Here is a 54,951-nt window from a genome sequence, read left to right on the forward strand (position 1 = left end):
TTCATTTTACTCTACTTTCAACCCCAGCCGTTTCTCAGCAACACGACAAACTGAAGACATCACACGCTTTGCGGGTGCCTCGCTTCCGACCATAATCACACAATCATCTGCGTAGCGCAACAAGCGAAGTACCCACATATCTAATGCATTGTCCAATTCATTAAGCATGATATTGGATAAGAGAGGAGATACATTTCCTCCCTGTGGTGTACCAACTAGCGTTTTATGACGTTGACCGTTAATGATAACACCTGAATGAAGATACTGACGAATCAAGGATTCCCTATCTCCGTCTTCGATTATGTTATGTACTAAGGACATCAATCTATCTTGAGGAACCCTATCGAAAAATTTCTCTAGGTCTATATCCACTATCCACTCATAGCCGTCATTTAAGTACTCTAAGAGCTTGGACAATGGCTTGTTGGATTATCCTATCCATCACTGTCGGAATCCCAAGCTGAAGGACACCTCCATTGGGTTGGGGGATTTCAACTCGCAGGACTGATTGAGGTTTGTATTTCCTCTGTTTTATCAGCTCCTTAGTCAAGCGCCAGTTTTGTCTGAGATAGTCATCCATCTCTTCGATAGTCATTCCATCAATCCCAGCTGAGCCTTTATTGGATTTTCCTTGATTGTAAGCTTCCAGCATATTTTCGCGTGATACTATCTTATCTAGCAATTTTGACATGTGCCTATTCCTTTCTTGTTTTGGTGCCTGAGGGATATCTTATATTGGTGAACCTTCATCTAGTCAATACGTGACAGAGTCCAGTTCTATCAGACCGTTCGTTTTACAGACACAAGTAAAGTAGGATTACTTCGATCTGTCGTTTTCTCTTTCTAGCGACAGACCTCAAACAGTCTCTCCCCAGACTGTTTGAGTATTCACCCCTTCGCTCCACTTCCATTACAGAAGTTTCCTCACTACTATGGGTTCGGCTGACTTCTCATGATTCCTTGTTACTACGCTTTCAGAGCTCATGAGACCTCACGGGATAAGTCCTACATCTTTCCTCGTTTATACAAGATATGAGGACGTTAAAAGGTTAGAGTGAAAATAGGAAATCTGACGCAGAGTCTTTAGACTCTAGAAAGATTTATCTTTTTCACACAAACCTTAGTCCGAATTCAATTACTCTCGTGATTTACGCATATGGGTTACGACTACCTTTTTGGACTTTAGAGTTTCTGGCCCCCTTATCCGCTATATACGCCTTACTATCACCTTCCTGTTCGTAGAGCCACGATTTCGCTATCCCTTCCTCTGACGATTCTTATTTCCAGTGTCAGACTTAAAACGGTCTATCCCCAGACCGTTTTAATCCGCTACCTCACGATAGTCAGGCTTGGGAATCGCTATTGGGTTCACCGGTAGCAGGTGCCCACCGAGGACTTACACCTCAGATGCACGACATGCCCGTCGTACCAGAAAAGAGCAGGAAAAATTTCCTACTCCAATTTTCTACACTCGTTCTCCATCACTGTTTACTCTGTAGCCATCCACCGTCGTATTAACAGCTAGGGCACCTGAAGAGTAAGAATAATACCACTTACCAGAAACTTGATACCAGCCTGTTTTCATTGCCCCTGAACTATCCAGATAATACCACGAGCCATTTTCCTTTAACCATCCTGTCTGCATTTCACCAGATAATTTCAAATAATACCAGCTAGAACCGTCTTTCAGCCAGCCTGTTGATTTAGAACCATTTGATTTGAAATGATACCAACTACCATTTATTTTCTTCCAACCGACAGTTGGACTACTATTGGATATATAGCTAGAGCTATTTCCTGATTGATTCTGATAATTTTGTGAAGAAGTCACTCCCTCTAGCTGTATATAGCGACGACTTCCGTTATAAGCCGTATAACTCAACCACTTGTAGCCATCTTTTTCGAGAATTTGATCATAATGAACCTTCTCCCCAGGATAATAGTAATCAATCACAGTTGCGCTAGCTAGAGGTTGATTTTTGATAGCTGACTTAGTCTTAAAATAATGTGTGCCCCCTGTTGAAGCTAAGGATTGACTAGTCCCAACACTGCCACCAGCCAAATCTTTAAAATGAATAAATCCTGTCATCGTATTTGCTTTTATACTTCGTTTATTATAGGCTTCTGTATAACCATAGTTATATTCCTCGATCTCAATCTGATCTCCCATTACATTTGACACCCAGGCAACATGCCCATAAGTTCCTGCAGTAGACCAAGCAATGGAGCCAATCGTCGGTGTATTATCTACACGATAGCCTTCACGACGAGCACGATGCCCCCATTCATTCGCATTTCCATAAGCCCTTGGAATCTCAAAACCATTGACATTACTCAAACGAAAGGCTGCGAAAGAAGTACACTGACGAGAATACATGCGCCACTGATCAATCTCCTGGCTCCCATTTTTATAATAAGCAGGATAATCATCTCCACGCGCAATCGATCCATTCCCTCCAGAGTAGGCATAGACACTATCACCCGCTGCTAGCATCAATCCTACTACTAAAAAAGAAACAAGCTTTTTAACTGACATCTTCAAGTAATAACTTGTCCCTCTTGCTATAAACGGTAAAATTTTCATTCTTCCTCCTTGAAAAATAATATAAATCGAAGATTGCCTTCACTTAAACTATTCGGAGAAAAAAGAAAAAGTGAGAAAATCTCTCACTTTAGTCCAGATAATGAATCAAATTCTTTTCTGTAAGGATATCTGAGTAGGTAAAGGATTCAACGTAAACATTAGCTTGTTTATCTCCTTCAACGTTCCCAAATTCCACAATAAATAGGGATGGATAAACTTCAATTAACTTACCCAATCTATTTTTTTGGCGCTTGCGCCCATTTTCCAAAGTCATTTCAATTACATGACCCTCATGCGCCTTGATTTCCTCTTTGATTTTTTTCATCTTGGCTACATCTGTAAATGCATCTGACATCTTATGCCTCCCTCTTTGAGATACTTGAAAATTTATTGTATTCTTTTTGGAAAATCAATTCCACAGTTCCACGAGCTCCACTACGGTTTTTCTCGATAATAACTTCCACCTTATTATTTGGTATGCCTTCCTCTTCTTCACCACCACGCTCATAGTAATCGTCGCGATAAAGAAAGGCTACGATATCAGCGTCCTGCTCGATAGACCCAGATTCACGAATATCAGACAAGACTGGTCTTTTATCCTGACGTTGTTCTACACCACGAGACAACTGACTCAGAGCGATTACTGGAACCTTCAGTTCCTTGGCTAGGATTTTCAACTGACGTGAAATTTCTGAAACTTCTTGTTGGCGGTTTTCTCGCCCAGTTCCCGTGATAAGCTGCAAGTAATCTATCAAAATCAAACCTAGATTGCCCGTTTCTTGAGCCAGTTTACGAGAACGAGAACGAATCTCTGTAATTCGAATCCCTGGCGTATCATCGATATAGATACTTGCGTTTGCTAGGTTCCCTTGAGCAATGGTATACTTTTGCCACTCCTCATCAGTCAATTGACCCGTACGGATAGAATGGGATTCCACCAAACCTTCTGCCGCCAACATACGATCCACTAGACTTTCCGCACCCATTTCCAGTGAGAAAATAGCTACCGTCTTGTCCAACTTAGTCCCAATATTCTGAGCGATATTCAAGGCAAAGGCTGTCTTACCAACCGCCGGACGAGCTGCTAAGATAATCAACTCCTCTTCATGCAGACCAGTCGTCATATGATCTAAATCACGATAGCCTGTCGCAATACCTGTAATATCAGTCGTTTGCTGCGAGCGAGCTTCCAGATTTCCAAAGTTAACATTCAACACGTCTCGAATATTCTTAAATCCACTTCGATTAGCATTTTCACTAACATCAATCAGCCCTTTTTCTGCCTGAGCAATGATTTCATCAGCTGGTTGTGAAGCCTCGTAAGCTTGATTGACAGACTCTGTCAACTTGGCGATTAATCGCCGTAACATAGCCTTTTCTGCAACAATTTTAGCATAATACTCCGCATTAGCAGAAGTTGGCACAGAATTGACAATCTCAACCAAGTAAGACAAGCCACCAATATTCTGCAAATCGCCTTGATTATCAAGAATAGTACGAACCGTTGTTGCATCTATAGCATCACCACGATCGGATAAATCGACCATAGCTTGGAAAATCAAACGATGGGCATACTTAAAAAAGTCCCGAGACTCAATATATTCTCGCACAAAAACAAGCTTACTCTCATCAATAAAGATAGCCCCCAAAACGGATTGTTCAGCTAAGATATCTTGAGGTTGTACTCGTAACTCTTCTACTTCTGCCATCAGACTTCCCTTCCTTTTACAATCTTGTCAAGAAGGTGTAAACTTATCCTTCTTTCACACGAAGATTGATTACACTTGTGATATCTTGATAGATTTTCACTGGCACATCAATCAAACCAACCGCTCGAATCGGAGCTTGTACTTGAATATGACGTTTATCAATCTTAATTCCAAATTGCTTTTGCAATTCTTCTGCAATCTTCTTATTGGTAATAGAACCAAAGGTACGACCATCTGGACCAACTTTTTCAACAAATTCTACAACCGTTTCTTCTGCTTCAAGCTGGGCTTTAATTGCTTTTGCTTCTGCAATCATCTCAGCGTGAGCTTTCTCTTCAGATTTTTGTTTACCACGAAGTTCACCTACAGCTTGAGCAGTCGCTTCTTTTGCTAGGTTCTTTTTGATAAGAAAGTTTTGCGCATACCCTGTTGGTACTTCCTTAATTTCGCCTTTTTTACCTTTTCCTTTAACATCTGCTAAAAAGATTACTTTCATTCTTCTTTCTCCTTTTCCTTTATTTCATTTAATACAATTTCTGTCAGTTTTTCACCTGCTTCTGACAAGGTTAAATCTTTAATTTGAGCTGCTGCCAAATTAAAGTGACCTCCACCGCCTAACTCTTCCATAATCCGTTGCACATTCAGTTTACTACGACTCCGAGCTGAGATGGATATAAAGCCTTGTGTATTTTTCGCAAGAACAAAACTCGCTTCAATACCTGACATAGCTAACATGGCATCTGCTGCCTTACTAATAACAACTGTATCATAGCATTTCGTGTCCTTAGCCTCTGCTATTAGTACATCTGAACCTAATTTACGCCCCTGTAAAATCAGTTCATTGACCTCACGATATTCTTCAAAATCTGTCGCAGCGATTTCTTGGATAGCAACACTATCACTTCCGCGCGTTCTGAGATAGCTAGCAACATCAAATGTCCGACTAGTCACTCGTGAGGTGAAATTTTTAGTATCCAACATCATACCAGCCATCAAGACACTTGCTTGCATACGACTCAAACGATTTTTCTTAGAATTTTGGAACTGAATCAACTCCGTTATCAACTCACTGGCACTACTTGCACCACTTTCGATATAAGTGATAACTGCATTATCTGGAAAATCCTGATCCCTTCTGTGGTGGTCAATAACAATAGTTTGGGTAAATAAATCATAAAATTCTTTTGATAATGTTAAGGCTGTCTTTGAATGGTCTACAAGAATCAACAAAGAACGATTGGTCACCATCCCCATTGCATCCTTAACAGACAACAACTTCGTAACTCCTTCTTTTTCTAAGAATGAAACAGCTCGTTCAATATCTGGAGACATTTGTTCTTCGTCATAAAGAGCATAGCTATTTTCAATCACATTGCTGGCGAACAACTGCATACCTACAGCAGAGCCCAAAGCATCCATATCTAAATTTCTATGCCCAACTACAAACACTTGATCCACACTACGAATCTTATCAGATATGGCTGTCATCATTGATCGAGTACGGGTACGAGTGCGCTTGATGGACGCAGCCGACCCACCGCCAAAGTAGACTGGATTTTTCGTTTCATCATTCTCCTTGACAACCACCTGGTCGCCACCACGTACTTCAGCCAAGTTCAAGTTGAGCAAAGCAACTTTCCCTATTTCATCATGATTTCCATCGCCATAAGAAAATCCCATACTTAAGGTCAAGGGCAACTGCCTCTGTTTCGACTCTTCTCTGAAAGCATCAATAACAGAAAATTTATCATTCATCAAGCCCTCAAGCACCGTATAGTCAGTAAATAGATAAAATCGATCCATACTTACCCGACGAGAAAACATCATGTATTTTTCTGAAAACTCTGATATAAAATTAGCTACAAAACTATTGATTTGACTAATATCTGACTCAGAAGTTGCATCCTCCAAATCATCATAATTATCCACAGACACAACTCCAATCACTGGTCGACTCGTTACTAATTCATCTGTTATGGCTTGCTCCCTGGATACATCTACAAAATACAAAACACCGGAAGAAGAATCCATATGAACAGCATAACGCTTCTCACCCAGCTTAGCATAAGTAGACGGATTTCCTACTGAAGCCTTGATAATCGTTTGAACAGCTTCTAAATCAAAATCGCCATCTTCCTTGGTCAAAATCAATTCAGCATAGGGATTAAACCACTCAACCTCTCCAGAAGATAAATTCAATTTCATAACACCTACAGGCATCTGTTCCAATAGAGCTGTCAAACTTTCTTCCGCTTGGTGGTTTACATACTGTATCTGTTCTACATCACTCCTTGTATAATGCACTCTCAGTTTCTTAAATAAAAAAACATAGCCTCCTACAAAAAGAAACAAAATTAAAACCGTCAACAGATTATTATTAACAAAAATAATGAAAGTGGATAAGACTCCAAACGCAATCAATCCTACTAGAATAGGAAAAATTGGACTTACATAAAATTTTTTCATTCAAAACCTCTTGGCACCCATTATACCATAATACCCCTCAAAAAGCGACTTTTTAAAAGTGTAATCAGTAATTCTATCAATTATAAGAAAAAGGTAGTTTACAATTCAGTAAACCTACCTTTACACATATTGAAATTAAGATTCTTTAACCTCTAACAAACCAATTTCGCCATCCTCACGACGATAAATCACATTGGTTGTCTGATCTTCAACATCCACATAGATAAAGAAATCATGCCCCAATAAATCCATTTGTAGAATTGCTTCTTCCAAATCCATTGGTTTTAAATCAATTTGTTTTGAACGAACAACTTTAGACTGGACAACATTTGAATCTTCCACCAAAGCATCTGTAAATAATTGACCAGTTGCTACCTTATTTTTATTTTTACGCTCGATTTTTGTTTTATTTTTACGAATCTGACGTTCAATTTTATCAGTTACAAGGTCAATTGAACCATACATATCTTGAGATACATCTTCTGCACGAAGAGTAATAGAGCCAAGCGGAATCGTTACTTCCACTTTAGCAGTTTTTTCACGATACACCTTCAAGTTAACTCGAGCATCCAACTCTTGTTCAGCTTGAAAATACTTTTCGATCTTTTCGAGTTTAGAAACTACATAATCACGAATTGCTTCTGTTACTTCTAGGTTTTCACCACGTATACTATATTTAATCATATGAGTACCTTCTTTCTAAACATTTTTGTTTTTATGATTTTATTATAACGCTTTCATTCTATTTTTGCAAATTTTTTCCTCATCTTACAAGGGAAAATGTTTTTACATCCTTAGCACCAGCTTCTTCCAACAGTTTCTTGACACGATTTATAGTTGCTCCTGTAGTATAGATATCATCTATAAGTAGGATTTTTTTAGGAATAGTGACTCCACTTTTTATAAAGAAAGGAAGTTCTGTCCCCAAGCGTTCTGAACGATTTTTAGAAGAACTGGCTCTCTCTTCTCTTTTCCCTAGTAAATCCAGATACGAAAAACCTGCTGCCTCTACCAAGCCCTCAACCTGATTAAATCCTCTGTTAACATATCTATCAGGACTTAGGGGAATGACTACAAATTGATACTCTTTGTACTTTTTTAACTCCTCACTTAAAACTGAAGCAAACACTTTTCTTAAAAGGAAGTCTCCATCAAACTTATACCGACTGAAAAAATCCTTCATAGCTTGATTGTAAGTAAAAATCGCTCTATGACTGACTTCAACTCCTTCTTTACACCAAAATTGACAACCTTGACACTTTGTTGACAATCCTATTTTCATACAGTTTGGACAGTGCTCTTCTCCAATCCTCTCAAAAGTAGAATCACAATCTAAACAAAGACAGGAGGCATCATTCTTCAGAAGTAAGAGACTACTAAAAGTTAAAACAGTCTTCATAGTCTGCTCACATAACAAGCACTTCATAGACCAGCCTCCTTATTCATCATCTGAATTTCCTTAATCGCCTTCTTAATTGAAGCATTTAACCCATCATGGAAGAAAAGCAAATCTCCTGTCGGTCTATCCATACTTCGTCCAACTCGTCCACCAATTTGAATCAAACTAGACTTGGTAAACAAACGATGATTAGCCTCTACTACGAAAACATCCACACAAGGGAATGTAACTCCACGCTCCAAGATTGTCGTACTGATAAGTATTGTCAGCTCCCCATCTCGAAAAGCTTGTACTTGCTCTAATCGATCCTCTGTTACAGAAGATACAAAGCCAATTTTCTCATTTGGAAATTGCTCCTGTAAGATTTCTTTTAACTGCTCCCCTTTCTTAATTTCTGAAGCAAAAATAAGTAACGGATAACCTGTCTTTCTCTGCTTATCAATATAGGACTTTAACTTTGGCGACAAACACTTCTTATCTAAGTAGCGATTAAAATCCGATAACCAAATTGGTTTTGGAATAATCAACGGATTTCCATGAAACCGTCTCGGTAAGCTCAATCTTTTTAGTTCTCCTAAACGGACTTTCCTATCTAACTCATCTGTCGAAGTCGCTGTTAAAAAGATTCTCAATCCATTCTCCTTTACACTATTCTTGACAGCATGGTAGAGCGTGGGATTGTCAACATAAGGAAAGGCATCTACTTCATCCACTATCAGCAAATCAAAAGCTTGATAAAACTTCAATAACTGATGGGTCGTCGCAACAACTAGTGGTGTTCGAAAATACGGCTCTGATTCTCCGTGTAGTAAAGATATCTCGCAAGCAAAATCATCTTGCAGGCGCTTATACAGCTCCAAACAAACATCTATGCGAGGACTAGCCAAACACACTGCACCACCTCCATTAATCACTTTAACCACTACTTGATAAATCATTTCTGTCTTTCCAGCTCCTGTTACCGCATGAACTAAGGTTGGCTTTTGCTTGTCTACTGCTTGAAGTAGTCCCTCTGACACCTTCTCTTGAAAAGGAGTTAATTGGCCGCGCCATTTGAGAACATCTTGCTTCGGAAAATCCTCCTGCGGAAAATAGTATAAAGTTTGATCACTTCTGACTCGCTTCATCAGCAAGCACTCTCGACAATAGTAAGCACCGATGGGCAAATACCATTCTTCTAGAACAGTACTATTACAACGTTGACAGAAAAGTTTCCCCTTCTCCTTTCTCATTGCTGGAAGTTTCTCCGCCAACTGACGTTCTTCTTCTGTTAATTCATTCTCAGTAAATAAACGACCGAGATAATTTGGATTTACTTTCATACTTCTTTATTCGTAAAAACTAGCACTTTAGATGATTTTTTAGTACAATTAAATCATGGAATTTAGAACAATTAAAGAGGACGGTCAAGTCCAAGAAGAAATCAAAAAATCTCGCTTTATCTGCCATGCCAAGCGTGTTTATAGCGAAGAAGAGGCTCGTGACTTCATTACTGCCATCAAAAAAGAACACTACAAAGCGACACATAACTGCTCTGCCTTTATTATTGGAGAACGTAGTGAAATTAAACGTACAAGTGATGATGGTGAGCCTAGTGGTACTGCTGGTGTTCCCATGCTTGGGGTACTAGAAAATCACAATCTCACCAATGTCTGTGTGGTTGTGACACGCTACTTTGGTGGTATTAAACTAGGCGCTGGAGGACTAATTCGTGCTTACGCCGGCAGTGTCGCCTTAGCTGTCAAAGAAATTGGCATCATTGAAATAAAGGAACAGGCGGGCATTGCTATTCAAATGTCTTATGCTCAGTACCAAGAGTACAGTAACTTTCTTAAAGAACATAATCTCATGGAGCTGGATACAAACTTTACAGATCAAGTCGATACGATGATTTATGTTGATAAAGAAGAAAAAGAAACTATTAAAGCTGCACTGGTAGAATTTTTTAATGGAAAAGTCACTTTAACTGATCAAGGTTTACGCGAAGTTGAGGTTCCTGTAAACCTAGTGTAAACAATAGATAATACAGTGTTTCACTGATATTTCCACCGCTACTTTAATTAGCAAAATAAAAAGATGCGTACCAAAATATACTAGAAAATGAAGCAATTCAAACGAAACCTGATATCGTTTTCCTTTACACCTATTTACTAGAATTAGCTGAACACAATCGCTTAAAAATTAATGGCTTAGACCTGTGATATAAAAAAATCCTATCACTTCGATAGGATTTCTATATTTTACAAATGGTATAGATAGCGTTATACTAGAAATATCTTATACAAAGAGGTATTCATATGTCTATTTATAACAACATTACTGAACTAGTCGGTCAAACACCGATTGTTAGACTCAACAACATTGTGCCAGAAGGTGCTGCAGATGTCTATGTAAAACTTGAAGCATTTAATCCTGGTTCATCTGTAAAAGACCGTATTGCCCTTAGCATGATTGAAAAAGCTGAACAAGATGGTATTCTGAAACCTGGTTCTACTATTGTTGAAGCAACAAGTGGAAACACTGGTATTGGACTTTCATGGGTAGGGGCTGCTAAAGGGTATAAAGTTGTCATCGTTATGCCTGAAACTATGAGTGTAGAACGCCGTAAGATTATCCAAGCCTATGGTGCTGAACTCGTCCTTACGCCTGGTAGCGAAGGAATGAAGGGTGCTATTGCTAAGGCTCAAGAAATCGCTGCTGAACGTGATGGCTTCCTTCCTCTTCAATTTGACAATCCAGCTAATCCAGAAGTACACGAAAGAACAACAGGAGCTGAAATACTAGCTGCTTTCGGTAAAGATGGACTAGATGCCTTTGTTGCTGGAGTGGGTACCGGTGGAACGATTTCTGGTGTTTCTCATGCACTCAAATCAGCAAATTCAAACATTCAAGTTTATGCAGTGGAAGCTGATGAATCTGCTATTCTATCTGGTGAAAAACCTGGTCCTCACAAAATTCAAGGTATCTCAGCTGGATTTATTCCTGATACACTTGATACTAAAGCCTATGATGGTATCGTTCGTGTAACATCAGATGATGCTCTTGCACTCGGACGTGAAATTGGTGGAAAAGAAGGCTTCCTTGTAGGGATTTCCTCAGCTGCAGCTATCTACGGAGCCATCGAGATTGCCAAAAAATTAGGTACAGGTAAAAAAATCCTTGCTCTAGCACCAGATAACGGTGAACGTTATCTCTCTACAGCACTCTATGAATTTGAAGTTTAGTCTCCTAAATACAATTGGCCCTTATTATAGGGCTTTTTATTTTTACCTTGAAAATAGGAAGCTCTCCCTATAAGGATCGACTGCATAGAAAAAAGGAAGCAAATTTACTTCCTTTCTATAATTAGTTATTCAAGGCTGCTGCCATTGTAGCTGCAACTTCAGCTTCAAAGTCGTTTGCAGCTTTCTCAATACCTTCACCAACTTCAAAGCGAGCGAACTCAACTACTGAAGCGTTAACTGATTCAAGGTATGCTTCAACTGTCTTGCTGTCATCCATGATGTAAACTTGTGCAAGAAGTGTATAAGCTTGGTCAACTTTAGTGTTGTCAAGCATGAAGCGATCCATTTTACCTGGGATAATTTTGTCCCAGATTTTTTCTGGTTTGCCTTCTGCAGCCAACTCAGCTTTGATGTCAGCTTCAGCTTGAGCAATCACTTCATCAGTCAATTGTGCTTTTGATCCATACTTCAAGTGTGGAAGAGCTGGTTTGTTAACCATTGCACGACTTTCGTTATCTTGGTCGATAACGTGGTTCAATTGTGCCAACTCATCTTTAACAAATTGCTCATCCAATTCTTTGTATGAAAGAACTGTTGGTTTCATCGCTGCGATGTGCATTGAAATTTGTTTAGCAAGTGCTTCGTCTCCACCTTCGATTACAGAGATAACACCGATACGTCCACCGTTATGTTGGTAAGCTCCAAAGTGTTGTGCGTCTGTTTTTTCAATCAATGCAAAGCGACGGAATGAGATTTTTTCTCCGATAGTTGCTGTTGCAGATACGTATGCAGCTTCAAGAGTTTCACCTGAAGGCATTGTCAAAGCAAGAGCTTCTTCGTTGTTAGCTGGTTTTCCTTCAACGATTGCTTTAGCTGTTGCGTTTACTAACTCAACAAATTGAGCGTTTTTCGCAACGAAGTCAGTTTCAGCATTTACTTCAACAACTGCTGCAATGTTACCGTCAACATAAACACCAGTCAAACCTTCTGCAGCAACACGGTCAGCTTTCTTAGCTGCCTTAGCCATACCTTTTTCACGAAGCAATTCAATCGCTTTTTCGATGTCACCGTCTGTTTCTACAAGCGCTTTTTTAGCGTCCATAACACCGGCACCAGATTTTTCACGCAACTCTTTTACAAGTTTAGCTGTAATTTCTGCCATTTTGATTCTCCTATATTTTTTAAAAATAGGAGAGCCGGGCTAAGCCCCGCCCTCCTAGGTAATTACTATTTATATAAATTAAGCGTTGTCGCCTTCTACAACTTCAACGATTTCTTCAATTGAATCTGCTTGAGTTTCTGAAGCTGCAAATTCTGCTTCAACTGCTACTGCATCCTCACCTTGACGTCCTTCGATGATAGCGTCAGCCAATTTAGCTGTGATCAATTTAACAGCACGGATAGCGTCATCGTTAGCTGGGATGATTACATCAATATCATCTGGATCAGTATTTGTGTCAACCATCGCTACAACTGGGATTCCCAATTTTTTAGCTTCTTTAACAGCGATTTGCTCTTTATGTGGGTCAACTACGTACATCACATCTGGGATACGAGGCATATCTTCGATACCACCCAAGAATTTTTCAAGACGCGCACGTTGTTTGTTAAGAAGTGCAACTTCTTTCTTAGGAAGAACTTCGAAAGTTCCATCTTCTTCCATACGTTTGATTTCTTTCAAACGAGCGATACGTTTTTGGATTGTTCCCCAGTTTGTAAGAGTTCCACCCAACCAACGGTGGTTGATGAAGTATTGACCTGAACGTACTGCTTCTTCAGCAACTGCATCAGCTGCTTGTTTCTTAGTACCAACGAACAATACAACTGCATCGTTAGCTGCTGCATCACGCATGAAGTCGTATGCTTGGTCAGCATATTTTACAGTTTGTTGCAAGTCGATAACGTGGATTCCGTTACGTTCAGTAAAGATGTACTTAGCCATCTTAGGGTTCCAGCGACGAGTTTGGTGACCAAAGTGTACACCAGCCTCAAGAAGTTGTTTCATTGAAATTACTGCCATGAGTATTTCTCCTTTTTGTTTTTTCCTCTTCTTGACTTCAACTCGCAAAACGACCCAAGGGCAACTGCTTCACAATTCATCAAGAATGAGTATTATCGTTCATACGACAATTTTTATTCTACCATACTTTTTCGATATTTTCAAGCTATTTTGATGGGATTTTTAATAGTTATTGTCTCTGGTAAAATCTGAAAAGAGGGCTCTATTCGAGTCCCTCTATAATTAGTCTGCATAAATATATGTTACAAAACCTTCAGAAGTCGTTGTTGGATTGAACCATCCACGGTGATTTCCAATTGTACGATTCCCAGCATAATTTGATTCTGATACTTGGATACGTGTTGTTGATTCAACAGCTGTAACAACCGCTACGTGACCATATCCACCATCGTTCCAACATGCAATTGCTCCAACTTGAGGTGTTGAACCTGTACGGAAACCTGCTGCTGCTGCACTTGTGGCCCACTGTGCTCCATTACCCCAATAGTCTCCAGCCCAAGGTGCTAATGTTTTAACTCCCCATGTACATTCACCAATTGGATAAGTTGAAGCATTTGTACTGTATGTTGGGCGTTGTTTGACTGCCACAGGAGTATATGTTGTTGATTCCGAAGAAGCTACAGCTTGAACCTGTGCTGCAAAAGTCGTATTTCCAGAAGCAACAACTGTTTGTTGTTGACTTACTTGTTTTGCCTTATAAGCTGCTTCTGCTGCCGCAGCTGCACGAGCCTCTGCCTCAGCTGCTGCTTTTTGCTCTAATAGACTTGCTTTTTCCCCTTCAGCTGTCGCTTTCTCAGCAGCAAGACTCAATTCAGCAGCCTTTAGTTCTGCCTGTTTCGTAGTCAATGCTTGAGCATCATCAGCTAATTTTTGTTGATTAGCAATTACAGTATTGATAGCATCATTATTTGCTACTTGTTTTTCAGAAATAGCTTTTTTATCTGCCTTTTGTTGTTCTAACATTTTGTTGTTCGCAGATACGATTTCACTCATTGCAGTAACACGTGAAATAGCTTCTGTAATTGATTTTGAGTTTACAATGGTATTGATATAGCTAGTTGCAGCTCCATTTGTTTGAGCACTACGAGCTTGTTTTTCCAAAGATTGGTTACGAGAAACAATGTTTTTGGAAAGTTCTGTAATCTCACCCTCGAGTTTCTTAGATTCTGCTTGTAATCTATCATTTTCAGATTGCAAGTTAGATTGCTCTGCTTGAATCGCAGATACTTGCTCCTGAATTTGATCAACTTGTTTTTGTGCTTCTTCTTGTTGTGCTGTTAAATTACTAATTTTATTATCTTGAGCAGCAATTTTGTCATCAGTCGTTTCTGCATGGGCAGTCGTCAATACTGCTGCCTGGGAAACCATTACTGTACTTAATAAAAGCGAGGCTAAGATTTTTTTCTTCATGGCTAATAAATACTCCTTCTGTTTAAGACAATACTAGTATACCAAAAAAAATTCCAATAAACATTACGCCTTTGTTACATTTATATGTCGTTCTTATAGATAATATTTTTCAAAAATAAATTGAAAAACAGTAATCCATAAAAAATTTAAAATCATCGTCGGTACCAAGCTATAGACTATAAAAATCGACATGCTATCTACTGTCAACCCTACCATAAAAGCCAAAAGATAACTACCCATTTCAAACAGGAATGTCAGCACAATCATAGCTAGCATTCTTGTCCAACGATTCAACAAAATAACACTATTCAATTTATGAAGGAAGGCTCCCAATAAGATAAATAAGAGAGTTGCAATCCCTATTAGATGGAAAAAGTAAACATCATAAACCAAGCCTATAACAAAACAATAGACTAGATAGAGATACTCTGATACTTCTATCGTCTCAAATAAGAGAAATAGAAACAGAAAATGACTAGCCAAATGTACATGGGGGAAAAATGAGCCCAGAAGCTGGCTAATATGGGCGTCAATTAGAACAAAGAAAGGAAGCAATAAAAATACTCCAACCTGCTTCAACTGTCTCATTATGAATTCCCCACTAATTCTATCACATCCACATTATGAGTATCTGCACTCAATTTAACAGTTACTTCTCGTGTCAAATAGTCTGTACTATGCGTTGTGGCAACCACTTCACCAACAGGAATATCCGCAACATTAAAGTTTCCTAATCCACCCGTTGTCACCTTATCGCCTGAACTAATATCGCTATTACTATTTAATTGGCTAATTTTAAGAACTTCATTTTCCTTGTCGTAGCCAACAATAATACCATAAATTGTGGTAGTGCCGTGTTGAATTTTAACAGAAATCTTATCAGCATTTTCCGTATTTGTCAGAAGGTTGACCATAGTAGAGTTGTCCTCCACTTTTGAAACACTCCCAATCAAACCACCGTTTGCAATTACTAACATATTCTCAGAAGCACCTTTTGATCTACCTGCATCCAAGGTCAACTCCTGCTTCCAAGATACCGGAGAACGCATAATAACATCTGCTGCCAAAGTCTTTGTGGCTTGCAATTTAGACTTCATATCAAGCAATTGACGCAGTTGTTCATTTTCCGTCTTTAAACTTTCCGCCTCATTTGATTTGACTTCTAACTGGTAAAGCTGTTTCTTCAAACTTTCATTTTCATTATATGCTCGTGTCAAATGAGCCAAATCTGATTTGACAGAATCAAACCACCGAAAAGGTTTTTGCACAACCCTATCAACCAATAAGATTCCATCTCCTAATTTTGTCACAATTGTACTTGAATAAGTCGTCGCTAAGAGAGCTGAGACAAGCAGAACAGTGACAAAAACAATAATGACATATTTTGATTTTTTAAAACGGTTCATATCCCTACCTTTATATCAAGAACTGTTACAGTAACTTTTTTATCAATTCCTGAAAGCTACTAAGATTTTAAGAAAAATAAGCAACAACCAAGTACGATAATAACAAGAATGGTCAGCGTATCCTTTAGAGTCCATTTCAATTGTCGGTATTGACTTCTGCCTTTTCCACCCTGATAACCACGCGCTTCCATAGCGATAGCCAAGGAATCCGCACGTTTTAAACTTGTTGCAAAAAGAGGAATCAAAATGGGAATCATCGCCTTTACTTTTTGAACAATGCTTCCTTCACCAAAATCCACTCCACGCGCTTTCTGCGCATTCATAATCCGCGTCGTATCATCCATTAATGTTGGGACAAAACGTAGACTCATGGACAGCATCAATCCAATTTCATGAACTGGAACTTTCACACGCTTTAAAGGCGCTAACAAAGCTTCGACAGCTGATGCTAAACTTAAGGGCATGGTCGTTAAGGTTAACAAAGTTGAAAAGAAAATAATCAATACAAAACGACAAAAAATAATTCCAGCTTGTTGCAAAGCATAATCCGTGATTCTCACAAACGAAAACTCAAATAAAACATTCCCATTAGAAATGAAAAATAGTTGAAAAATAGTTGTGAAGGCAATCAAGAAAAACATAGACTTCAAGCCCTGAATAAAAAATGAAAGAGATACTCCTGACAAGGCAATAAATATCCCTGTCGCTATAAAAAGAATCAGATTCGTCAAGGGGTTATTAGCCCAAAACACAATCAAAATCAGTAGCATCATAGCAAGCAATTTGCTACGTGGATCCAATCGGTGAACAATCGAATCCCCTGGGATATAACGCCCTAAAATCATACTATCCATTTAGCGACTCCTTGAACTCCTCTATCTTAATCGGTAATCGTTTAAATGACACGCCTCTATCAGCCAATCGTTTACAAAAGGCCGTAATTTTAGGTACTCCCAACTGCACTTCTTCCATAAAGACAACATCTTGAAAGACATCACTTGGCTTACCACCCTTAACTAGACGTCCCTTTTCCATCACATAGACTTGATTCGCATGTTCAGCAACATCATCCATCAAATGTGTTACCAAGACGATGGTCATCCCTGACTGGTGGAGTTTTCTGAACAGGGTCATCAACTCTTTTCTCCCTAGAGGATCTAGACCAGCTGTTGGCTCATCTAAGACTAATATAGCTGGTTCCATGGCAAGTATGCCTGCAATGGCGACACGTCTCATTTGTCCACCAGACAACTCAAACGGACTACGATTAAAAAGTGATTCATCAATTCCAACCAAAGCCAGTTTCTCACGCGCAATCTGCTCCGCATCTTCCTCAGAAACTCCAAAATTTTGCGGTCCAAAAGCAACGTCTTTCAAAACCGTTTCTTCAAAAATCTGATTTTCAGCAAACTGAAATACCAAGCCAACCTGTTTTCTAATTTGACGAATATCTTTATTTTTAGAAGTCGAGGTGATTAAGGTATCAAAAACCCTCACACTCCCTTGACTTGGCACCAATAAACCATTTAAGAGTTGTAAAATAGTTGATTTACCACTACCTGTGTGCCCAATTAAAGCCGTATAAGAACCATCTTCAATCGTCAAAGAAACATCCGACAAAGCTGTTGAAGCTAAGGGAGTCCCTTCTTGATATGTAAAACTCACATTTTCTAGAGCAATTCCCATAATTTATCCTCTAGCTCACTTTCTGTCAAATAATTTTCAGGTAAATCATAGCCATTCTGGCTCAAAGAATATTTTACTTGATTGGCAAAAGGATCGTCTAATCCAATTTGATCTAAATCATTTCGAGAGAAAAGTTCTCTTGGGCTACTAGTTGATTCAATTTCCCCTTTTTTCATGACCAATACGCGGTCACTCATGGCAACTTCTTCCAAATCATGGGTAATAGAAATGACCGTCATATCATAGTCTTTCCGAATTCCCTGTACTGTCTCAATCAGTTCTCTACGCCCCTCAGGGTCCAACATACTCGTTGCTTCATCTAAGATTAAAATAGCTGGTCTTAGGGCTACAACACCTGCAATGGCCACACGTTGTTTTTGGCCACCTGATAGACGCGCCGGCTCTCTCTTTTTAAAGTCCAACATGCCAACCAAATCTAGAGCTTCCTCCACTCTCTTTTTCATTTCTTGACGAGAAAGACCCTGATTTTCCAAACCAAAGGCTACATCATCTTCAACAGTCGCTCCAACAAATTGATTGTCTGGATTTTGAAAAACCATACCGATTTGACGACGTATTTTCCAAACATTTTCCTCAGTCAACCGTTGACCATCTATTACAATCTCTCCAGATTCTGCTTCCAGTAAGCCATCAATTAATCGAACCGTCGTTGATTTACCACTACCATTATGCCCTACAATCGAAAGCCATTCTCCACGTTTCACGTGAAACGTAATATCCTTCACATCATAGTATTCTTGACTTTCCTTATAACGAAAAGAAAGATTTTTTACATCAATTATTGATTTCATTTCGAACCAAATGTCCCTTTAAATACATAGGCACTACCCTTGAAATAATCATAGCCAGAGTAGATAGTGAAAAACAAGGCCACATAAAGTAGAACTTGACCAAGCAAAGTCCAATGTAATAGCAAGAAAATAATGGCAAACATCTGACTAAAAGTTTTAATTTTTCCAGGCATTGCTGCTGCTAAAACTGTCCCACCAGTTTCAACCAGTAATAGTCTTAAACCTGTAACAGCCAACTCACGACAGATGATTACTGCAACAATCCAAGCTGGAGCCATACCTAACTCAATCAACATAATAAAAGCCGACATAACTAGTAACTTATCCGCCATAGGATCTGCAAATTTACCGAAATTACTGACTACATTCCATTTACGAGCTAAATATCCGTCTAAATAATCTGTAATACTGGCAATAGCAAAGATAATAGCTGCCACTATATGACTCTCTATCGAATTTCCTATCGTTAAAATAAAGATAAAAATAGGTATAAAGAGAATTCGACCTATTGTTAAGAGATTGGGAATTTGTTCTTTTTTCATTCGTTTTTCCTTAATTTTTAGTAAAGGTTACAGTGATTTGTCCAGTTTGAGCTGTTAACTTCGATAAATCAACAGTCTGATTATCTACTGTCAAAGTAACACCTTTTACAACACCTAACGTAATGGTTACAGGACTTTTAGTTGAAACGGTTGCTTCTGCACTTTTATTATCCGGTGATAAGGTTACACCGCCCTCAAGTTCGCTTTCTGAAACGCTGACCCAACTTGTAACATCTGAAACTGCCAATTGCAATTTAACTGTTTCCTTACTTGTCTTATAAGCGATTTCTACATGATTTCCTTCGCCTGATACACTTATAGTTGATTCTACACTAGAAGAACTGCTAGATGAACTACTACTTGAAGAGTGGGGAACAGAGCTAGTTGAACTTATTGAACTTGTTGATTGAACCACACTGTAATTAGAAAGAGAAGGCCCCTCTGGTTGAGTTTGAATATAGTTCCAAACATAATAGGTCACAAAAATTAAAATCGATAAAGCAAAAAGTATAAAATAAAATAAAGGTAAAAATGATGTTTTTTTCTTCTTTTTCTTACTCGAACGTCTACGACCTGTCAACTCGTCTTCATCAACATCTACTTCCTCATAAGTAATCATACTCCCAGAATCATAAGCATCCAAAACAATTTGATCATCTAACTCAACAGCCCATGCATATTTTCTCAAGAAAGAACGCGTGTAAAAAGGACTTGGAAGTTGATCAAAATCGTCTGCTTCCATTGCTTCCAACATATCTAACTGGATTTCTGTTTTTTTCTGCAATTCATCTAAACTCAATCCCTGATTGATTCTAGCTAATCGTAAAACCTCTCCAATTGTTTTTTTCCTCATACTTGTCATCCCTTCTTTCTAGTATCTATTATGATAGGTTACTACGATGGGAATATTGTAAAATCAACTATATCCCCTTCATCTATTAAGTGATGCCCCGCTTCAAGGACATCCTCTAAAGTAATTTCCTGTAAAATCTTCGGCAAATCAAAAATTGTCTCACCATTTTCAAAAGCATCATATTGCATTGCAAGCAATTCAAGAGAGTTCATGCTACTGAAAAATTCTCCAAACATCTCTCTTTTTATAATATCTAAATGTTCCTCTGTAATATCTAAATCCTTTTTAAAATTACGAATGGCCTTCCTAAATTGATGAGATAAAGCAACTGGCTCTTTCGTATCCATTGTCAACATAACAAAATGAAAGCGACTTGTTACTTCAATTTCAAGAGATAGGGACGCATCTATTTTACCTGATTCATATAACTTTTGAAAACGATCCGAAGTCCAACCAAACATCATTGCAAACAATAATTTTAATAAAATATGATGTCGATAGCAATCCGCCTCAGAAACTCCTCGCTTACCTCTAACTCCAATCGCTAGTTTGGGAGAAGATACTTCCATTCTCATACTATCTGTTGGTTTTACATCTTGTAAAAGCAACTTTTCTCTTGCTACTTCCTGAACATCTAAATCTTTCAATTCTTTTCTTTCAAAATGGTCCTGTACTTGCTCTACATCAAAATCACCAACTAAAAACAGAGACATGTTTACAGGTTTGTAAAATCTTGTAAAATTTTCTTGCAAATTAGTTAGATTTATTTGGGAAATGGACTCCTCACTTCCAACTATATCCGTCGCTAAAGGTGTACCTGGATACAAATTCGCTAAGGTTGAAAAGAATAAACACGAATCTGGATCATCTTGATACATTTCTCGTTCTTGCTGAATAATATCCTGCTCTCTTAAAATGGAATCTTCAGTAAAATGTGCTGATGTTACCAATTCATCAAGTAAATCTAAATTTTCTAAAAAATGATCCGTTGCTGAAAAAAGATAGCTTGTTTTTGTAAAGCTTGTAAAGGCATTACTATCTGCACCTAGACTCGTAAAAGCCGACATCAAATCGCTAGAATCTTCTCTCTCAAATAATTTATGTTCAAGAAAATGAGCAATTCCTGCAGGATATTCTTTTACATCTCCGTCAACTTCTGTGACAAGCGTATCTACCGAACCAAATTGTACAGTTACACTCCCATAAACCTCTTTAAATTCCTTTTTAGGCAAAAGAGCAACTGTCAATCCGTTGGCCAAACGAGTTCGATAAATCATTTCTTTTACAGCTGGATAGTATTTTTCTTCAAAAACAACCTTTGTCATTCTATTCCTTCCATAAAGTAAATCGCCTGTAGTTTCACATTATTAGCTGCTCTACAAATAGCATCTTTGTCAACTTGCTCGAGTTTTGCAATCCAACTTTTAAAGTCTGCTGAAGATTTCCCAAGTAAGGCATTTTGATAAGCACGTTCAATCAATGAACCTTGATTATCTTGAGAAAGTAACAAAGACCGACGAATCATTTCCTTGGTCTGCTCTAACTCAAGCTCTGTAAAATAACCTTTTTTTAAATCAAGCAGTTGATTATTCATCATTTTACGAGCCTGGTTACGATTTTCTCGATTGATACCAGCATACATCCTCAAGAATCCACTAAACAAATCGAGTTGACTTAAAATGGTATAAGCTAATCCAGCATTTTCACGGACATTTGTAAAGAGCTTAGAGTGAGCAAATCCACCAAGTAAACCATTCATTACAATCATGGTTAAATGTTGCTCATCACCATATTCATAAGGGCAATAATAACCTAATTCCAAAATGGATTGTCCCACATTTTTCCGAACCATACCTTCCTGAAGGATATTAGAATAAGGTTGACAATACTGAACCTTCACATCTCCTTTTCGACCTTTAAAGCCAAATGTTTCTAATACATTTTGAATTTCAACCTCATTAAAATCACCTAGGAAAAAGAAATCTATTCGATCACTGGCCAAAAATTCTTGGAAACAAGAATAAGAACTCTGTGGAGTTTCAGCTAAAATACGATTTCGTAAATCACTATATTCCAATTGGAGACGTTCATCATGAAAAAATAATTTATCTAATTCTTTATGTGAAAAATAAAAAGAATCATCCATATCAGCTGCTAAACTTGCTAGCAATTGGCTTTTCTCAATTTCAAATAAGGCCGGATCAAACCCATTATCAACTACTACGGGTGAAAAAAGAGTTTCTTTTACAAGTTCCAAAACCTGAGAAGTTAGCACATTTTTCCTACTTAAAAACTCATCACGAACATAGGTAAATGTCAATTCTATAATGTGGCTTTGCCCTCTTCTGAAACAATTGGTTGACATATCTGTACCGTATAGACCGGCCAAGTGTCTCCTCAAAGCTTGAGAAGTAGGGTACATCAGATTAGCAGTCTCTAGCATACTCGCACTCAACATGCGACCTGCAATCGTATCGAGGGATAATGGAGCGGTAAAACGCACGGTAATTTTGTTTGTTTTAAACTTTTTTGATTGGATAAAATGTGTTGAAATTCCATGCACTAACTCCATGATTTACCTCCTTATATACAGACTTCTATTATATCACGAAAACCTGAAATTTTCTTGTTCTCTGTAACACTTTTGAAATAAAAATCGCTTACATTTTTCCCTGTTTCTCTCACTATTTTTAGGAAAATATGGTATAATACCAAAGATTGAGGTGAATTATGGAATACAAATTATTTGAAGAATTTATTACCCTCCAAGCACTACTCAAAGAACTTGGAATTACACATAGCGGAGGAGCTATCAAATCATTTCTCTCTGAACATTCTGTTTACTTTAATGGGGAATTAGAGAGTCGTCGCGGTAAAAAACTTCGTATTGGTGATAAAGTTGACATCCCTGACATGAATATTGACATCTTGTTGACACAACCTACTTCTGAGGAGCAAGATGAATACCAAGCTGATAAAGTTGAAAAAGAACGAATCGCTAAACTTGTTAAAGAGATGAATAAAGGAGTAAAAAAAGACAAATCAAAACCTACTTCATCACCCAAAAGCAAACAAGCTCCACGATTCCCTGGTAGATAATCATGTGGCTACAACACCTATCTCTCAAAACTTTTCGTAACTACAAAGAGACGAAAATAGACTTTAATCCTAAATTAAATATCTTTTTAGGACGCAATGCACAAGGAAAAACAAATATGTTAGAGGCTATCTATTTTCTAGCCTTAACACGTAGCCATCGAACTCGAACAGATAAAAATCTCATTCATTTTGATGAGGAACAACTTCATCTTTCAGGTCTCGTTCAGAAAAAAAATGGATCCATTCCCCTCGAAATCGAACTAACACAAAAAGGACGTGTGACAAAAGTTAATCACTTAAAACAGGCACGACTTTCAGATTATGTAGGACACATGAATGTTGTCTTATTTGCTCCTGAAGATTTACAACTAATTAAGGGAGCACCTTCGGTTCGACGAAAATTTATTGATATGGAGCTTGGGCAAATTAAGCCAATCTATTTATCAGATTTAACCAATTATAACCATATTCTTAAGCAAAGAAACACTTATCTAAAATCAGCTCAAACAATAGATGAAACCTTCCTTTCAGTACTAGATGATCAGCTAGTTGATTATGGATGTCGTGTGATGAATCACCGCCTAGATTTCATAAAAAAACTAGAGCATTTTGGTCGCAAGAAACATTTTGAACTCTCTAATCAGATTGAAGAACTGTCACTATCCTATCAATCTTCTGTAAAGATAACTGACAAAGAAGACTTATCAGAATCTTTCAAAATTGCTTTAGAAAAAAGTAGATCCAGAGATTTATTTAAAAAGAATACTGGTGTCGGTCCTCATCGAGATGACATTTCTTTTTATATAAATGGGATGGATGCTAGTTTCGGAAGTCAAGGTCAACATCGTAGTCTCGTCCTCTCGATAAAATTAGCAGAAATCAAATTAATGGAAAGCATTACTACAGAATCTCCAATATTACTGCTTGACGATGTTATGAGCGAACTTGACAACACTAGACAACTAAAATTATTAGAAACGATTTCTCATTCAATCCAAACCTTTATCACAACAACAAGCTTAGATCATCTTCAAAATCTGCCAGAAAATCTAAGTATCTTCACTATTCAGGATGGTAAAGTTTTTGTAAATTAAAATTGACAACATTGTAAAAGAACTCCTGTTTCCACGGGAGTTCTTTCCATTGTTTTTACATAGAATAATTTGGTGCTTCATTAGTAATTTGTACATCATGAGGATGGCTTTCTTTCAAACCAGCACCAGACATTTCAATAAATTGAGCATTATCATGCAACTCTTTAAGGTTAGCTGCACCACAGTAACCCATACCAGAGCGAATACCACCAATCATTTGGAAAACAATATCAGCTGCCGCTCCTTTATAAGCAACACGACCTTCAATTCCTTCTGGAACAAGTTTATTTGCTTCATTGACAGAACCTTGGAAGTAACGATCGCTTGAACCTTTCTTCATAGCAGCGATTGATCCCATACCACGGTAAGTCTTGAATTTACGTCCTTGGAAGATTTCAGTTTCGCCTGGAGCTTCATCAGTTCCAGCAAACATAGATCCAAGCATAACAGCATTTCCACCAGACGCAAGTGCTTTTACAATATCTCCAGAATACTTGATTCCACCGTCAGCAATGATCGTTTTACCATATTCACGTGCAACAGCTGCAGCATCATAGATAGCTGTTACTTGTGGAACACCAACACCTGCAATCACACGAGTAGTACAGATAGAACCTGGTCCAATACCAACCTTGACAACGTCTACGCCTGCTTCATAAAGGGCACGTGCACCTTCAGCAGTAGCAATATTTCCAGCAATCAAAGTACGATCTGGGAAGTGAGCACGAATCTCAGCAATTTTACGTAAGACACCTGCAGAATGACCATGTGCAGTATCAATAACAATCGCATCCGCTCCTGCCTCAAAAAGAGCCTCTGCACGTTCAAATGTATCTGAAGTAACACCTACTGCGCCTGCAACTAGAAGACGACCAAACTCATCTTTAGCGGCATTTGGAAACTCAATAACTTTTTCAATATCTTTGATAGTAATCAAGCCAGAAAGACGACCTTCTTCATCTACCAAAGGAAGTTTTTCAATACGGTGCTCTTGAAGAATACTCTCAGCTGTTGCAAGATCTGTACCCACAGGAGCAGTAACAAGATTTTCACTTGTCATGTGATTTGAGATTGGTTGGTTATAGTCTGAAATAAAACGAAGATCTCGGTTTGTCAAAATACCAACCAATTTACGATTTTCAAGTGTTTCAACAACTGGAACACCACTGATACGGTAACGACCCATAAGCTCATCTGCTTCAGCAATTGTATGTTCAGGCGTCAAGAAGAAGGGATCAATAATAACTCCATTTTCAGAACGTTTTACCTTACGAACCTCGTCTGCTTGTTGAGCAATTGACATGTTTTTATGGATAACTCCGAGACCGCCTGCACGAGCAATAGCAATAGCCATTTGACTCTCTGTAACTGTGTCCATGGCAGCGGTAATAATTGGGATATTTAAAGTCAGATTATCTGCCAATTTAGTTGTTAAATCTGCATCGTTAGGCAACACATGACTTTCAGCTGGAATAAGCAATACATCATCAAAGGTAAAACCTTTTTTCAAAAATTTAGTGTCCCAATTAGACATTCGAAGTTTCCTCTTTTCTTTCTTTTTGAGCTTGACTCTTTTTATATTGTATCTATCATACCATTCTATAAAAATTTGTCAAATGTTACAGGGGTAAATAAAAAACTATCTTTTCTTTGAGATAGAAATGATAGTTTCTTGTAAAATAAACTTAGTTAAAGTAATGAAGTCCCATTGCCCCTTTAACCTCAGATAGGGTTTGACCCGCAACTTTACGCGCTCTTTCACTACCTTTTTGAAGCATATTATAAACTTCTCCCATATCCTTAGCAAATTCGATACGACGCTCACGAATAGGACCCAGTTCACGTTCTAATATTTCAAGTAGATAACGCTTGGTCTTCACATCACCAAGACCACCTCGTTGATAATGTTCTTTCATGTCAGCAATTTCTTGAGCATCTTCTGGGCGACCAAAAACATCTAGATAATGGAAAACCATATTGCCCTCAATCTTACCTGGATCTTCCACCCGAATATGATCTGGATCTGTATACATACTCATCACTTTTTTACGCAAAGTATCCGCATCATCAGCTAAATAAATACCATTATTGAGTGATTTAGACATTTTAGCATTTCCATCTAAACCAGGCAAACGCCCTGCTCTCTCATTTTCTGGATAAATACCTTCCGGCTCTACCAAGACATCACAGTTATATGCATTGTTAAAAGAACGAACAATTTCACGAGTTTGCTCAATCATTGGTTTCTGATCTGTCCCAACAGGAACATAGTTAGCCTTGAAAGCTGTGATGTCAGCTGCTTGAGCTATTGGATAGACCAAGAATCCTGTCGGAATGCTTTCTCCAAATCCTTTCTGAGCAATTTCTGTCTTGACAGTTGGATTACGCTCCAGACGTGCTAATGAAACCAGATTCATATAATACATAGACAACTCAGCCAACTCTGGAATCTGGCTTTGAATAAAGATAGTTGATTTACTTGGATCCAATCCAACTGCAAGGTAATCCAAAGCCACATTTCCGATAGACTCTACAATGGTTTGAGGATCTTTGGCATGATCTGTCAAGGCTTGTTGGTCAGCCAAGAACACAAACATATCATACTTATCCTCTTCCTGTAATAATACTCGATTTTTGAGACTTCCAACATAATGTCCAATATGCAATTTTCCTGTTGGACGGTCTCCTGTTAAAATAATGGGTTTAGTCATTTTATTCTCCTTCGATATGGTCCCTTCAATTATAGCATTTTTTTAATGAAATAACCGCAATTTATCAAAATAAATCAACCTTGCTATTTACGGATTTGCGTAAAGTATGCTGTAAATTTAATTTACACAAAATTGACAGATAAAAATTTGAATATTTCCGTATTTTCTAGTAGAATAAATATATTACACATATAGGAGAAAAACATTGCTTACAGTATCTGATGTTTCACTACGTTTTAGTGATCGCAAACTTTTTGATGATGTCAATATCAAATTTACAGAAGGAAATACTTACGGATTAATCGGTGCTAATGGTGCCGGAAAATCAACCTTTTTAAAAATTTTAGCCGGAGATATCGAACCTACTACTGGTCACATCTCTCTTGGTCCAGATGAACGTCTCTCTGTTCTTCGTCAAAATCACTTTGACTATGAAGATGAACGTGCCATTGATGTTGTTATCATGGGAAATGAAAAACTTTATAGCATCATGAAAGAGAAAGATGCTATCTACATGAAGGAAGATTTCTCAGACGAGGACGGGGTTCGTGCTGCCGAACTCGAAGGAGAGTTTGCTGAGCTTGGAGGCTGGGAAGCAGAAAGCGAAGCCTCTCAACTCCTTCAAAACCTAAACATTCCAGAAGAATTACACTACCAAAACATGAGCGAATTGGCCAACGGTGAGAAAGTAAAGGTTCTCCTTGCCAAAGCACTTTTTGGTAAACCAGATGTTCTTCTCTTGGACGAGCCTACCAACGGTTTAGACATCCAATCAATTACATGGTTAGAAGACTTCTTGATTGACTTTGATAACACAGTTATCGTAGTATCCCACGACCGTCACTTCTTAAACAAAGTATGTACTCACATGGCCGACCTTGACTTTGGAAAAATCAAACTCTATGTCGGAAACTACGACTTCTGGAAGGAATCTTCTGAACTCGCTGCTAAATTGCTAGCAGACCGTAATGCTAAAGCAGAAGAAAAAATTAAACAATTGCAAGAATTCGTTGCTCGTTTCTCTGCTAATGCTTCTAAATCAAGACAAGCAACATCACGTAAGAAAATGCTTGATAAGATTGAACTAGAAGAGATTGTACCATCTAGTCGTAAATATCCATTTATTAACTTTAAAGCGGAGCGTGAAATAGGTAATGATCTCCTGACAGTAGAAAATCTAACTGTAAAGATTGATGGTGAGACTATTTTAGATAATATCAGTTTTATCTTGCGTCCAGGTGATAAGACAGCGCTTATTGGTCAAAATGACATCCAAACGACTGCATTAATTCGTGCAATCATGGGGGACATTGACTATGAAGGAACTGTCAAGTGGGGAGTAACTACTAGCCGTTCTTACTTGCCAAAAGATAACTCGGCAGATTTTGCAGGAGGAGAGTCAATCCTTGACTGGTTGCGTCAATTCGCAAGTAAAGAAGAAGATGACAATACTTTCCTACGTGGCTTCCTCGGCCGTATGCTCTTCTCTGGAGATGAGGTTAACAAACCTGTAAATGTCTTGTCAGGGGGAGAAAAAGTTCGTGTCATGCTTTCAAAACTCATGCTTTTAAAATCAAATGTCCTTGTACTTGATGATCCAACAAATCACTTGGACTTGGAATCTATCTCAAGCTTGAATGATGGATTGAAAAACTTTAAAGAATCAATCATCTTTGCCAGCCATGACCACGAGTTTATTCAAACTCTAGCTAACCATATCATTGTCTTGTCTAAAAATGGCGTCATTGACCGTATCGATGAAACCTATGATGAATTCCTAGAAAATGCAGAAGTACAAGCAAAAGTTAAAGAACTTTGGAAAGACTAAAAAAATTCAAAACTCAGTTGGGTTAACCAGCTGAGTTTTCTAACATTTTATGAGGTAACATGAAATTATTTTTTAAAACATATTGGATCTATTTTGTTTCTTTCATCATTCCTGTAGTAATTATGATAGGAGTATATCTATCTCAAGGTATCTACTGGAATAGCGACAAATCTCCTCTATTAGGAGATGGCTTTCATCAATACGTTATTTTTGATATAGCTCTAAGAAATATCCTACATGGAAATAGTAGTCTGTTTTACACCTTTACAAGTGGTCTAGGGCTAAACTTCTATGCTCTATCTAGTTATTACTTGGGTAGTTTTCTTTCACCTCTGGTTTACTTTTTTGATCTAACGAATATGCCAGATGCTGTCTATCTGACCACTCTCTTAAAATTTGGATTGATTGGTCTGTCAACCTTTTTTAGTTTGAATAAATTGTTTCAATCTATCCCTCAGACTTTAAAACTAGCCTTATCTACTTCCTATACTCTGATGAGTTTCACTGTCAGTCAATTAGAGATAAAAACCTGGCTAGATGTTTTTATCTTGATTCCTTTAATTATAACTGGTTTACATCTACTGATAACTGAAAAGAAACTCCTATTGTACTTTACAAGTCTGTCAATCTTATTTATTCAAAATTATTATTTTGGATATATGACAGTATTGTTTCTTATTTTCTGGTATCTCTGTCAAATTTCGTGGGACTTTAAGACTCGAAAATCATCTGTTCTTGATTTCATAGTTATCTCCTTTTTAGCTGGTATGGCTAGTTTGATTATGACTCTTCCCACTCTGTTTGATTTACAGACACATGGGGAAAAATTGACTGAAGTTACAAAGTTTCAAACTGAAAGTAGCTGGTATCTTGATCTCTTTGCTAAGCAATTCATTGGTTCCTTTGACACAACAAAGTATGGGGCCATCCCAATGATTTTTGTTGGACTACTTCCCTTTATTTTGACCATTTTATTTTTTACGCTGAAATCTATTAAGTTTCACGTGAAACTCATATATGTAATATTCTTTGCATTTCTAATTGCAAGCTTTTACATAGAAGCTCTTGACTTATTTTGGCAAGGTATGCATACTCCAAATATGTTTTTACATCGCTATTCTTGGATTTTCTCTACCTTGTTAATTTACACAGCAGCGGAAGTCTTAAATCGTCTGAAAGAAATTAAAATCTGGAATTTTTTAGTTTCGCTTTTTCTTATAGTAACAGGATTTTTAGCTACCATCTATCTAAAATCACATTATTCTTTTTTAACAGATTTGAATATTCTACTGACTCTTGAATTTTTAGTTGTCTATTCTCTTTTACTCCTTGCAGTTATCAAAAAGTTTATCTCTGTAAATCTATTTGCCATTCTAATCTCTTTATTTATAATGGTTGAAATAAGTTTAAATGCTTCATCTCAAATAGACGGAATTGCTAAAGAATGGGGATTTGCTTCTCGAAGTGCATATAATCGAGATATCCCAGCTATGAAATCTTTCTCAACATATATTGGAAATCAATTTACTCGTACTGAAAAACTAGAGACTCAAACAGGAAATGACAGTATGAAATTCAACTACAATGGAATATCTCAATTTTCATCTGTTCGAAATCGTTCAGCAAGCTCTACTTTGGATAAACTTGGGTTTAAATCCTCTGGGACTAATCTCAATCTACGCTATGCAAATAATAGTATTTTGGCTGATAGTTTATTTGGTATCCAGTACAATATCTCAGACAGTCCTAGTGATAAGTATGGTTTTAAAGATATCTATCAAAAAGATAATCTTACCCTATATGAAAATCAATTCTCTCTTCCGATTGCCTTTGCTAGTCAATCTGTTTACAATGATGTCAAGTTCAATGAACATACTTTAGATAATCAAGCCTCGTTTTTAAATCAACTTGCTAACGTCGATTTTGATTATTTTTCTACAATCCCTTATGACAAAACAGAAAATACTAATGATTTGATTATTGTCACAAGTTCTTCAAATGAGGATGCAGCAATCCAGTATCAAATTGAAGTGCCAGAAAACAGCCAAGTTTATCTTTCTTTCACAAACCTTCACTTTTCTAATGATAAACAAAAAAAGGTTGACATCCTTGTAAATGGAGAAAAGAAAACTTTTACAACTGATAATATCTTCTCCTTCTTTAATCTAGGCTATACAAAAGAGAAAAAAACTTTCAATATCAATGTTAGTTTCCCTGGAAATTCACAAGTATCATTTGAATCTCCTACCTTCTACCGTTTAGATACCAAAACATTCACCGAGGCAATTCAAAAAATTAAAGAACAACCTGTCACAGTATCAACTTCTAAAAACAAGGTCTTTGCTACATATGATGTTAAACAAGATACGTCCATTTTCTTCACCATTCCTTATGACAAAGGTTGGTCTGCCTACCAAGATGGTAAGAAAATAGAAATTAAACAAGCTCAAACTGGATTTATGAAAGTTGAGGTTCCCAAGGGGAAAGGAACTATTACACTCTCCTTCATTCCCAATGGTTTTATTACTGGAGCAATTTGTTCCTTTACTTCTCTCTTACTATTTGGAACCTATAATCACAGACGAAAGTCATCTAAGGCATAAAAAATCGACCAATTAATCGGTCGATTTTTTTAATCTTCTTCCATTTTCTTAGGTTGATAGGCTAGCATACCTAAACCAGTAAATAGAGCTAGTATGGCATCTAGGAAAATGACTTGCTGATGAATATTTCCTGTCATAGAGATTGTTTGTCGTAATCCCGAAACTGAATAACTCATTGGTAACCAAGGACTAATAGTTCTAAAGAAATCATTTGTCAAGGCAAGTGGATAAGTACCGGCACTTGATGCTAACTGTAATAAAAGCAAAATAAGTGAGAAGAAAGCTCCTATACGGCTATTCCATGTTGTTAATGCGGTCACCATGGACATGAATACTAAACTTGTTAGGATAATGAGAATAAATGTTCTCATCTCATGATTAGCCGTTAGACCAATAAGATGAACTCCTCCATATACCAAAATTCCTGCCAAAACAGCTATAATACCATTTATTTCAGCCCGAGATTTCAACCAAGCCCAACGGCTCTCTGGATGACGTCCTGAAGGCAGCTTCGCAAAGATCATATTCGTTGATATTGCTGCAACAAAGAGAGCAACTGATATCATATAAGGAGCCATTGCAATTCCATTTACAGGAACTTGGTCATTGTCTGTTTTGGAAAGATTGAGTGGATTTGACAAAATATCTGCATTTTGAGATTCCGTAGATGCTGATTTGAGTTGATCACTAGCATTACTTAGTCCTTGTCCTAAAGAAGCAACTCCTGTCTGTAAACCTTCCAATCCAGAAGTTAACTTTGTTCCACCTTCTGCTAATTTCCCAGCTCCATCTGCCAATTTATTAGCTCCACTTTCTAATTGAGAAGCACCTGAAAGTAACTGACTGGATTTGTCAGCTAGTCGGCTAGATCCTGACTGCAATTTATCAACTCCTGCTATCAATTCTTGACTCTTTTGATTCAATTGGTTAGAGCCAGTTGATAATTTTTCAATACCAGATACTAATTCTGGAGTTTTTTCAACTAATTGACTAACTCCTGCTGTCAAGCTAGAAGATTTTTGTGTCAAGGTGTTTGAGCCTGAAACTAGTTGATCCAAACTACCTGTCAAGGTGGCATTTTTTTCACTTAGTTTACTTGCTCCCTGAGAAACTTTATCAACACCTGTAGTATATGCGTTTACACCTGATGCAATCGACTGACTATCAGGAACTAATTTGCTAGTAACAGCTCCTTGTATCTCTGTTAATCCACTTGACAATCTTGTCAAAGAAGTAGAAGCAATAGGTAATACTTGATTAGCTTGATTTTTTAAAGTCGCAAGATTAGAAGATTGATTTTGTAAGTTTTCTAAACTTCCCTGTAAACCTTTAACTACAGCTACAATTGACTGTGCTGATTGAATACTATCAGTCGAATTTTGAGATACAGAAGCACTTATTTCAGCTTGTTGCTCACTTGTCAAAGATTGATAAGCTGCTGTCGATTGAATATTGGCTAATGTAGTCGCTTTAGCAGACTGAGCACTTGCTAACATTTGATTAGAAAGAGATACTATACTTGATAAAACAGAATCTAATTGTTTTGTATCTCCAACATCAATATTTTGAATGGCTTGATTTAACTGATTCAGACCAGAAGATAATTGATTAATTTGATCTTTTTTCCCAGACGAAGCATCTAACTTGCTAGAAAGTTGTTGAATCCCTTCACTTAATTGCTCCACCCCTATTCGAAGTGTAGCTGATTGATTAGATAACTGATTAGCACCTGTTGCAAGACTTCCCACTCCATTGGTGTAGGCACTAACACCAGATGAAAATTGATTAAGACCAGCATTAAGCTGAGAAACACCGCCAGTATAGGATTCTACACCAGAATATAACTGATTGATTCCTCCTACTAATTCAGGACTTTTAGAAGATAATTGACCTAATCCGCTATCTAATTGACTCACTGCACCAGTATATGTAACTAAACCACTATTAAAATTCCCTAAGCCAAGATGAAGTTGTTCAACACCAGAGACATAAGAGGATAATCCTTTAGTAAACTGCTCCGTTCCATTTGAAAATGTTAAACTTGAAGCTGCTAAAGAGTGTAGGTTAGTAGTTAATGTTTGACTTCCTGCCACTAACTGATTCGCTACATCAGTTAGTTTTTCACTTCCAGAATCTGCTTGGCTCATACCATCCTTTAAATAGACCATTTTGTTGAATAAAGCTTTAGTATAGGTCTCGGTTACATTGGTAGAAACACTCTGCTTTAATTGTGTCATAGCAGAATCGCTCATCTTGCTGGCAATAAAACTATGACCACTTGAAGTCTGATAATCGATTTGCATTTGCTCTGGATAATCCATTAAAATAGAAGCTGCTTTTTCAGATAAATCACTTGGTAAAGTCACTACCATATAGTAATCGCCATTTTCTAAACCCTTCTTACCTTCTTCATCTACAAAATGAAAATCCAAGGTTTTATTTTCTTTTAAATTGGACACCATGTCTTTTCCTATAGACATGCTATTACCATTATAGGAAGCCTCTTTATCATTATTGACAACTGCCACAGGTAAGTCAGACAATTGCCCATATGGATCCCACATTGATGACAAAAATATGATATTGTACAGAGCTGGAATAAGAGAAATCCCTATCATGACAATAATAAAGGTTGGTTTTTTAAAAATTGCTTTCCATTCTTTAAACATAGTTTCTCCTTTTTTAAACATATTGTCTAAAATTTTGATATAATAGATTATACAATAAAAAATCTAAATTACAATATAAAAAATCCATTTTTAGACATATAGTCTAATTTGTTTACAAGGAGGAAATATGCAAGAAAGTAACAAACGCTTAAAAACAAAGCGAACTATTGAAAATGCTATGGTACAATTACTAATGGAACAGCCATTTGATCAAATTTCTACTGTCAAGTTAGCAGAAAAATCCAGAATTAGCCGTTCCAGCTTCTATACGCACTATAAGGATAAGTATGATATGATTGAGCACTATCAAAGCAAGCTATTTCATACATTTGAATATATTTTTCAAAAACATGCTCATCACAAAAGAGACGCTATTTTAGAAGTTTTTGAATATCTAGAGTCAGAACCACTTCTGGCTGCCCTTCTTTCTGAAAATGGGACTAAAGAAATCCAAAATTTCTTACGAAATAAACTTCATATCATGCTCAGTACAGATTTACAAAAGCGATTTATGCAACTGAATCTAAATACCACTGAATTAGAATATAGTAGCATCTATCTAACTCATGCACTTTTTGGTGTCTGCCAAACTTGGATTGCACATGGAAAAAAAGAAAGTTCTCAAGAAATAACAAACTTCCTTATGAAAATGCTTGGTGATACAAATTGATACAAAAAGAGGAACACAGCTGTGTTCCCTTTTATCTATACTCCGCCAGTAGGACTCGAACCTACGACATCATGATTAACAGTCATGCGCTACTACCAACTGAGCTATGGCGGATAAAATAGTCCGTACGGGATTCGAACCCGTGTTACCGCCGTGAAAAGGCGGTGTCTTAACCCCTTGACCAACGGACCTTCTATCTGTAGCAGATATAACCATTATATCAATTTCTTGCTAATTGTCAATCACTTCTGAGATTTTTTCTCTAAAATATCTTTTAATTTTCTAATTTTTAATCTTGAAATAGGACAACGATGATCTTCATAGAAAACAATTTCTAGATTTTTTCGATCAATCTCTCTAATATTGCCTATATTTACCAAAAATGACTTATGAGGAGAATAAAATCGCTGAGTATGTTTGTCCTTTTCCTGAATATCTGTCATAGTACCGTAAAACTCTTTGGCAAAATTCTTACCAATAATACGTAATTTATGAGAGACTCCTGTCGTTTCAATATACAAAATATCATGGTAAGGGATTTTTAAATCATTTCCCTTGTAATTGTAGTCAAAATAATCCACCACATCTTCATTTTCAAGTAACATACTCTTCGTGTAAAAGATATTTTGCTCAATTCTCTTCTTAAACATCTCATCGTTGATATCCTTATCAACAAAATCTAGGGCTGATACCTGGTATTTATAGGTTAGAGTCGCAAACTCTGATCGACTGGTGATAAAGACGATAATAGCGTAAGGATTGTAATGACGAATGAGCTGAGCCACTTCAAATCCCTTTTTCTCAATTCCATGAATATCAATATCTAGGAAATAAAGCTGATTTACTTCATCGTTTTCAATGTATTCTTCAAATTCACGGACTTTTCCCGTTGTCTTGTATGATATTGGAATATTCGATTCTTTCGAAATTTCATCCAATATTCTCTCTAGTCTCACTTGATGTTCAATAACATCTTCTAAAATTAAAACTTTCATTCAAATTCCCTCTTACATCTAATGATTTGTCTAAATGTACTGCCTTCCATCTCTGTTTCTAAAATAATATTGTTGTACTTATCTAGTAGTTCCTTCACATTATTTAATCCGACTCCGCGATTTCTTCCCTTAGTGGAGAATCCTAAGGCAAATAGATTTCCTGAAGGAGTCATCGTCATTTTACATGAATTCTGAATCACAATCACTGTTTCAGTTTCCATCTTAATAACTGCTACTTCCATCTGCTTTTTATAACTATCAGCCGATCCTTCGACAGCATTGTTCAATAAAACACTCATAATACGAACCAAATCCAATAGTTCAATTGGGAGCTTGGTAATCGTATCTTTTACTTCCAGTGTAAACTCTACACCATTATTTCGAGCATAGACAATGGACTGAGCAACCAAACTTCATAAAGCTGAATCTTCTATGTTGTTCAAATCAAAGTAAGTGTACTTATCTGAACGCAGTTTGTGATTAGCTTTGACCAAAACTTCATTGTAAACTCTGTCAATTTCTTGTAAATCACCACTGTCAATTGCCATCTGCATGCTGACAAGCATTCCAGCATAGTCATGTCGAAAACCACGGATTTCATTATACAGTCCGACAATTTCGTCTGTATAGTTTTGTAAATGTTTCTGTTCAAATTTCTTCTGCTTCAAAGCAATCTCTTTTTCCATTTGTTCTTTATGCGAATTCATTGCAAAGAAGGTCAAAAGTAACGAGATAAAAACAATAGATGACAAAATACTTCCAAAACTATTCAAATGTTTAACCGTACTTACCATATCTGAAACGAAAGATACAATATGGAGCAGTAGTAAGGCAAAAAATACTTTTTTCAAGAAAGGATAGAGGTAGTCTTTGTCAAAATAGGCTAGTTCCAAATGGAAATAATGAATGATTTTTAAGACAACAAAATAGGTCAACACCGTTACAACGAAAAAGAATGGGGCATGATATTGTGAAACAAAATTGTCTCCTGTTATAGAAGAGAAAGTTACGGACAGAAAGTTATGAGTGCTCTCATATAAAAGAGATAGTAGTAAACTTAGGAATAGTCCTCTATCCCTCTCATACTGTTTAATCCATCGAAAATAGGAATATAGGCCCAAAGGAAATAAAAATCTTTCAATCACTATTTCATCTAAATATAGAAGATAAAAGGAAAGTTCAAGTACTGCTTCTACTAGTAATGTATAGAGACCAAAAAAATATAGTTCCTTTGATTTTATTTGACCTTTACAAATTAAACGGTAACTGTGACTAATAATTAAAAAATGACCAATAACTGTCCCAAATCCAAATAAATTCATTACTCTTTCCCCTTATTTTATTACTTTTTTCTTGGGAAAATAAAATCACGGAGGATTTTTGGAAGTCTCATTTCCCCACCTTTAATCTTTTGCAAGTCTTTTTCCTTCAAGGCTACAAACTGTTCCAATTTAACTGTGTTTTTCATAATAAAATCTCCTAAAATGTTTTTTCTTGTAAGCTAACTTACAAAAACCATTATACAAAATGGAATTTCGTTTTAGATAAAATTCTCTCAACTGTCATTTTTTTCTCCCAAAGTGTACTTTTTTAAGAAAAAAGCCGGGAAAATTCCCAGCTTTGCTATTATATTGATCCCAGCAGGATTCGAACCTGCGACCGTTCGCTTAGAAGGCGAATGCTCTATCCAGCTGAGCTATGAGACCTAACACAATTATTCTACCAAAAATTCAATTAAAAGTCAATTTATTTATGATAGGGTGATCCCTGCTGAATCGTAAAAGCGCGATAGATTTGTTCAACAAGAACTAGTCTCATTAACTGATGGGGCAAGGTTAGGCGACCAAAACTGACAGAAAGATTGGCTCTATTTTTTACAGCTGATGACAATCCTAAACTTCCCCCAATAATAAAGGTAAGAGTAGAAAATCCTTTTATAGAAGCTTCTTCTAACTGCTTACTAAATTCTTCTGAAGAGAACATTTTCCCTTCAATAGCTAATGCAATAACAAAATCACGGTCAGCAACTTTTGATAAAATTCTCTGACCTTCTATTTCTAAAATCTTTTGATTTTCTGATTCACTGGCCTTATCTGGTGTTTTTTCATCTGATAGCTCAATCATTTCAAACTTAGCAAATCTAGAAATTCGTTTTGAATACTCTGCGATACCATCTTTTAAATACTTTTCTTTCAGTTTCCCAACTGTTACAACTTTAATTTTCATGACTCTATTCTAACATATTCTCTATTTTTTCACATCTTATTCACAAAATAAAAAATAGATTTCAATTAAGAAAATCACAGCTTCAAAAGAGTTATCCACAGTTTGTGTAAAACTTTTGTGTTTAAGTTATAATTAAGCTAGTCAGTTTATACTTTCAGTAATTCAAACATATGGAGGCAAATATGAAACATCTAAAAACATTTTACAAAAAATGGTTTCAATTATTAGTCGTTATCGTCATTAGCTTTTTTAGTGGAGCCTTGGGTAGTTTTTCAATAACTCAACTAACTCAAAAAAGTAGTGTAAACAACTCTAACAACAATAGTACTATTACACAAACTGCCTATAAGAACGAAAATTCAACAACACAGGCTGTTAATAAAGTAAAAGATGCCGTTGTATCCGTTATTACTTATTCAGCAAATAGACAAAATAGCGTATTTGGCAATGATGAGACTGATACAGATTCTCAGCAAATCTCTAGTGAGGGATCTGGCGTTATTTATAAAAAGAATGATAAAGAAGCTTACATCGTCACCAACAATCACGTTATAAATGGCGCTAGCAAAGTAGATATTCGATTATCAGATGGGACTAAAGTACCTGGAGAAATTGTCGGAGCGGATACTTTCTCTGATATTGCTGTCGTCAAAATCTCTTCAGAAAAAGTGACAACAGTAGCTGAGTTTGGTGATTCTAGCAAGTTAACCGTAGGAGAAACTGCTATTGCCATTGGTAGTCCGTTAGGTTCTGAATATGCAAATACTGTCACTCAAGGTATCGTATCTAGTCTTAATCGAAATGTATCTTTAAAATCTGAAGATGGACAAGCCATTTCTACAAAAGCCATCCAAACTGATACTGCTATTAATCCAGGTAACTCTGGTGGCCCACTGATCAATATCCAAGGACAGGTTATCGGAATTACCTCAAGTAAAATTGCCACAAATGGAGGAACATCTGTAGAAGGTCTTGGTTTTGCAATCCCTGCAAATGATGCTATCAATATTATTGAACAGTTAGAAAAAAACGGAAAAGTGACGCGTCCAGCTTTGGGAATCCAGATGGTTAATTTATCTAATGTGAGTACAAGCGACATCAGAAGACTCAATATTCCAAGTAATGTTACATCTGGTGTAGTTGTTCGTTCGATACAAAGTAATATGCCTGCCAATGGTCACCTTGAAAAATACGATGTAATTACAAAAGTAGATGACAAAGAGATTGCTTCATCAACAGACTTACAAAGTGCTCTTTACAATCATTCTATCGGAGACACCATTAAGATCACTTACTATCGCAACGGTAAAGAAGAAACTACATCTATTAAACTTGACAAGAGTTCAGGTGATTTAGAATCTTAATTGACATCTATGTAAAGAAAGCTTTACATAAGAGAAAAGATGTGTTAGTGTAGAATCATGGAAAAATTTGAAATGATTTCTATCACAGATATACAAAAAAATCCCTATCAACCCCGAAAAGAATTTGATAGAGAAAAACTAGATGAACTAGCACAGTCTATCAAAGAAAATGGGGTCATTCAACCGATTATTGTTCGTCAATCTCCTGTTATTGGTTATGAAATCCTTGCAGGAGAGAGACGCTATCGGGCTTCACTTTTAGCTGGTCTACGGTCTATCCCAGCTGTTGTTAAACAGATTTCAGACCAAGAGATGATGGTTCAGTCCATTATTGAAAATTTACAGAGAGAAAATTTAAACCCAATAGAAGAAGCACGCGCCTATGAATCTCTCGTAGAGAAAGGATTCACCCATGCTGAAATTGCAGATAAAATGGGCAAGTCTCGTCCATATATCAGCAACTCCATTCGTTTACTTTCCTTGCCAGAACAGATTCTCTCAGAAGTAGAAAATGGCAAACTATCACAAGCCCATGCGCGTTCCCTAGTTGGGTTAAATAAGGAACAACAAGACTATTTCTTTCAACGGATTATAGAAGAAGATATTTCTGTAAGGAAGTTAGAAGCTCTTCTGACAGAGAAAAAACAAAAGAAACAGCAAAAAACGAATCATTTCATACAAAATGAAGAAAAACAGTTAAGAAAACTACTCGGATTAGATGTAGAAATTAAACTATCTAAAAAAGACAGTGGAAAAATCATTATTTCTTTTTCAAATCAAGAAGAATATAGTAGAATTATCAACAGCCTGAAATAAGGCTGTTCTTTTATTTTTTTATCTCACAAGGTTATCCACTATGTTTTTCGATAAAAAGCTTAATAAATCAATAATTTTTTCTTTTATCCCCAACCTGTGGATAAAGTTTGGTAACATTGTGGATTATTTTTCACAGCTTGTGGAAAATTCTTGCTATCTATGGTAAAATATCTCTAGTATTAAACTTTTAAATAGTAAAGGAGGAGAAAGGATTGAAAGAAAAACAATTTTGGAATCGTATATTAGAATTTGCTCAAGAAAGACTGACTCGATCCATGTATGATTTCTATGCTATTCAAGCTGAACTCATCAAGGTAGAGGAAAATGTTGCCACTATATTTTTACCACGATCTGAAATGGAAATGGTCTGGGAAAAACAACTAAAAGATATTATTGTAGTTGCCGGATTTGAAATTTATGATGCTGAGATTACTCCTCACTATATTTTCACTAAACCTCAAGATACGGCTATCTCACAAGTTGAAGAAGCTACAAATTCAACTCTTTATGACTATAGTCCAAAGTTAGCATCTATTCCTTATTCGGATACGGGATTAAAAGAAAAGTATACCTTTGATAATTTTATCCAAGGGGATGGAAACGTTTGGGCTGTATCAGCTGCTTTGGCTGTCTCTGAAGATTTGGCTCTGACCTATAACCCTCTTTTTATCTATGGAGGACCTGGGCTTGGTAAGACTCACCTGTTAAACGCTATTGGAAATGAAATTCTAAAAAATATTCCGAATGCGCGTGTTAAATATATCCCTGCTGAAAGCTTTATTAATGACTTTCTGGATCACCTAAGACTTGGGGAAATGGAAAAGTTTAAAAAGACCTACCGCAGTCTTGATCTTTTGTTAATCGATGATATTCAGTCACTCAGCGGAAAAAAAGTTGCAACTCAGGAAGAATTTTTCAATACCTTTAACGCCCTTCATGACAAGCAAAAACAGATTGTCCTAACCAGTGATCGTAGTCCAAAACATTTAGAAGGGCTCGAGGAGAGGCTTGTCACGCGCTTTAGTTGGGGATTAACACAAACTATTACACCCCCTGACTTTGAAACACGTATTGCCATTTTACAAAGTAAAACGGAACATTTAGGCTACAATTTCCAAAGTGATACTCTAGAATACCTAGCTGGGCAATTTGATTCAAATGTTCGAGATCTTGAGGGAGCTATCAACGACATCACTTTAATTGCCCGAGTAAAAAACATCAAGGATATCACTATTGATATTGCTGCAGAAGCCATTAGAGCTCGCAAACAAGATGTTAGCCAAATGCTCGTTATCCCAATTGATAAAATCCAAAATGAAGTTGGTAACTTTTATGGTGTCAGCGTCAAAGAAATGAAGGGAAGTAGACGCCTTCAAAATATTGTGTTAGCCCGTCAAGTAGCCATGTATTTATCTAGAGAACTAACAGATAATAGTCTTCCAAAAATTGGTAAGGAATTTGGTGGTAAAGATCACACAACAGTTATTCATGCCCATGCTAAAATTAAATCTTTGATTGATGAAGACGATAATTTACGCTTAGAAATTGAATCAATCAAAAAGAAAATCAAATAACTTGTGGATAACTTTTACTTTATTATCTTTTTTATCCACATTTTTTAAACAAGCCCAAAAACTTGATATGACTTGTTTAAAGTCTGTTTTCCACAGATTTCACAGACTCTATTATTACTATTATCCTTCTAATACTAAAAATAAATAAAGGAGAATCCATGATTCATTTTTCAATTAATAAAAATTTATTTCTACAAGCATTAAATATTACTAAGAGAGCTATTAGTTCTAAAAATGCCATTCCTATTTTATCAACTGTCAAAATTGACGTGACAAACGAAGGGGTTACTTTAATTGGTTCAAATGGTCAGATTTCAATTGAAAATTTTATTTCTCAAAAAAATGAAGATGCTGGTTTGTTAATTACTTCTTTAGGTTCGATCCTTCTTGAAGCTTCTTTCTTTATCAATGTTGTATCTAGTCTACCTGATGTGACTCTTGATTTTAAAGAAATTGAACAAAATCAAATTGTTTTAACCAGTGGAAAATCAGAAATTACCCTAAAAGGAAAAGATAGCGAACAATATCCACGAATCCAAGAAATTTCAGCAAGCACTCCTTTGGTTCTTGAAACAAAATTACTCAAGAAAATTATCAATGAAACAGCTTTTGCTGCAAGTACCCAAGAGAGTCGTCCAATTTTAACAGGTGTTCATTTTGTATTGAGTCAACACAAGGAGCTAAAAACAGTTGCAACAGACTCTCATCGTTTAAGCCAGAAAAAATTAACGCTTGAGAAAAATAGTGATGATTTTGATGTCGTGATTCCTAGCCGTTCTCTACGCGAATTTTCAGTGGTATTTACAGATGATATCGAAACTGTAGAGATTTTCTTTGCCAATAACCAAATCCTCTTTAGAAGCGAAAATATTAGCTTCTATACTCGTCTCCTAGAAGGAAACTATCCTGATACAGATCGCTTGATTCCAACAGACTTTAACACTACTATTACTTTTGATGTGGTAAACTTACGCCAGTCAATGGAACGTGCTCGTCTTTTATCAAGTGCGACTCAAAATGGTACTGTGAAACTTGAAATTAAAGATGGGGTTGTTAGTGCCCATGTTCACTCTCCAGAAGTTGGTAAAGTAAACGAAGAAATCGATACTGACCAGGTTACTGGGGATGATTTGACCATTAGTTTCAACCCAACTTACTTGATTGATTCTCTTAAAGCTTTAAATAGCGAAAAGGTGACCATTAGCTTTATCTCAGCTGTTCGTCCATTTACTCTTGTGCCAGCAGATACTGACGAAGACTTCATGCAGCTCATTACACCAGTTCGTACTAATTAAGTGAAAGAGGTTGAGCTTAGCTCGCCTCTTTTATGATATAATCGAAAAAGAAAAGGAGAGTAGTATGTATCAAGTTGGAAATTTTGTTGAGATGAAAAAACCACATGCTTGCACCATCAAGTCAACAGGCAAAAAAGCTAATCGTTGGGAAATTACACGTGTAGGAGCAGATATCAAAATAAAATGCAGTAATTGTGACCATGTTGTCATGATGGGACGCTATGATTTTGATCGAAAAATGAATAAAATTATTGACTGAGAACCCTTAGTTAGAGGGTTAGCACTTTATCCCTTTTTGTGTTATAATATTAGGGATTGAAATGAAAACGGAGAATGAGAAATATGGCTTTGACAGCAGGTATCGTTGGTTTGCCAAACGTTGGTAAATCAACACTATTTAATGCAATTACAAAAGCAGGAGCAGAGGCAGCAAACTACCCATTTGCGACGATTGATCCAAACGTTGGAATGGTTGAAGTTCCAGATGAACGCCTACAAAAACTAACTGAAATGATTACTCCTAAAAAGACAGTGCCAACAACATTTGAATTTACAGATATTGCAGGGATTGTAAAAGGAGCTTCAAAAGGAGAAGGGCTAGGGAATAAATTCTTGGCCAATATTCGTGAAGTAGATGCGATTGTTCACGTAGTTCGTGCTTTTGATGATGAAAATGTGATGCGCGAGCAAGGACGTGAAGACGACTTTGTAGATCCACTTGCCGATATTGACACCATTAACCTAGAATTGATTCTTGCTGACTTAGAATCGGTGAACAAACGATATGCGCGTGTAGAAAAGATGGCACGTACGCAAAAAGATAAAGAATCAGTAGCTGAGTTTAATGTTCTTCAAAAGATTAAACCAGTCCTTGAAGATGGGAAATCAGCTCGAACTATTGAATTTACAGATGAGGAACAAAAGGTTGTAAAAGGTCTTTTCCTTTTGACGACTAAACCAGTGCTCTATGTTGCTAATGTTGACGAGGATGTGGTTTCAGAACCTGACTCTATCGACTATGTTAAACAAATTCGTGAATTTGCAGCGACCGAAAATGCTGAAGTAGTCGTTATTTCTGCGCGTGCTGAGGAAGAAATTTCTGAATTGGACGATGAAGATAAAAAAGAGTTTCTTGAAGCCATTGGTTTGACAGAATCAGGCGTTGATAAGTTGACGCGTGCAGCTTACCACTTGCTTGGACTGGGAACTTACTTCACAGCTGGTGAAAAAGAGGTTCGCGCTTGGACCTTCAAACGTGGTATGAAGGCTCCTCAAGCAGCTGGTATTATCCACTCAGACTTTGAAAAAGGATTTATTCGTGCAGTAACCATGTCATATGAGGATCTAGTGAAATACGGATCTGAAAAGGCCGTAAAAGAAGCTGGACGCTTGCGTGAAGAAGGTAAAGAATATATCGTTCAAGATGGCGATATCATGGAATTCCGCTTTAATGTCTAAAAAATTAATAAGTGGTGTCAATTAGGTTGGAAAAAAAATTCCAACCCTTTTGGCTTTTGAAAGGAAAAATAAATGACCAAATTACTTGTAGGCTTGGGAAATCCAGGGGATAAATATTTTGAAACAAAACACAATGTTGGTTTCATGTTGATTGACCAATTAGCGAAGAAACAGAATATCACTTTTACACACGATAAGATATTTCAAGCTGATTTAGCATCTTTTTTCTTCAATGGAGAAAAAATTTATCTTGTCAAACCAACGACCTTTATGAATGAAAGTGGAAAAGCAGTTCATGCTTTATTGACTTACTATGGTTTGGATATTGAAGATTTACTTATCATTTACGATGACCTTGACATGGAAGTTGGAAAGATTCGTTTAAGAGCAAAGGGATCCGCAGGTGGTCACAATGGTATCAAGTCTATTATTCAGCATATTGGAACTCAGGTCTTTGACCGTGTTAAGATTGGAATCGGGAGACCTAAAAATGGTATGTCAGTTGTTCACCATGTTTTGAGTAAGTTTGACAGGGATGATTATATCGGTATTTTACAGTCTATTAACAAGGTTGACGATTCTGTAAACTACTATTTACAAGAGAAAAATTTTGAGAAAACAATGCAGAGGTATAATGGATAAATGGTGACCTTATTAGATTTATTCTCAGAAAATAATCAGATCAAAAAATGGCATCAAAATTTAACAGATAAGAAAAGACAACTGATACTTGGTTTATCAACGTCTACTAAGGCTCTTGCAATTGCAAGCAGTTTAGAAAAAGAAGATAAGATTGTATTGTTGACGTCAACTTATGGAGAAGCAGAAGGACTTGTTAGTGATCTTCTATCTATCTTGGGTGAGGAATTTGTCTATCCATTTTTGGTAGATGATACTCCTATGGTGGAGTTTTTGATGTCTTCACAAGAAAAAATCATTTCACGGGTTGAAGCCTTGCGTTTTTTGACTGATTCATCTAAGAGAGGGATTTTAGTTTGTAATATCGCAGCAAGTCGATTGATTTTACCGTCTCCCAATGTATTCAAAGATAGTATTGTAAAAATCTCACTTGGTGAAGAATATGACCAACATGCGCTTATCCATCAGTTAAAGGAAATAGGCTATCGAAAAGTTACTCAAGTACAAACTCAGGGTGAATTTAGTCTGCGAGGAGATATTTTAGATATTTTTGAAATATCCCAGTTAGAACCTTGCCGAATTGAGTTTTTTGGTGATGAAATTGATGGTATCAGGTCATTTGAAGTCGAAACACAATTATCGAAAGAAAATCAGACAGAACTCACCATCTTTCCAGCTAGTGATATGCTTTTGAGAGAAAAGGATTATCAACGAGGTCAGTCAGCTTTAGAAAAACAAATTTCAAAAACGTTATCACCTATTTTAAAATCATACTTAGAAGAAATTCTTTCAAGTTTTCACCAAAAACAAATTCATTCTGATTCACGGAAATTTTTATCTTTATGCTATGATAAGACATGGACTGTATTTGACTATATTGAAAAAGATACTCCAATATTCTTTGATGATTACCAAAAATTAATGAATCAGTATGAAGTCTTTGAAAGAGAATTAGCGCAATACTTTACAGAAGAATTACAGAACAGTAAAGCATTTTCTGAGATGCAGTATTTTGCTGATACAGAGCAAATCTATAAAAAACAGAGTCCGGTTACCTTTTTCTCTAATCTGCAAAAGGGGTTAGGAAATTTCAAGTTTGACCAAATTTATCAATTTAATCAATATCCTATGCAGGAGTTTTTCAATCAATTTTCTTTTCTAAAAGAAGAAATTGAGCGATATAAAAAAATGAATTACACCATTATTCTGCAGTCTAGCAATTCAATGGGAAGTAAAACATTGGAGGATGTATTAGAGGAATATCAGATTAAATTGGATTCCAGAGATAAGTCAAGAATCTGTCAACAATCTGTAAACTTAATTGAGGGAAATCTCAGATATGGTTTTCATTTTGTAGATGAAAAGGTTTTATTGATAACTGAACATGAGATTTTTCAAAAGAAATTGAAACGTCGTTTTCGAAGACAACATGTTTCAAACGCAGAGAGATTAAAAGATTACAATGAACTTGAAAAAGGAGACTACGTTGTTCACCACATTCATGGAATTGGTCAATACCTAGGAATTGAAACCATTGAAATCAAAGGGATTCATCGTGATTATGTTAGTGTTCAATACCAAAACGAGGATCAAATCTCTATCCCAGTAGAACAGATTCATCTACTGTCTAAATATGTTTCAAGTGATGGGAAAGCTCCAAAACTCAATAAATTAAATGACGGTCATTTTAAAAAAGCAAAGCAAAAAGTTAAGAACCAGGTAGAGGATATAGCAGACGATTTAATCAAACTCTATTCTGAGCGTAGTCAGTTGAAGGGTTTTGCTTTTTCAGCTGATGATGAAGATCAACATGCTTTTGATGATGCATTTCCTTATGTTGAAACGGATGATCAACTTCGTAGTATTGAGGAAATCAAGAGGGATATGCAAGATTCTCAGCCAATGGATAGGCTATTGGTTGGGGATGTTGGTTTTGGAAAGACTGAAGTTGCAATGCGTGCAGCCTTTAAGGCTGTCAATGATCACAAACAGGTTGTCGTTCTAGTTCCGACGACGGTTTTAGCGCAACAGCACTATACGAATTTTAAGGAACGATTCCAAAATTTTGCAGTTAATATTGATGTGTTGAGTCGCTTTAGAAGTAAAAAAGAGCAGACTGAAACACTTGAAAAATTGAAAAACGGTCAAGTCGATATTTTAATTGGAACACATCGTGTTCTGTCAAAAGATGTTGTGTTTTCTGATTTGGGCTTGATGATTATTGATGAAGAACAACGATTTGGTGTCAAGCATAAGGAAACTTTGAAAGAACTGAAAAAACAAGTAGATGTCCTAACCTTGACAGCTACGCCAATCCCTCGTACCCTTCATATGTCTATGCTGGGAATCAGAGATTTGTCTGTTATTGAAACTCCGCCGACTAATCGTTATCCAGTGCAAACCTATGTTTTGGAAAAGAATGATAGTGTCATTCGTGATGCTGTCTTACGTGAAATGGAGCGTGGAGGTCAAGTTTACTATCTTTACAATAAAGTTGACACGATTGACCAGAAAGTTTCCGAATTACAGGAGTTGATTCCAGAGGCTTCGATTGGTTATGTTCACGGACAAATGAGTGAAATCCAGTTAGAAAATACTCTACTAGACTTTATTGAGGGACAATACGATATTTTGGTGACGACTACCATTATTGAGACAGGGGTGGACATTCCAAATGCCAATACTTTATTTATTGAAAATGCGGACCATATGGGCTTGTCAACCTTGTATCAGCTAAGAGGAAGAGTCGGTCGTAGTAATCGTATTGCTTATGCCTATCTAATGTATCGTCCAGAAAAATCAATTAGTGAAGTCTCTGAAAAGAGATTAGAAGCGATTAAAGGATTTACAGAATTGGGATCCGGATTTAAGATTGCTATGCGAGATCTTTCGATTCGTGGAGCAGGGAATCTCCTAGGAAAATCCCAGTCTGGTTTCATTGATTCTGTTGGTTTTGAATTGTATTCGCAGTTATTAGAGGAAGCTATTGCTAAACGAAACGGTAATGCTAACACAAGAACCAAAGGGAATGCTGAGTTGATTTTGCAAATTGATGCCTATCTTCCTGATACTTATATTTCTGATCAACGACATAAGATTGAAATTTACAAGAAAATTCGTCAAATTGACAACCGTGTTAACTATGAAGAGTTACAAGAAGAGTTGATGGACCGATTTGGAGAGTACCCAGACGTAGTAGCCTATCTTTTAGAGATTGGTTTGGTCAAATCATACTTGGACAAGGTCTTTGTTCAACGTGTGGAAAGAAAAGATAATAAAGTTACAATCCAATTTGAAAAAGTCACTCAACGACTGTTTTTAGCTCAAGATTATTTTAAAGCTTTATCCGCAACGAACTTAAAAGCAGGCATCGCTGAGAATAAGGGATTAATGGAGCTTGTATTTGATGTTCGAAATAAGAAGGATTATGAAATTTTAGAAGGACTGATGATTTTTGGAGAAAGTTTACTAGAGATAAAAGAGTCTAAGAAAGAAAATTCCATTTGATATTTTTCTTCTATAAAATAGATAAAAATGGTACAATAATAAATTGAGGTAATAAGGATGAGATTAGATAAATATTTAAAAGTATCGCGAATTATCAAGCGTCGTACAGTCGCAAAGGAAGTAGCAGATAAAGGTAGAATCAAGGTGAATGGAATCTTGGCCAAAAGTTCAACGGACTTGAAAGTTAATGACCAAGTTGAAATTCGCTTTGGCAATAAGTTGCTACTTGTCAAAGTACTAGAGATGAAAGATAGTACAAAAAAAGAAGATGCAGCAGGCATGTATGAAATTATCAGTGAAACACGGGTAGAAGAAAATGTCTAAAAATATCGTACAATTGAATAATTCTTTTATCCAAAATGAATATCAACGTCGTCGCTACCTGATGAAAGAACGACAAAAACGGAATCGTTTTATGGGGTGGGTATTGATTTTGATTATGCTATTATTTATCTTGCCAACTTTTAATTTAGCGCAGAGTTATCAGCAATTACTCCAACGACGTCAGCAACTATCAGAATTGCAAACTCAGTATCAAACTTTGAGTGATGAAAAGGATAAGGAGACAGCATTTGCTACCAAGTTGAAAGATGAGGATTATGCTGCCAAATATACACGAGCGAAGTACTATTATTCTAAGTCGAGGGAAATAGTTTATACGATTCCTGACTTGCTTCAAAGGTGATAAAATGGAAAATTTACTAGACGTAATAGAGCAATTTTTGAGTTTGTCAGATGAAAAGCTGGAAGAATTGGCTGATAAAAATCAATTATTGCGTTTACAAGAAGAAAAGGAAAGGAAGAATGCGTAAATTCTTAATTATTTTGTTGCTACCAAGTTTTTTGACCATTTCAAAAGTTGTTAGCACAGAAAAAGAAGTCGTCTATACTTCGAAAGAAATTTATTACCTTTCACAATCTGACTTTGGTATTTATTTTAGAGAAAAATTAAGTTCTCCTATGGTTTATGGAGAGGTTCCTGTTTATGCGAATGAAGATTTAGTAGTGGAATCTGGAAAATTAACTCCCAAAACAAGTTTTCAAATAACCGAGTGGCGTTTAAATAAACAAGGAATTCCGGTATTTAAGCTATCCAACCATCAATTTATTGCTGCAGACAAACGATTTTTATATGATCAGTCAGAGGTGACTCCAACAATAAAACAAGTATGGTTAGAATCTGACTTTAAACTGTATAATAGCCCTTATGATTTAAAAGAAGTGAAATCATCCTCATCAGCTTATTCGCAAGTATCAATCGATAAGACCATGTTTGTAGAAGGAAAAGAATTTCTACATATTGATCAGGCTGGATGGGTAGATAAGGAATCAACTTCTGAAGAAGATAATCGGATGAGTAAAGTTCAAGAAATGTTATCTGAAAAATATCAGAAGAATTCATTCTCTATTTATGTTAAGCAACTGACTAATGGAAAAGAAGCTGGTATCAATCAAGATGAAAAGATGTATGCAGCTAGTATTTTGAAACTCCCTTATCTCTATTATGCGCAAGAAAAAATAAATGAGGGTCTTTATCAGTTAGATACGACTGTAAAATACGTATCAGCAGTCAATGATTTTCCAGGTTCTTATAAACCAGAAGGAAGTGGTAGTCTTCCTAAAAAAGAGGATAATAAAGAGTATTCTCTCAAGGACTTAATCACAAAAGTATCTAAAGAATCTGATAATGTAGCTCATAATCTATTGGGTTATTACATTTCAAACCAATCTGATGCCACATTCAAATCCAAGATGTCTGCCATTATGGGAGATGATTGGGATCTAAAAGAAAAATTGATTTCTTCCAAGATGGCCGGGAAGGTCATGGAAGCTATTTATAACCAAAATGGATTTGTGCTAGAGTCTTTGACTAAAACAGATTTTGATAATCAGCGAATTGCCAAAGGTGTTTCTGTGAAGGTAGCTCATAAAATTGGGGATGCGGACGAATTTAAGCATGATACGGGTGTTGTCTACGCAGATTCTCCATTTATTCTTTCTATTTTCACTAAGAATTCTGATTATGATACGATTTCTCAGATAGCCAAGGATGTTTATGAGGTTCTAAAATGAGGGAACAAGATTTTTTAAATCATTTTCTTAAGAAGGGATATTTCAAAAAGCATGCTAAGGCGGTTCTAGCTCTTTCTGGTGGATTAGATTCTATGTTTCTATTTAAGGTATTGTCTACTTATCAAAAAGAGTTAGAGATTGAATTGATTCTGGCTCATGTGAATCATAAGCAGAGAATTGAATCAGATTGGGAAGAAAAGGAATTAAGGAAGTTGGCTGCTGAAGCAGAGCTTCCTATTTATATCAGCAATTTTTCAGGAGAATTTTCAGAAGCGCGTGCACGAAATTTTCGTTATGATTTTTTTCAAGAGGTTATGAAAAAGACAGGTGCGACAGCTTTAGTCACTGCCCACCATGCGGATGATCAGGTGGAAACGATTTTGATGCGCTTGATTCGAGGAACTCGCTTGCGCTATCTATCAGGAATTAAGGAGAAGCAAGTAGTCGGAGAGATAGAACTTATTCGGCCCTTCTTGCATTTCCAGAAAAAAGACTTTCCACCAATTTTTCACTTTGAAGATACATCAAATAAGAAAAATCATTATTTTCGAAATCGTATTCGAAACTCTTACTTACCAGAATTGGAAAAAGAAAATCCTCGATTTAGGGATGCAATCTTAGGCATTGGCAATGAAATTTTAGATTATGATTTGGCAATAGCTGAATTATCTAACAATATTAATGTGGAAGATTTACAGCAGTTATTTTCTTACTCTGAGTCTACACAAAGAGTTTTACTTCAAACTTATCTGAATCGTTTTCCAGATTTGAATCTTACAAAAGTGCAGTTTGCTGAAGTTCGGCAGATTTTAAAATCTAAAAGCCAGTATCGTCATCCACTTAAAAATGGCTATGAATTGATAAAAGAGTACCAACAGTTTCAGATTTGTAAAATCAGTCCGCAGGCTGATGAAAAGGAAGATGAACTTGTGTTACACTATCAAAATCAGGTAGCTTATCAAGGATATTTATTTTCTTTTGGACTTCCATTAGAAGGTGAATCAATTCAACAAATACCTGTTTCACGTGAAACATCCATACACATTCGTCATCGAAAAACAGGAGATGTTTTGATTCAAAATGGGCATAGAAAAAAACTCAGACGTCTCTTTATTGATTTGAAAATCCCTATGGAAAAGCGAAAATCTGCTCTGATTATTGAGCAATTTGGTGAAATTGTCTCAATTTTGGGAATTGCGACCAGTAATTTGAGTAAAAACACGAAAAATGATATAATGAACACTGTACTTTATATAGAAAAAATAGATAGGTAAAAAAATGTTAGAAAACGATATTAAAAAAATTCTCGTTTCACACGATGAAATTACAGAAGCTGCTAAAAAATTAGGTGCTCAACTCACTAAAGACTATGCAGGAAAAAATCCAATCTTAGTCGGGATTTTAAAAGGATCTATTCCTTTTATGGCTGAATTGGTTAAACATATTGATACACATATTGAAATGGACTTCATGATGGTTTCTAGCTACCATGGTGGAACAGCAAGTAGTGGTGTTATCAATATTAAACAAGATGTGACTCAAGATATCAAAGGAAGACATGTTCTATTTGTAGAAGATATCATTGATACAGGTCAAACTTTGAAGAATTTGCGAGATATGTTTATTGCAAGAGAAGCAGCTTCTGTTAAGATTGCAACCTTGTTGGATAAACCAGAAGGACGTGTTGTAGAAATTGAGGCAGACTATACCTGCTTTACTATCCCAAATGAGTTTGTAGTAGGTTATGGTTTAGACTACAAAGAAAATTATCGTAATCTTCCTTATGTTGGAGTATTGAAAGAAGACGTGTATTCAAATTAGAAAGAATAATTTTTTTTAGAAAGAATAATTTTTAATGAAAAAACAAAATAATGGTTTAATTAAAAATCCATTTCTATGGTTATTACTTATTTTTTTCCTAGTTACAGCTTACCAGTATTTTAGTACAGGTAGTGTTGCAGGGAAAAGTGAGCAAATTAATTATACAGAATTGGTAAAAGAAATTACCGATGACAATGTAAAAGAATTAACCTACCAACCAAATGGCAGTGTTATCGAAGTTTCGGGTGTTTATAAAAATCCTAAAACAAGTAGAGAAGAAACAGGCATTCAGTTTTTCACGCCATCTGTTACTAAGGTAGAGAAATTTACCAGCACTATTCTTCCTGCAGATACTACCGTATCAGAATTGCAAAAACTTGCTACTGACCATAAAGCAGAAGTAACTGTTAAGCATGAAAGTTCAAGTGGTATGTGGATTAATCTACTCGTATCCATTGTGCCATTTGGAATTCTATTCTTCTTCCTATTCTCTATGATGGGAAATATGGGAGGAGGAAATGGCCGTAATCCAATGAGTTTTGGACGTAGTAAGGCTAAAGCTGCAAATAAAGAAGATATTAAAGTAAGATTTTCAGATGTTGCTGGAGCTGAGGAAGAAAAACAAGAACTAGTTGAAGTTGTTGAATTCTTAAAAGATCCAAAACGATTTACAAAACTTGGGGCTCGTATTCCAGCAGGTGTCCTTCTGGAGGGACCTCCGGGAACAGGTAAAACTTTGCTTGCTAAAGCAGTCGCCGGAGAAGCAGGTGTTCCATTCTTGAGTATCTCAGGTTCTGATTTTGTAGAAATGTTTGTCGGAGTTGGAGCTAGTCGTGTTCGTTCTCTTTTTGAAGATGCCAAAAAAGCAGCGCCAGCTATCATCTTTATCGATGAAATTGATGCTGTTGGTCGCCAACGTGGTGTCGGCCTCGGTGGAGGAAATGATGAACGTGAGCAAACCTTGAACCAACTCTTGATTGAGATGGATGGTTTTGAGGGAAATGAAGGGATTATCGTCATTGCTGCGACAAACCGTTCAGATGTACTAGACCCTGCCCTTTTACGTCCAGGACGTTTTGATAGAAAAGTATTGGTTGGTCGCCCTGATGTTAAAGGTCGTGAAGCAATCTTGAAAGTTCATGCTAAGAACAAGCCTTTAGCAGAAGATGTTGATTTGAAATTAGTGGCTCAACAAACTCCAGGCTTTGTTGGTGCTGATTTAGAGAATGTCTTGAATGAAGCAGCCTTGGTTGCTGCTCGTCGCAATAAATCGATAATTGATGCTTCAGATATTGATGAAGCAGAAGACAGAGTGATTGCTGGACCTTCTAAGAAAGATAAGACAGTTTCACAAAAAGAACGTGAATTGGTTGCCTACCATGAGGCAGGACATACCATTGTTGGCCTAGTCTTATCGAATGCCCGCGTTGTTCATAAGGTTACAATTGTACCAAGAGGCCGTGCAGGCGGATACATGATTGCACTTCCTAAAGAAGATCAAATGCTTCTATCTAAAGAAGATATGAAAGAGCAATTGGCTGGCTTAATGGGTGGACGTGTAGCTGAAGAAATTATCTTTAATGTCCAAACTACAGGAGCTTCAAACGACTTTGAACAGGCGACACAAATGGCGCGTGCAATGGTTACAGAGTACGGTATGAGTGAAAAACTTGGCCCAGTACAATATGAAGGAAATCATGCTATGTTTGGTGCACAGAGTCCTCAAAAATCAATTTCAGAACAAACAGCTTATGAAATTGACGAAGAGGTTCGTTTATTATTGAATGAAGCACGAAATAAAGCTGCTGAAATTATTCAGTCAAATCGTGAAACTCACAAGTTGATTGCAGAAGCACTATTGAAATACGAAACATTGGATAGTACACAAATTAAATCTCTCTATGAAACAGGAAAGATGCCTGAAGCAGTAGAAGAGGAATCTCATGCATTATCTTATGATGAAGTAAAGTCAAAAATGAATGATGAAAAATAACCCAACGAGAGGCAAGACCTCTCTTTTTTGTGCAGTTGAGGAGCTAAAGGGTGCAGAATGGATGAAATGTACCAAAAGTGTTTCTAATCTGTTAGACTGTATCTAGAAAGGGGAAAATTATGATTAAAGAATTGTATGAAGAAGTCCAAGGGACTGTGTATAAGTGTAGAAATGAATATTACCTTCATTTATGGGAATTGTCGGATTGGGACCAAGAGGGAATGATATGTCTATATGAATTGATTATACTCAATCATTTTCAAAAAGCAACCTTGTCCATTGTCTGCTGACAGTGGACTTTAAAACGCTTTTTTCCAGTCCTTGAATAACTTCTTGAAGCTTATCAATGACGGCTTCCAATGTTTGGAAAGCCTTATTTTTGAAACCTCGTTTTCGAATTTCTTT

48 protein-coding genes, 3 tRNA genes and 5 pseudogenes are annotated in these 54,951 nt (G+C 36.6%); 24 read left to right on the forward strand and 32 right to left on the reverse strand.

The window, feature by feature from the left end:
* Positions 1-12 precede the first annotated feature (12 nt).
* From HT693_RS06605 to HT693_RS06645, 9 genes and pseudogenes are all read right to left on the reverse strand, one after another.
* Positions 13-691, reverse strand: a pseudogene (locus HT693_RS06605) (reverse transcriptase domain-containing protein); the annotation flags it as partial.
* A gap of 774 nt (positions 692-1,465) precedes the next feature.
* Positions 1,466-2,584 carry a choline binding-anchored murein hydrolase CbpD gene (gene cbpD, locus HT693_RS06610; RefSeq protein ID WP_172922144.1) on the reverse strand — a complete coding sequence of 373 codons (1,119 nt, stop codon included), beginning with the start codon at positions 2,582-2,584 and terminating at the stop codon, positions 1,466-1,468.
* An 88-nt stretch (positions 2,585-2,672) separates the two neighbouring features.
* Positions 2,673-2,939 carry a Veg family protein gene (locus HT693_RS06615; protein WP_001278160.1) on the reverse strand — a complete coding sequence of 89 codons (267 nt, stop codon included), beginning with the start codon at positions 2,937-2,939 and terminating at the stop codon, positions 2,673-2,675.
* Between the two features lies 1 nt (position 2,940).
* A complete protein-coding gene (gene dnaB, locus HT693_RS06620) occupies positions 2,941-4,293 on the reverse strand; it encodes a replicative DNA helicase (RefSeq protein ID WP_000852490.1) in 1,353 nt (450 codons plus the stop codon).
* 43 nt (positions 4,294-4,336) lie between these two features.
* Positions 4,337-4,789 carry a 50S ribosomal protein L9 gene (gene rplI / locus HT693_RS06625; RefSeq protein WP_000864214.1) on the reverse strand — a complete coding sequence of 151 codons (453 nt, stop codon included), beginning with the start codon at positions 4,787-4,789 and terminating at the stop codon, positions 4,337-4,339.
* Positions 4,786-6,759, reverse strand: coding sequence for a DHH family phosphoesterase (locus tag HT693_RS06630; RefSeq protein WP_055387781.1), 1,974 nt, complete (start codon positions 6,757-6,759; stop codon positions 4,786-4,788). The genes rplI and HT693_RS06630 overlap by 4 nt, the downstream gene beginning before the upstream one ends.
* A gap of 135 nt (positions 6,760-6,894) precedes the next feature.
* On the reverse strand, positions 6,895-7,443 hold the full coding sequence (gene raiA, locus HT693_RS06635) for a ribosome-associated translation inhibitor RaiA (protein ID WP_000599099.1): 549 nt from the start codon (positions 7,441-7,443) through the stop codon (positions 6,895-6,897).
* Positions 7,444-7,522: 79 nt separating this feature from the next.
* Positions 7,523-8,185: a ComF family protein gene (locus HT693_RS06640; RefSeq protein ID WP_023936284.1), complete on the reverse strand. Its 663-nt coding sequence runs from the start codon at positions 8,183-8,185 to the stop codon at positions 7,523-7,525.
* Entirely contained in the window at positions 8,182-9,480 is a 1,299-nt protein-coding gene (locus HT693_RS06645) for a DEAD/DEAH box helicase (protein ID WP_055387780.1), read from the reverse strand. Before HT693_RS06645 ends, HT693_RS06640 begins: the two co-directional genes overlap by 4 nt.
* Before the next feature lie 55 nt (positions 9,481-9,535).
* Between HT693_RS06645 and HT693_RS06650 the strand changes: the two genes are divergently transcribed.
* The 3 genes and pseudogenes from HT693_RS06650 to cysK all read left to right on the forward strand — a co-directional run bounded on the left by HT693_RS06650 (position 9,536) and on the right by cysK (position 11,382).
* A complete protein-coding gene (locus tag HT693_RS06650; RefSeq protein ID WP_000395743.1) occupies positions 9,536-10,171 on the forward strand; it encodes a YigZ family protein in 636 nt (211 codons plus the stop codon).
* Between the two features lie 104 nt (positions 10,172-10,275).
* A pseudogene (locus tag HT693_RS12040) lies at positions 10,276-10,359 on the forward strand (PH domain-containing protein); the annotation flags it as partial.
* Between the two features lie 96 nt (positions 10,360-10,455).
* Positions 10,456-11,382: a cysteine synthase A gene (cysK, locus tag HT693_RS06655; protein ID WP_023936280.1), complete on the forward strand. Its 927-nt coding sequence runs from the start codon at positions 10,456-10,458 to the stop codon at positions 11,380-11,382.
* Between the two features lie 121 nt (positions 11,383-11,503).
* Here the strand turns inward: cysK and tsf are convergent, their stop codons facing one another.
* From tsf to HT693_RS06715, 12 genes are all read right to left on the reverse strand, one after another.
* Entirely contained in the window at positions 11,504-12,544 is a 1,041-nt protein-coding gene (gene tsf / locus HT693_RS06660) for a translation elongation factor Ts (protein WP_023936278.1), read from the reverse strand.
* A 78-nt stretch (positions 12,545-12,622) separates the two neighbouring features.
* Entirely contained in the window at positions 12,623-13,402 is a 780-nt protein-coding gene (gene rpsB, locus HT693_RS06665; protein ID WP_000268466.1) for a 30S ribosomal protein S2, read from the reverse strand.
* A 222-nt stretch (positions 13,403-13,624) separates the two neighbouring features.
* The gene (locus tag HT693_RS06670) at positions 13,625-14,812 is read right to left on the reverse strand and encodes a CHAP domain-containing protein (protein ID WP_023936275.1); all 1,188 of its coding nucleotides are present in this window, start codon (positions 14,810-14,812) and stop codon (positions 13,625-13,627) included.
* Between the two features lie 93 nt (positions 14,813-14,905).
* Positions 14,906-15,400, reverse strand: a complete 495-nt coding sequence (gene mreD, locus HT693_RS06675) for a rod shape-determining protein MreD (RefSeq protein ID WP_023933023.1) — start codon at positions 15,398-15,400, stop codon at positions 14,906-14,908.
* Positions 15,400-16,218, reverse strand: coding sequence for a rod shape-determining protein MreC (gene mreC, locus HT693_RS06680; RefSeq protein ID WP_138704645.1), 819 nt, complete (start codon positions 16,216-16,218; stop codon positions 15,400-15,402). Before mreC ends, mreD begins: the two co-directional genes overlap by 1 nt.
* 59 nt (positions 16,219-16,277) lie before the next feature.
* Entirely contained in the window at positions 16,278-17,072 is a 795-nt protein-coding gene (locus tag HT693_RS06685) for an energy-coupling factor transporter transmembrane protein EcfT (protein ID WP_023936273.1), read from the reverse strand.
* The gene (locus tag HT693_RS06690) at positions 17,065-17,904 is read right to left on the reverse strand and encodes an energy-coupling factor transporter ATPase (protein ID WP_023936271.1); all 840 of its coding nucleotides are present in this window, start codon (positions 17,902-17,904) and stop codon (positions 17,065-17,067) included. The genes HT693_RS06685 and HT693_RS06690 overlap by 8 nt, the downstream gene beginning before the upstream one ends.
* On the reverse strand, positions 17,889-18,716 hold the full coding sequence (locus tag HT693_RS06695; RefSeq protein ID WP_000835726.1) for an energy-coupling factor ABC transporter ATP-binding protein: 828 nt from the start codon (positions 18,714-18,716) through the stop codon (positions 17,889-17,891). Before HT693_RS06695 ends, HT693_RS06690 begins: the two co-directional genes overlap by 16 nt.
* A complete protein-coding gene (gene pgsA, locus HT693_RS06700; RefSeq protein WP_000712127.1) occupies positions 18,713-19,258 on the reverse strand; it encodes a CDP-diacylglycerol--glycerol-3-phosphate 3-phosphatidyltransferase in 546 nt (181 codons plus the stop codon). The genes HT693_RS06695 and pgsA overlap by 4 nt, the downstream gene beginning before the upstream one ends.
* 10 nt (positions 19,259-19,268) lie before the next feature.
* Complete coding sequence (gene rodZ / locus HT693_RS06705; protein WP_171035932.1) at positions 19,269-20,111, reverse strand: cytoskeleton protein RodZ; 843 nt, start codon at positions 20,109-20,111, stop codon at positions 19,269-19,271.
* Between the two features lie 41 nt (positions 20,112-20,152).
* Positions 20,153-21,436 carry a pitrilysin family protein gene (locus HT693_RS06710; protein WP_138704647.1) on the reverse strand — a complete coding sequence of 428 codons (1,284 nt, stop codon included), beginning with the start codon at positions 21,434-21,436 and terminating at the stop codon, positions 20,153-20,155.
* Positions 21,433-22,683 (reverse strand): pitrilysin family protein, encoded by a 1,251-nt coding sequence (locus HT693_RS06715; protein WP_172925056.1) that lies wholly within the window; start codon positions 22,681-22,683, stop codon positions 21,433-21,435. The genes HT693_RS06710 and HT693_RS06715 overlap by 4 nt, the downstream gene beginning before the upstream one ends.
* Before the next feature lie 158 nt (positions 22,684-22,841).
* On the opposite strand from HT693_RS06715, the gene yaaA reads away from it, so the two are divergent.
* A complete protein-coding gene (gene yaaA / locus HT693_RS06720; RefSeq protein ID WP_000455897.1) occupies positions 22,842-23,210 on the forward strand; it encodes a S4 domain-containing protein YaaA in 369 nt (122 codons plus the stop codon).
* A gap of 2 nt (positions 23,211-23,212) precedes the next feature.
* Complete coding sequence (gene recF, locus HT693_RS06725; protein WP_138704649.1) at positions 23,213-24,304, forward strand: DNA replication/repair protein RecF; 1,092 nt, start codon at positions 23,213-23,215, stop codon at positions 24,302-24,304.
* A 55-nt stretch (positions 24,305-24,359) separates the two neighbouring features.
* Here the strand turns inward: recF and guaB are convergent, their stop codons facing one another.
* Positions 24,360-25,838: an IMP dehydrogenase gene (gene guaB, locus HT693_RS06730; RefSeq protein WP_138704650.1), complete on the reverse strand. Its 1,479-nt coding sequence runs from the start codon at positions 25,836-25,838 to the stop codon at positions 24,360-24,362.
* A 151-nt stretch (positions 25,839-25,989) separates the two neighbouring features.
* Positions 25,990-27,015 carry a tryptophan--tRNA ligase gene (gene trpS / locus HT693_RS06735; RefSeq protein ID WP_138704651.1) on the reverse strand — a complete coding sequence of 342 codons (1,026 nt, stop codon included), beginning with the start codon at positions 27,013-27,015 and terminating at the stop codon, positions 25,990-25,992.
* A 205-nt stretch (positions 27,016-27,220) separates the two neighbouring features.
* Between trpS and HT693_RS06740 the strand changes: the two genes are divergently transcribed.
* Together HT693_RS06740 and HT693_RS06745 are read left to right on the forward strand one after the other, a co-directional pair.
* Complete coding sequence (locus HT693_RS06740) at positions 27,221-28,843, forward strand: ATP-binding cassette domain-containing protein (protein ID WP_000958774.1); 1,623 nt, start codon at positions 27,221-27,223, stop codon at positions 28,841-28,843.
* 59 nt (positions 28,844-28,902) lie between these two features.
* On the forward strand, positions 28,903-31,446 hold the full coding sequence (locus HT693_RS06745) for a YfhO family protein (protein ID WP_050207767.1): 2,544 nt from the start codon (positions 28,903-28,905) through the stop codon (positions 31,444-31,446).
* 29 nt (positions 31,447-31,475) lie between these two features.
* On the opposite strand, the gene HT693_RS06750 is transcribed toward HT693_RS06745, so the two are convergent.
* Positions 31,476-34,115, reverse strand: a complete 2,640-nt coding sequence (locus tag HT693_RS06750; RefSeq protein ID WP_050207765.1) for a YhgE/Pip domain-containing protein — start codon at positions 34,113-34,115, stop codon at positions 31,476-31,478.
* A 127-nt stretch (positions 34,116-34,242) separates the two neighbouring features.
* Between HT693_RS06750 and HT693_RS06755 the strand changes: the two genes are divergently transcribed.
* Complete coding sequence (locus HT693_RS06755; protein ID WP_001158278.1) at positions 34,243-34,785, forward strand: TetR-like C-terminal domain-containing protein; 543 nt, start codon at positions 34,243-34,245, stop codon at positions 34,783-34,785.
* Positions 34,786-34,825: 40 nt separating this feature from the next.
* On the opposite strand, the gene HT693_RS06760 is transcribed toward HT693_RS06755, so the two are convergent.
* The 7 genes and pseudogenes from HT693_RS06760 to rlmH all read right to left on the reverse strand — a co-directional run bounded on the left by HT693_RS06760 (position 34,826) and on the right by rlmH (position 38,006).
* Positions 34,826-34,899, reverse strand: a tRNA-Asn gene (locus HT693_RS06760).
* Positions 34,900-34,904: 5 nt separating this feature from the next.
* Positions 34,905-34,976 (reverse strand) — tRNA-Glu (locus tag HT693_RS06765).
* A gap of 51 nt (positions 34,977-35,027) precedes the next feature.
* Complete coding sequence (gene comE / locus HT693_RS06770) at positions 35,028-35,780, reverse strand: competence system response regulator transcription factor ComE (protein ID WP_000866065.1); 753 nt, start codon at positions 35,778-35,780, stop codon at positions 35,028-35,030.
* Positions 35,777-37,102 (reverse strand): annotated as a pseudogene (gene comD, locus HT693_RS06775) (competence system sensor histidine kinase ComD). The gene comE and the pseudogene comD overlap by 4 nt, the downstream one beginning before the upstream one ends.
* A 20-nt stretch (positions 37,103-37,122) precedes the next feature.
* Positions 37,123-37,248, reverse strand: a complete 126-nt coding sequence (comC, locus tag HT693_RS06780) for a competence-stimulating peptide ComC (protein WP_000799687.1) — start codon at positions 37,246-37,248, stop codon at positions 37,123-37,125.
* Positions 37,249-37,412: 164 nt separating this feature from the next.
* Positions 37,413-37,486 (reverse strand) — tRNA-Arg (locus HT693_RS06785).
* 40 nt (positions 37,487-37,526) lie between these two features.
* A complete protein-coding gene (gene rlmH / locus HT693_RS06790; RefSeq protein ID WP_000695932.1) occupies positions 37,527-38,006 on the reverse strand; it encodes a 23S rRNA (pseudouridine(1915)-N(3))-methyltransferase RlmH in 480 nt (159 codons plus the stop codon).
* 182 nt (positions 38,007-38,188) lie between these two features.
* Between rlmH and HT693_RS06795 the strand changes: the two genes are divergently transcribed.
* The 16 genes and pseudogenes from HT693_RS06795 to HT693_RS12045 all read left to right on the forward strand — a co-directional run.
* Positions 38,189-39,370, forward strand: coding sequence for a S1C family serine protease (locus HT693_RS06795; protein WP_000681604.1), 1,182 nt, complete (start codon positions 38,189-38,191; stop codon positions 39,368-39,370).
* Between the two features lie 57 nt (positions 39,371-39,427).
* Positions 39,428-40,186, forward strand: a complete 759-nt coding sequence (locus tag HT693_RS06800; protein ID WP_000410378.1) for a ParB/RepB/Spo0J family partition protein — start codon at positions 39,428-39,430, stop codon at positions 40,184-40,186.
* A 212-nt stretch (positions 40,187-40,398) separates the two neighbouring features.
* Positions 40,399-41,760: a chromosomal replication initiator protein DnaA gene (gene dnaA / locus HT693_RS06805; RefSeq protein ID WP_061438534.1), complete on the forward strand. Its 1,362-nt coding sequence runs from the start codon at positions 40,399-40,401 to the stop codon at positions 41,758-41,760.
* 158 nt (positions 41,761-41,918) lie between these two features.
* Positions 41,919-43,055, forward strand: a complete 1,137-nt coding sequence (gene dnaN / locus HT693_RS06810; RefSeq protein WP_172925058.1) for a DNA polymerase III subunit beta — start codon at positions 41,919-41,921, stop codon at positions 43,053-43,055.
* Between the two features lie 64 nt (positions 43,056-43,119).
* The gene (locus HT693_RS06815) at positions 43,120-43,314 is read left to right on the forward strand and encodes a DUF951 family protein (RefSeq protein ID WP_000285186.1); all 195 of its coding nucleotides are present in this window, start codon (positions 43,120-43,122) and stop codon (positions 43,312-43,314) included.
* A gap of 83 nt (positions 43,315-43,397) precedes the next feature.
* Positions 43,398-44,513, forward strand: coding sequence for a redox-regulated ATPase YchF (gene ychF, locus HT693_RS06820; RefSeq protein ID WP_054414571.1), 1,116 nt, complete (start codon positions 43,398-43,400; stop codon positions 44,511-44,513).
* Positions 44,514-44,585: 72 nt separating this feature from the next.
* Positions 44,586-45,155 (forward strand): aminoacyl-tRNA hydrolase, encoded by a 570-nt coding sequence (gene pth / locus HT693_RS06825; protein WP_172925060.1) that lies wholly within the window; start codon positions 44,586-44,588, stop codon positions 45,153-45,155.
* Complete coding sequence (mfd, locus tag HT693_RS06830) at positions 45,156-48,659, forward strand: transcription-repair coupling factor (RefSeq protein WP_172925062.1); 3,504 nt, start codon at positions 45,156-45,158, stop codon at positions 48,657-48,659. It abuts the gene before it with no gap.
* Positions 48,660-48,716: 57 nt separating this feature from the next.
* Positions 48,717-48,983 carry an RNA-binding S4 domain-containing protein gene (locus tag HT693_RS06835; protein ID WP_001234978.1) on the forward strand — a complete coding sequence of 89 codons (267 nt, stop codon included), beginning with the start codon at positions 48,717-48,719 and terminating at the stop codon, positions 48,981-48,983.
* Positions 48,976-49,344 (forward strand): septum formation initiator family protein, encoded by a 369-nt coding sequence (locus tag HT693_RS06840; protein WP_000041914.1) that lies wholly within the window; start codon positions 48,976-48,978, stop codon positions 49,342-49,344. The genes HT693_RS06835 and HT693_RS06840 overlap by 8 nt, the downstream gene beginning before the upstream one ends.
* Positions 49,345-49,348: 4 nt before the next feature.
* Positions 49,349-49,471 carry an SP_0009 family protein gene (locus HT693_RS12265; protein WP_000429334.1) on the forward strand — a complete coding sequence of 41 codons (123 nt, stop codon included), beginning with the start codon at positions 49,349-49,351 and terminating at the stop codon, positions 49,469-49,471.
* Positions 49,464-50,732 carry a serine hydrolase gene (locus HT693_RS06845; protein ID WP_138700408.1) on the forward strand — a complete coding sequence of 423 codons (1,269 nt, stop codon included), beginning with the start codon at positions 49,464-49,466 and terminating at the stop codon, positions 50,730-50,732. The genes HT693_RS12265 and HT693_RS06845 overlap by 8 nt, the downstream gene beginning before the upstream one ends.
* Positions 50,729-52,006, forward strand: coding sequence for a tRNA lysidine(34) synthetase TilS (tilS, locus tag HT693_RS06850; RefSeq protein WP_172925063.1), 1,278 nt, complete (start codon positions 50,729-50,731; stop codon positions 52,004-52,006). The genes HT693_RS06845 and tilS overlap by 4 nt, the downstream gene beginning before the upstream one ends.
* Positions 52,007-52,010: 4 nt before the next feature.
* Positions 52,011-52,553 (forward strand): hypoxanthine phosphoribosyltransferase, encoded by a 543-nt coding sequence (gene hpt / locus HT693_RS06855; RefSeq protein ID WP_000892174.1) that lies wholly within the window; start codon positions 52,011-52,013, stop codon positions 52,551-52,553.
* A gap of 34 nt (positions 52,554-52,587) precedes the next feature.
* Entirely contained in the window at positions 52,588-54,546 is a 1,959-nt protein-coding gene (ftsH, locus tag HT693_RS06860; RefSeq protein WP_000744568.1) for an ATP-dependent zinc metalloprotease FtsH, read from the forward strand.
* A gap of 119 nt (positions 54,547-54,665) precedes the next feature.
* Positions 54,666-54,791: pseudogene (locus tag HT693_RS12045) on the forward strand (sigma-70 family RNA polymerase sigma factor); the annotation flags it as partial.
* A 4-nt stretch (positions 54,792-54,795) separates the two neighbouring features.
* On the opposite strand, the pseudogene HT693_RS06865 reads toward HT693_RS12045, so the two are convergent.
* Positions 54,796-54,951 (reverse strand): annotated as a pseudogene (locus HT693_RS06865) (IS630 family transposase); the annotation flags it as partial.

It is taken from the genome of Streptococcus sp. 2154, assembly GCF_013277255.1.
Taxonomy (GTDB): domain Bacteria; phylum Bacillota; class Bacilli; order Lactobacillales; family Streptococcaceae; genus Streptococcus; species Streptococcus pseudopneumoniae.

What these genes read in the sequence shown, in the direction of transcription:
- cbpD (WP_172922144.1), bottom strand. Translation starts at nt 2,584, where the DNA reads ATGAAAATTTTACCGTTTATAGCAAGAGGGACAAGTTATTACTTGAAG.
- HT693_RS06615 (WP_001278160.1), bottom strand. Translation starts at nt 2,939, where the DNA reads ATGTCAGATGCATTTACAGATGTAGCCAAGATGAAAAAAATCAAAGAG.
- dnaB (WP_000852490.1), bottom strand. Translation starts at nt 4,293, where the DNA reads ATGGCAGAAGTAGAAGAGTTACGAGTACAACCTCAAGATATCTTAGCT.
- rplI (WP_000864214.1), bottom strand. Translation starts at nt 4,789, where the DNA reads ATGAAAGTAATCTTTTTAGCAGATGTTAAAGGAAAAGGTAAAAAAGGC.
- HT693_RS06630 (WP_055387781.1), bottom strand. Translation starts at nt 6,759, where the DNA reads ATGAAAAAATTTTATGTAAGTCCAATTTTTCCTATTCTAGTAGGATTG.
- raiA (WP_000599099.1), bottom strand. Translation starts at nt 7,443, where the DNA reads ATGATTAAATATAGTATACGTGGTGAAAACCTAGAAGTAACAGAAGCA.
- HT693_RS06640 (WP_023936284.1), bottom strand. Translation starts at nt 8,185, where the DNA reads ATGAAGTGCTTGTTATGTGAGCAGACTATGAAGACTGTTTTAACTTTT.
- HT693_RS06645 (WP_055387780.1), bottom strand. Translation starts at nt 9,480, where the DNA reads ATGAAAGTAAATCCAAATTATCTCGGTCGTTTATTTACTGAGAATGAA.
- HT693_RS06650 (WP_000395743.1), top strand. Translation starts at nt 9,536, where the DNA reads ATGGAATTTAGAACAATTAAAGAGGACGGTCAAGTCCAAGAAGAAATC.
- cysK (WP_023936280.1), top strand. Translation starts at nt 10,456, where the DNA reads ATGTCTATTTATAACAACATTACTGAACTAGTCGGTCAAACACCGATT.
- tsf (WP_023936278.1), bottom strand. Translation starts at nt 12,544, where the DNA reads ATGGCAGAAATTACAGCTAAACTTGTAAAAGAGTTGCGTGAAAAATCT.
- rpsB (WP_000268466.1), bottom strand. Translation starts at nt 13,402, where the DNA reads ATGGCAGTAATTTCAATGAAACAACTTCTTGAGGCTGGTGTACACTTT.
- HT693_RS06670 (WP_023936275.1), bottom strand. Translation starts at nt 14,812, where the DNA reads ATGAAGAAAAAAATCTTAGCCTCGCTTTTATTAAGTACAGTAATGGTT.
- mreD (WP_023933023.1), bottom strand. Translation starts at nt 15,400, where the DNA reads ATGAGACAGTTGAAGCAGGTTGGAGTATTTTTATTGCTTCCTTTCTTT.
- mreC (WP_138704645.1), bottom strand. Translation starts at nt 16,218, where the DNA reads ATGAACCGTTTTAAAAAATCAAAATATGTCATTATTGTTTTTGTCACT.
- HT693_RS06685 (WP_023936273.1), bottom strand. Translation starts at nt 17,072, where the DNA reads ATGGATAGTATGATTTTAGGGCGTTATATCCCAGGGGATTCGATTGTT.
- HT693_RS06690 (WP_023936271.1), bottom strand. Translation starts at nt 17,904, where the DNA reads ATGGGAATTGCTCTAGAAAATGTGAGTTTTACATATCAAGAAGGGACT.
- HT693_RS06695 (WP_000835726.1), bottom strand. Translation starts at nt 18,716, where the DNA reads ATGAAATCAATAATTGATGTAAAAAATCTTTCTTTTCGTTATAAGGAA.
- pgsA (WP_000712127.1), bottom strand. Translation starts at nt 19,258, where the DNA reads ATGAAAAAAGAACAAATTCCCAATCTCTTAACAATAGGTCGAATTCTC.
- rodZ (WP_171035932.1), bottom strand. Translation starts at nt 20,111, where the DNA reads ATGAGGAAAAAAACAATTGGAGAGGTTTTACGATTAGCTAGAATCAAT.
- HT693_RS06710 (WP_138704647.1), bottom strand. Translation starts at nt 21,436, where the DNA reads ATGACAAAGGTTGTTTTTGAAGAAAAATACTATCCAGCTGTAAAAGAA.
- HT693_RS06715 (WP_172925056.1), bottom strand. Translation starts at nt 22,683, where the DNA reads ATGGAGTTAGTGCATGGAATTTCAACACATTTTATCCAATCAAAAAAG.
- yaaA (WP_000455897.1), top strand. Translation starts at nt 22,842, where the DNA reads ATGGAATACAAATTATTTGAAGAATTTATTACCCTCCAAGCACTACTC.
- recF (WP_138704649.1), top strand. Translation starts at nt 23,213, where the DNA reads ATGTGGCTACAACACCTATCTCTCAAAACTTTTCGTAACTACAAAGAG.
- guaB (WP_138704650.1), bottom strand. Translation starts at nt 25,838, where the DNA reads ATGTCTAATTGGGACACTAAATTTTTGAAAAAAGGTTTTACCTTTGAT.
- trpS (WP_138704651.1), bottom strand. Translation starts at nt 27,015, where the DNA reads ATGACTAAACCCATTATTTTAACAGGAGACCGTCCAACAGGAAAATTG.
- HT693_RS06745 (WP_050207767.1), top strand. Translation starts at nt 28,903, where the DNA reads ATGAAATTATTTTTTAAAACATATTGGATCTATTTTGTTTCTTTCATC.
- HT693_RS06750 (WP_050207765.1), bottom strand. Translation starts at nt 34,115, where the DNA reads ATGTTTAAAGAATGGAAAGCAATTTTTAAAAAACCAACCTTTATTATT.
- HT693_RS06755 (WP_001158278.1), top strand. Translation starts at nt 34,243, where the DNA reads ATGCAAGAAAGTAACAAACGCTTAAAAACAAAGCGAACTATTGAAAAT.
- comE (WP_000866065.1), bottom strand. Translation starts at nt 35,780, where the DNA reads ATGAAAGTTTTAATTTTAGAAGATGTTATTGAACATCAAGTGAGACTA.
- comC (WP_000799687.1), bottom strand. Translation starts at nt 37,248, where the DNA reads ATGAAAAACACAGTTAAATTGGAACAGTTTGTAGCCTTGAAGGAAAAA.
- rlmH (WP_000695932.1), bottom strand. Translation starts at nt 38,006, where the DNA reads ATGAAAATTAAAGTTGTAACAGTTGGGAAACTGAAAGAAAAGTATTTA.
- HT693_RS06795 (WP_000681604.1), top strand. Translation starts at nt 38,189, where the DNA reads ATGAAACATCTAAAAACATTTTACAAAAAATGGTTTCAATTATTAGTC.
- HT693_RS06800 (WP_000410378.1), top strand. Translation starts at nt 39,428, where the DNA reads ATGGAAAAATTTGAAATGATTTCTATCACAGATATACAAAAAAATCCC.
- dnaN (WP_172925058.1), top strand. Translation starts at nt 41,919, where the DNA reads ATGATTCATTTTTCAATTAATAAAAATTTATTTCTACAAGCATTAAAT.
- HT693_RS06815 (WP_000285186.1), top strand. Translation starts at nt 43,120, where the DNA reads ATGTATCAAGTTGGAAATTTTGTTGAGATGAAAAAACCACATGCTTGC.
- ychF (WP_054414571.1), top strand. Translation starts at nt 43,398, where the DNA reads ATGGCTTTGACAGCAGGTATCGTTGGTTTGCCAAACGTTGGTAAATCA.
- pth (WP_172925060.1), top strand. Translation starts at nt 44,586, where the DNA reads ATGACCAAATTACTTGTAGGCTTGGGAAATCCAGGGGATAAATATTTT.
- mfd (WP_172925062.1), top strand. Translation starts at nt 45,156, where the DNA reads ATGGTGACCTTATTAGATTTATTCTCAGAAAATAATCAGATCAAAAAA.
- HT693_RS06835 (WP_001234978.1), top strand. Translation starts at nt 48,717, where the DNA reads ATGAGATTAGATAAATATTTAAAAGTATCGCGAATTATCAAGCGTCGT.
- HT693_RS06840 (WP_000041914.1), top strand. Translation starts at nt 48,976, where the DNA reads ATGTCTAAAAATATCGTACAATTGAATAATTCTTTTATCCAAAATGAA.
- HT693_RS12265 (WP_000429334.1), top strand. Translation starts at nt 49,349, where the DNA reads ATGGAAAATTTACTAGACGTAATAGAGCAATTTTTGAGTTTGTCAGAT.
- HT693_RS06845 (WP_138700408.1), top strand. Translation starts at nt 49,464, where the DNA reads ATGCGTAAATTCTTAATTATTTTGTTGCTACCAAGTTTTTTGACCATT.
- tilS (WP_172925063.1), top strand. Translation starts at nt 50,729, where the DNA reads ATGAGGGAACAAGATTTTTTAAATCATTTTCTTAAGAAGGGATATTTC.
- hpt (WP_000892174.1), top strand. Translation starts at nt 52,011, where the DNA reads ATGTTAGAAAACGATATTAAAAAAATTCTCGTTTCACACGATGAAATT.
- ftsH (WP_000744568.1), top strand. Translation starts at nt 52,588, where the DNA reads ATGAAAAAACAAAATAATGGTTTAATTAAAAATCCATTTCTATGGTTA.